The 55184-nt window shown below is 72.2% G+C and carries 54 protein-coding genes and 2 pseudogenes (2 of these 56 cut by a window edge); 29 read left to right on the top strand and 27 right to left on the bottom strand.

The genetic code is table 11. The features are described 5' to 3' along the window. Window positions 1-1123: the 5' portion of a phosphomethylpyrimidine synthase ThiC gene (gene thiC, locus ACTWQH_RS09445; RefSeq protein WP_443285938.1), read on the bottom strand. The gene continues 503 nt to the left of window position 1, outside the view; the window shows 1123 of its 1626 coding nt (coding positions 1-1123); the start codon lies at window positions 1121-1123; its stop codon lies off the left edge, out of view. A gap of 221 nt (window positions 1124-1344) precedes the next feature. On the opposite strand from thiC, the gene ACTWQH_RS09440 reads away from it, so the two are divergent. Then, complete coding sequence (locus tag ACTWQH_RS09440; protein ID WP_443285971.1) at window positions 1345-2688, top strand: YibE/F family protein; 1344 nt, start codon at window positions 1345-1347, stop codon at window positions 2686-2688. Here ACTWQH_RS09440 and ACTWQH_RS09435 read toward each other — a convergent pair. Both ACTWQH_RS09435 and ACTWQH_RS09430 read right to left on the bottom strand, forming a co-directional pair. Continuing rightward, entirely contained in the window at window positions 2654-2866 is a 213-nt protein-coding gene (locus tag ACTWQH_RS09435; protein ID WP_443285937.1) for a DUF5326 family protein, read from the bottom strand. The two genes, ACTWQH_RS09440 and ACTWQH_RS09435, sit on opposite strands and share 35 nt — an antisense overlap. A gap of 139 nt (window positions 2867-3005) precedes the next feature. Then, window positions 3006-3323, bottom strand: a complete 318-nt coding sequence (locus ACTWQH_RS09430; protein WP_443285936.1) for a cupin domain-containing protein — start codon at window positions 3321-3323, stop codon at window positions 3006-3008. Window positions 3324-3374: 51 nt separating this feature from the next. Between ACTWQH_RS09430 and ACTWQH_RS09425 the strand changes: the two genes are divergently transcribed. From ACTWQH_RS09425 to ACTWQH_RS09405, 5 genes are all read left to right on the top strand, one after another. Then, a complete protein-coding gene (locus ACTWQH_RS09425; RefSeq protein WP_443285935.1) occupies window positions 3375-3746 on the top strand; it encodes a phage holin family protein in 372 nt (123 codons plus the stop codon). 93 nt (window positions 3747-3839) lie between these two features. Further along, window positions 3840-4361: a low molecular weight protein-tyrosine-phosphatase gene (locus tag ACTWQH_RS09420; RefSeq protein ID WP_443285934.1), complete on the top strand. Its 522-nt coding sequence runs from the start codon at window positions 3840-3842 to the stop codon at window positions 4359-4361. Next, window positions 4358-5254, top strand: a complete 897-nt coding sequence (locus tag ACTWQH_RS09415; protein WP_443285933.1) for a fructosamine kinase family protein — start codon at window positions 4358-4360, stop codon at window positions 5252-5254. Before ACTWQH_RS09420 ends, ACTWQH_RS09415 begins: the two co-directional genes overlap by 4 nt. Further along, complete coding sequence (locus tag ACTWQH_RS09410; protein ID WP_443285932.1) at window positions 5251-6429, top strand: cystathionine gamma-lyase; 1179 nt, start codon at window positions 5251-5253, stop codon at window positions 6427-6429. The genes ACTWQH_RS09415 and ACTWQH_RS09410 overlap by 4 nt, the downstream gene beginning before the upstream one ends. Before the next feature lie 46 nt (window positions 6430-6475). Beyond that, window positions 6476-6982, top strand: coding sequence for an NUDIX domain-containing protein (locus ACTWQH_RS09405; protein WP_443285931.1), 507 nt, complete (start codon window positions 6476-6478; stop codon window positions 6980-6982). Between the two features lie 28 nt (window positions 6983-7010). Here the strand turns inward: ACTWQH_RS09405 and ACTWQH_RS09400 are convergent, their stop codons facing one another. Together ACTWQH_RS09400 and ACTWQH_RS09395 are read right to left on the bottom strand one after the other, a co-directional pair. Then, the gene (locus tag ACTWQH_RS09400) at window positions 7011-8000 is read right to left on the bottom strand and encodes a pyridoxamine 5'-phosphate oxidase family protein (RefSeq protein WP_443285930.1); all 990 of its coding nucleotides are present in this window, start codon (window positions 7998-8000) and stop codon (window positions 7011-7013) included. Between the two features lie 55 nt (window positions 8001-8055). Then, window positions 8056-9471 carry a globin domain-containing protein gene (locus tag ACTWQH_RS09395; protein ID WP_443285929.1) on the bottom strand — a complete coding sequence of 472 codons (1416 nt, stop codon included), beginning with the start codon at window positions 9469-9471 and terminating at the stop codon, window positions 8056-8058. 257 nt (window positions 9472-9728) lie between these two features. On the opposite strand from ACTWQH_RS09395, the gene ACTWQH_RS09390 reads away from it, so the two are divergent. Continuing rightward, entirely contained in the window at window positions 9729-10169 is a 441-nt protein-coding gene (locus tag ACTWQH_RS09390; RefSeq protein ID WP_443285970.1) for a GNAT family N-acetyltransferase, read from the top strand. Between the two features lie 43 nt (window positions 10170-10212). Here ACTWQH_RS09390 and ACTWQH_RS09385 read toward each other — a convergent pair whose 3' ends face one another. Then, window positions 10213-11685 (bottom strand): serine hydrolase domain-containing protein, encoded by a 1473-nt coding sequence (locus tag ACTWQH_RS09385; RefSeq protein WP_443285928.1) that lies wholly within the window; start codon window positions 11683-11685, stop codon window positions 10213-10215. A 136-nt stretch (window positions 11686-11821) separates the two neighbouring features. On the opposite strand from ACTWQH_RS09385, the gene ACTWQH_RS09380 reads away from it, so the two are divergent. After that, entirely contained in the window at window positions 11822-12385 is a 564-nt protein-coding gene (locus tag ACTWQH_RS09380) for a DUF2269 domain-containing protein (RefSeq protein WP_443285969.1), read from the top strand. Window positions 12386-12390: 5 nt separating this feature from the next. Then, window positions 12391-13359 carry a GNAT family N-acetyltransferase gene (locus ACTWQH_RS09375; protein ID WP_443285927.1) on the top strand — a complete coding sequence of 323 codons (969 nt, stop codon included), beginning with the start codon at window positions 12391-12393 and terminating at the stop codon, window positions 13357-13359. A gap of 15 nt (window positions 13360-13374) precedes the next feature. Here ACTWQH_RS09375 and ACTWQH_RS09370 read toward each other — a convergent pair. Next, window positions 13375-13747, bottom strand: a pseudogene (locus ACTWQH_RS09370) (MarR family winged helix-turn-helix transcriptional regulator); the annotation flags it as partial. A 137-nt stretch (window positions 13748-13884) separates the two neighbouring features. Here ACTWQH_RS09370 and ACTWQH_RS09365 point away from each other — a divergent pair. After that, window positions 13885-14010, top strand: coding sequence for a hypothetical protein (locus ACTWQH_RS09365; protein WP_443285973.1), 126 nt, complete (start codon window positions 13885-13887; stop codon window positions 14008-14010). A 29-nt stretch (window positions 14011-14039) separates the two neighbouring features. On the opposite strand, the gene ACTWQH_RS09360 is transcribed toward ACTWQH_RS09365, so the two are convergent. After that, the gene (locus ACTWQH_RS09360; RefSeq protein ID WP_443285926.1) at window positions 14040-15290 is read right to left on the bottom strand and encodes an MFS transporter; all 1251 of its coding nucleotides are present in this window, start codon (window positions 15288-15290) and stop codon (window positions 14040-14042) included. 164 nt (window positions 15291-15454) lie between these two features. Between ACTWQH_RS09360 and ACTWQH_RS09355 the strand changes: the two genes are divergently transcribed. The 3 genes and pseudogenes from ACTWQH_RS09355 (at window position 15455) to ACTWQH_RS09345 (ending at window position 17421) form a co-directional block, all read left to right on the top strand. Then, on the top strand, window positions 15455-15955 hold the full coding sequence (locus ACTWQH_RS09355; protein ID WP_443285925.1) for a MarR family winged helix-turn-helix transcriptional regulator: 501 nt from the start codon (window positions 15455-15457) through the stop codon (window positions 15953-15955). Beyond that, a pseudogene (locus ACTWQH_RS09350) lies at window positions 15952-16791 on the top strand (alpha/beta fold hydrolase); the annotation flags it as partial. The gene ACTWQH_RS09355 and the pseudogene ACTWQH_RS09350, both read left to right, overlap by 4 nt. 201 nt (window positions 16792-16992) lie before the next feature. Then, window positions 16993-17421: a VOC family protein gene (locus tag ACTWQH_RS09345; protein ID WP_443285924.1), complete on the top strand. Its 429-nt coding sequence runs from the start codon at window positions 16993-16995 to the stop codon at window positions 17419-17421. Here ACTWQH_RS09345 and ACTWQH_RS09340 read toward each other — a convergent pair. From ACTWQH_RS09340 to dnaB, 3 genes are all read right to left on the bottom strand, one after another. Further along, window positions 17418-18125 (bottom strand): helix-turn-helix domain-containing protein, encoded by a 708-nt coding sequence (locus ACTWQH_RS09340; RefSeq protein ID WP_443285923.1) that lies wholly within the window; start codon window positions 18123-18125, stop codon window positions 17418-17420. The genes ACTWQH_RS09345 and ACTWQH_RS09340 overlap by 4 nt on opposite strands. A 48-nt stretch (window positions 18126-18173) precedes the next feature. Then, entirely contained in the window at window positions 18174-18629 is a 456-nt protein-coding gene (locus tag ACTWQH_RS09335; RefSeq protein WP_443285922.1) for a MarR family winged helix-turn-helix transcriptional regulator, read from the bottom strand. A gap of 92 nt (window positions 18630-18721) precedes the next feature. Further along, window positions 18722-21253 carry a replicative DNA helicase gene (gene dnaB, locus ACTWQH_RS09330; protein WP_443285968.1) on the bottom strand — a complete coding sequence of 844 codons (2532 nt, stop codon included), beginning with the start codon at window positions 21251-21253 and terminating at the stop codon, window positions 18722-18724. Window positions 21254-21931: 678 nt separating this feature from the next. On the opposite strand from dnaB, the gene ACTWQH_RS09325 reads away from it, so the two are divergent. Beyond that, on the top strand, window positions 21932-23341 hold the full coding sequence (locus tag ACTWQH_RS09325) for an MATE family efflux transporter (RefSeq protein ID WP_443285921.1): 1410 nt from the start codon (window positions 21932-21934) through the stop codon (window positions 23339-23341). Window positions 23342-23390: 49 nt separating this feature from the next. On the opposite strand, the gene rplI is transcribed toward ACTWQH_RS09325, so the two are convergent. From rplI to rpsF, 4 genes are all read right to left on the bottom strand, one after another. Continuing rightward, entirely contained in the window at window positions 23391-23840 is a 450-nt protein-coding gene (gene rplI / locus ACTWQH_RS09320) for a 50S ribosomal protein L9 (RefSeq protein WP_443285920.1), read from the bottom strand. Window positions 23841-23860: 20 nt separating this feature from the next. After that, window positions 23861-24097, bottom strand: coding sequence for a 30S ribosomal protein S18 (gene rpsR / locus ACTWQH_RS09315; protein WP_241059930.1), 237 nt, complete (start codon window positions 24095-24097; stop codon window positions 23861-23863). Between the two features lie 48 nt (window positions 24098-24145). After that, window positions 24146-24736 carry a single-stranded DNA-binding protein gene (locus tag ACTWQH_RS09310; protein ID WP_443285919.1) on the bottom strand — a complete coding sequence of 197 codons (591 nt, stop codon included), beginning with the start codon at window positions 24734-24736 and terminating at the stop codon, window positions 24146-24148. A 91-nt stretch (window positions 24737-24827) separates the two neighbouring features. Next, the gene (gene rpsF, locus ACTWQH_RS09305; RefSeq protein WP_443285918.1) at window positions 24828-25118 is read right to left on the bottom strand and encodes a 30S ribosomal protein S6; all 291 of its coding nucleotides are present in this window, start codon (window positions 25116-25118) and stop codon (window positions 24828-24830) included. A 187-nt stretch (window positions 25119-25305) separates the two neighbouring features. On the opposite strand from rpsF, the gene ACTWQH_RS09300 reads away from it, so the two are divergent. The 3 genes from ACTWQH_RS09300 (at window position 25306) to ACTWQH_RS09290 (ending at window position 27984) form a co-directional block, all read left to right on the top strand. Beyond that, window positions 25306-25626: a hypothetical protein gene (locus ACTWQH_RS09300; RefSeq protein ID WP_443285917.1), complete on the top strand. Its 321-nt coding sequence runs from the start codon at window positions 25306-25308 to the stop codon at window positions 25624-25626. Window positions 25627-25761: 135 nt separating this feature from the next. Beyond that, window positions 25762-26880 (top strand): lipid II:glycine glycyltransferase FemX, encoded by a 1119-nt coding sequence (locus ACTWQH_RS09295; protein WP_443285916.1) that lies wholly within the window; start codon window positions 25762-25764, stop codon window positions 26878-26880. A 72-nt stretch (window positions 26881-26952) separates the two neighbouring features. Then, window positions 26953-27984, top strand: coding sequence for an alanine racemase (locus ACTWQH_RS09290; RefSeq protein WP_443285915.1), 1032 nt, complete (start codon window positions 26953-26955; stop codon window positions 27982-27984). Window positions 27985-28114: 130 nt separating this feature from the next. On the opposite strand, the gene ACTWQH_RS09285 is transcribed toward ACTWQH_RS09290, so the two are convergent. Then, on the bottom strand, window positions 28115-29197 hold the full coding sequence (locus ACTWQH_RS09285) for an inositol-3-phosphate synthase (protein WP_443285914.1): 1083 nt from the start codon (window positions 29195-29197) through the stop codon (window positions 28115-28117). Window positions 29198-29280: 83 nt separating this feature from the next. Continuing rightward, the gene (locus ACTWQH_RS09280; RefSeq protein WP_443285913.1) at window positions 29281-30063 is read right to left on the bottom strand and encodes a PadR family transcriptional regulator; all 783 of its coding nucleotides are present in this window, start codon (window positions 30061-30063) and stop codon (window positions 29281-29283) included. A gap of 415 nt (window positions 30064-30478) precedes the next feature. Between ACTWQH_RS09280 and ACTWQH_RS09275 the strand changes: the two genes are divergently transcribed. From ACTWQH_RS09275 to ACTWQH_RS09260, 4 genes are all read left to right on the top strand, one after another. Next, a complete protein-coding gene (locus ACTWQH_RS09275) occupies window positions 30479-33238 on the top strand; it encodes a transglycosylase domain-containing protein (RefSeq protein ID WP_443285912.1) in 2760 nt (919 codons plus the stop codon). A 199-nt stretch (window positions 33239-33437) separates the two neighbouring features. Continuing rightward, a complete protein-coding gene (locus ACTWQH_RS09270; protein ID WP_443285911.1) occupies window positions 33438-33797 on the top strand; it encodes a hypothetical protein in 360 nt (119 codons plus the stop codon). A gap of 117 nt (window positions 33798-33914) precedes the next feature. Continuing rightward, window positions 33915-35414 carry a glycosyltransferase family 87 protein gene (locus ACTWQH_RS09265; RefSeq protein ID WP_443285910.1) on the top strand — a complete coding sequence of 500 codons (1500 nt, stop codon included), beginning with the start codon at window positions 33915-33917 and terminating at the stop codon, window positions 35412-35414. Continuing rightward, window positions 35404-36717, top strand: coding sequence for an MFS transporter (locus ACTWQH_RS09260; RefSeq protein ID WP_443285909.1), 1314 nt, complete (start codon window positions 35404-35406; stop codon window positions 36715-36717). The genes ACTWQH_RS09265 and ACTWQH_RS09260 overlap by 11 nt, the downstream gene beginning before the upstream one ends. Window positions 36718-36767: 50 nt before the next feature. Here ACTWQH_RS09260 and ACTWQH_RS09255 read toward each other — a convergent pair whose 3' ends face one another. Beyond that, window positions 36768-38258: a CCA tRNA nucleotidyltransferase gene (locus ACTWQH_RS09255; protein ID WP_443285908.1), complete on the bottom strand. Its 1491-nt coding sequence runs from the start codon at window positions 38256-38258 to the stop codon at window positions 36768-36770. 169 nt (window positions 38259-38427) lie between these two features. On the opposite strand from ACTWQH_RS09255, the gene ACTWQH_RS09250 reads away from it, so the two are divergent. The 7 genes from ACTWQH_RS09250 (at window position 38428) to trxA (ending at window position 48034) form a co-directional block, all read left to right on the top strand. Continuing rightward, a complete protein-coding gene (locus ACTWQH_RS09250) occupies window positions 38428-40671 on the top strand; it encodes a DUF6049 family protein (RefSeq protein WP_443285907.1) in 2244 nt (747 codons plus the stop codon). 39 nt (window positions 40672-40710) lie between these two features. Beyond that, on the top strand, window positions 40711-43086 hold the full coding sequence (gene murJ, locus ACTWQH_RS09245) for a murein biosynthesis integral membrane protein MurJ (protein WP_443285906.1): 2376 nt from the start codon (window positions 40711-40713) through the stop codon (window positions 43084-43086). A gap of 357 nt (window positions 43087-43443) precedes the next feature. Beyond that, window positions 43444-44880, top strand: coding sequence for a serine/threonine protein kinase (locus tag ACTWQH_RS09240; RefSeq protein ID WP_443285905.1), 1437 nt, complete (start codon window positions 43444-43446; stop codon window positions 44878-44880). A 43-nt stretch (window positions 44881-44923) separates the two neighbouring features. Then, the gene (sigM, locus tag ACTWQH_RS09235; protein WP_443285904.1) at window positions 44924-45715 is read left to right on the top strand and encodes an RNA polymerase sigma factor SigM; all 792 of its coding nucleotides are present in this window, start codon (window positions 44924-44926) and stop codon (window positions 45713-45715) included. After that, complete coding sequence (locus ACTWQH_RS09230) at window positions 45712-46491, top strand: anti-sigma factor family protein (protein WP_443285903.1); 780 nt, start codon at window positions 45712-45714, stop codon at window positions 46489-46491. Before sigM ends, ACTWQH_RS09230 begins: the two co-directional genes overlap by 4 nt. Window positions 46492-46664: 173 nt before the next feature. Further along, a complete protein-coding gene (gene trxB, locus ACTWQH_RS09225) occupies window positions 46665-47633 on the top strand; it encodes a thioredoxin-disulfide reductase (protein ID WP_443285902.1) in 969 nt (322 codons plus the stop codon). Window positions 47634-47704: 71 nt separating this feature from the next. After that, window positions 47705-48034, top strand: coding sequence for a thioredoxin (gene trxA, locus ACTWQH_RS09220; protein ID WP_443285901.1), 330 nt, complete (start codon window positions 47705-47707; stop codon window positions 48032-48034). 88 nt (window positions 48035-48122) lie between these two features. On the opposite strand, the gene ACTWQH_RS09215 is transcribed toward trxA, so the two are convergent. The 9 genes from ACTWQH_RS09215 to rpmH form a co-directional block, all read right to left on the bottom strand. Next, on the bottom strand, window positions 48123-48758 hold the full coding sequence (locus tag ACTWQH_RS09215) for a GNAT family N-acetyltransferase (protein WP_443285900.1): 636 nt from the start codon (window positions 48756-48758) through the stop codon (window positions 48123-48125). A 54-nt stretch (window positions 48759-48812) separates the two neighbouring features. Beyond that, window positions 48813-49889, bottom strand: a complete 1077-nt coding sequence (locus ACTWQH_RS09210; RefSeq protein ID WP_443285899.1) for a ParB/RepB/Spo0J family partition protein — start codon at window positions 49887-49889, stop codon at window positions 48813-48815. A gap of 109 nt (window positions 49890-49998) precedes the next feature. Further along, the gene (locus tag ACTWQH_RS09205) at window positions 49999-51024 is read right to left on the bottom strand and encodes a ParA family protein (RefSeq protein ID WP_443285898.1); all 1026 of its coding nucleotides are present in this window, start codon (window positions 51022-51024) and stop codon (window positions 49999-50001) included. Between the two features lie 294 nt (window positions 51025-51318). Next, entirely contained in the window at window positions 51319-52059 is a 741-nt protein-coding gene (gene rsmG, locus ACTWQH_RS09200) for a 16S rRNA (guanine(527)-N(7))-methyltransferase RsmG (RefSeq protein ID WP_443285897.1), read from the bottom strand. Then, the gene (locus tag ACTWQH_RS09195; RefSeq protein ID WP_443285896.1) at window positions 52056-52562 is read right to left on the bottom strand and encodes a Jag family protein; all 507 of its coding nucleotides are present in this window, start codon (window positions 52560-52562) and stop codon (window positions 52056-52058) included. The genes rsmG and ACTWQH_RS09195 overlap by 4 nt, the downstream gene beginning before the upstream one ends. Window positions 52563-52576: 14 nt before the next feature. After that, complete coding sequence (gene yidC / locus ACTWQH_RS09190; RefSeq protein WP_443285967.1) at window positions 52577-53716, bottom strand: membrane protein insertase YidC; 1140 nt, start codon at window positions 53714-53716, stop codon at window positions 52577-52579. Between the two features lie 12 nt (window positions 53717-53728). Continuing rightward, on the bottom strand, window positions 53729-54070 hold the full coding sequence (gene yidD, locus ACTWQH_RS09185; protein ID WP_443285895.1) for a membrane protein insertion efficiency factor YidD: 342 nt from the start codon (window positions 54068-54070) through the stop codon (window positions 53729-53731). After that, the gene (gene rnpA, locus ACTWQH_RS09180) at window positions 54067-54435 is read right to left on the bottom strand and encodes a ribonuclease P protein component (RefSeq protein WP_443285894.1); all 369 of its coding nucleotides are present in this window, start codon (window positions 54433-54435) and stop codon (window positions 54067-54069) included. The genes yidD and rnpA overlap by 4 nt, the downstream gene beginning before the upstream one ends. Window positions 54436-54465: 30 nt before the next feature. Continuing rightward, entirely contained in the window at window positions 54466-54603 is a 138-nt protein-coding gene (gene rpmH / locus ACTWQH_RS09175) for a 50S ribosomal protein L34 (RefSeq protein WP_443285893.1), read from the bottom strand. Between the two features lie 344 nt (window positions 54604-54947). On the opposite strand from rpmH, the gene dnaA reads away from it, so the two are divergent. After that, window positions 54948-55184, top strand: the 5' portion of a protein-coding gene (dnaA, locus tag ACTWQH_RS09170; RefSeq protein WP_443285892.1) for a chromosomal replication initiator protein DnaA. It continues 1527 nt past the right edge of the window; only the first 237 of its 1764 coding nucleotides appear in the window; the start codon lies at window positions 54948-54950; its stop codon lies off the right edge, out of view.

Here is a 55184-nt window from a genome sequence, read left to right as displayed (position 1 = left end):
ACGCCGGGGCGACATCCGTCGTCAGCGGGCCGAGGGTGTAGAAGGGGGCGTCGTCGCACAGCTCGCGCTGGAGGTCGACGTTCTCCTTGATCTTGTGCATCGGGACGTGGCCCGGGCCCTCGATCATCGTCTGGACGTGGTGCTCGCGGGCGATGCGGGTGAGCTCGCCCAGGGTGCGCAGCTCCGCGAACTGGGCCTCGTCGTTGGCGTCGGCGATCGAGCCCGGCCGCAGGCCGTCGCCGAGGGAGAAGGTGATGTCGTAGGCGGCGAAGATCTCGCACAGCTCGGCGAAGTGGGTGTAGAGGAAGCTCTCCTGGTGGTGCGCCAGGCACCAGGCCGCCATGATCGAGCCGCCGCGCGAGACGATGCCGGTCTTGCGGCGTACGGTCAGCGGGATATACCGCAGCAGCACGCCGGCATGGACCGTCATGTAGTCAACGCCCTGCTCGGCCTGCTCGATGACGGTGTCCCGGTAGACCTCCCAGCTCAGCTCCTCCGCCTTGCCGCCGACCTTCTCCAGGGCCTGGTAGAGGGGGACGGTCCCGATCGGCACGGGGGAGTTGCGCAGCACCCACTCGCGCGTGGTGTGGATATCCCGGCCGGTGGACAGGTCCATGACGGTGTCGGCGCCCCAGCGGGTGGCCCACACCATCTTCTCCACCTCCTCCTCGATCGAGGAGGTGACTGCCGAGTTGCCGATGTTGGCGTTGACCTTCACCAGGAAGTTCCGGCCGATGATCATCGGCTCGGCCTCCGGGTGGTTGAGGTTGAGCGGCAGCACCGCGCGCCCGGCGGCCAGCTCGTCGCGCACGAACTCCGGCGTGACGTTCTCGCGGATCGCCACGAACTCCATCTCGGGGGTGATCTCGCCGCGGCGGGCGTACGCCATCTGCGTGCCCCCCTGCGGCCCACGCTCCGCGATCCACGGCGCGCGCAGCGGCGGCAGGCCGCGGTGGACGTCGGTGGTGACGGCGGGGTCGGTGTACGGGCCGGAGGTGTCGTACAGCGTCACGTCCCGGCCGTTCGTCAGTTGCACGCGCCGCACCGGGACTCGGATGTCCGGGCGGGAACCGGTGATATATCCCTTGTGCGCGCCGATGGCCTCAGTGTTCCGTGTGGTCATGCTTTGACCTTCGCTTCCTACGCCGGCATTACCCGGTCAGGTTCGGCGGTCGGCGCGGCGGCAGCGCCCTCTCAGCCCCGTGCCCGGAGCTCCCGCGATTGGCAGATTGGCACATGTCGCGGCTCGTCCCGATATCGGGCCGATGCCGCGCCCTCACGCTAACGGCACACCGGCCCGGCTGAACAGAGCGCCCGGGTGGATTGAGCGATGATCGGTGCGTGCTGCCCCCTGACGACGCATCGCCGAGCCCGCCCGCGCCGCACGACGCGCACGCCGCCCACGCGCACGCCCCCGGACCGCCCACCCCCGTGTCGGCGCACCTGCGGCGCCTGATCGCGGCGGTGTTGATCCCGTTCACCGCCGTCGTGGCCGCCGGCCTGGTGCTGCTGTGGCCCGGCGGCACCCCGGAGCGCGAGGGAGAGCGCACGGGCGTCGGCTTCGACCAGCAGACCGAGAACGCCGAGGTCACCGCGGTGAAGGAGGTGGACTGCGAGCAGGTCGGGGTGGCGGTGCCGCGCGGCGTGACCGGCGGCTGCCAGGAGGCCACGGTCGAGGTCACCAGCGGGCCGCACGCCGGGCGCACCTTCACCGAGGTGGTGCCGCCGGACGCGCCGCAGCAGTACGACGTCGGGCAGGGCCTGATCGTGGCCTACGCCCCCGACGCTCCCCGGGAGTTGCAGTACAGCATCCGGGACGTGGACCGGCAGGCGCCGATGCTGCTGCTGGCGGCGATCTTCGCGCTGGCGGTGGTGGCGGTCGGGCGGCTGCGCGGGCTGCTGGCGCTGGTGGGGCTCGTGGTGAGCTTCGGGGTGCTGACGGTCTTCATCCTGCCCGCGATCCTTCAGGGCTCCAACCCGCTGGCGGTGGCGGTGGTCGGCGGCAGCGTCATCATGCTCGCGACGCTCTACCTCACCCACGGCGTCAACGCCCGCACCTCGGTCGCGGTGCTGGGCACGCTCGTCTCGCTGCTGCTGATCGGCGTGCTGGGCTCGGCGTTCATCGACTGGGGGCGGCTGACCGGCATCACCGACGACCAGTCATCGCTGATCCAGAGCCTCTATCCGGGGATCGAGATCCGCGGCCTGCTGCTGGCGGGCATCCTCATCGGCTCACTCGGCGTGCTGGACGACGTGACGGTGACGCAGACCTCGGCGGTGTGGGAGCTGAAGCGGGCCGAGCCGGGCGCGAGTTGGCTGAAGCTGTACCGCTCGGCGATGCGGATCGGGCGGGACCACATCGCCTCGGTGGTCAACACCCTGGTGCTGGCGTACGCCGGCGCCGCGCTGCCGCTGCTCTTGCTGTTCACGATCGCACAGAGCGGCGTGGGCACCGTGGCGTTCAGCGAGGTCGTGGCCGAGGAGATCGTGCGGACGCTGGTGGGGTCGATCGGGCTGGTCGCCTCGGTGCCGGTGACGACACTGCTCGCGGCCCTGGTGGTGAGCGCCGACCGGCACGACGGCGGCGCGAGCGAGACCGGAAGCGGGGGCTGGCGCGGAGGCGGGGGCGTGGGCGGGAAGCGGCCGGGCGCCGCTACCAGCCGCCACCGGAGGACGAGGAGGAGGTGAACTTCCGCACCAGGAAGATCAGGATGGCCACCAGCGCGACGAAGAGCAGCACCTTGAACAGGAAGCCCACCAGCATGGTGATGAAGCTGACCAGCATGGTGCCGAAGACGACCAGCGCGATGGCGGGGATGGCGATCCAGCGCACCCACCACGGCAGCGCCATGAATACGTCCTTCACAGCTCGGCGCCTCCTCTGCTCACACGAACGGGACCCATACCTCGATGCTAAGCGCGGCACGCGGCGCGCGGGAGTCCCACCGTCCCCGGTCCTCCCCTGACCTGCCCCTGATACGGACCCTGAGGCGGCCGGAGCCCGCTCAGCCCTCGGGAGGGGAGAAGACCACCATCACCCGCAGATCCTCGCTGATGTGGTGGAAGCGGCGCGGCGCCCCGGCCGGGACGAACACCACGCTGCCGCGCGCGACCGTCGTCGTCTCCTGCCCGATGGTGAGCAGGGCCCGGCCGCTGACGACGAAGAAGATCACGTCCTGGGGCTGGGGCCGCTGCGGGTCCTGCTGCCCGGCGTCGAGCGCGTAGAGACCCACCGACATGTTGCGTTCGCGAATGAACCGGAGGTAGGCGCCGTCGTTCGCGGCCCGTTCCGCCTCCAGCTGTTCCAGCCGGAACGCCCTCATGGCCTCACACCCCTTGCCCCGCCACGGGTCATGTCTGGAACGATCTGGTGCATGAGCATCCTTATCAAGTTCATCGCCAACGCGGTGGCCCTCGCGGTCGCCGTCTGGCTGCCGGCGGTGGATATCACGCTCGGTAAAGACGACGCCAGCGACAGCAGCAAGGTGGTCACGCTGCTGGTCGTCGCGCTGATCTTCGGCCTGGTGAACCTCATCGTCAAGCCGGTCGTGAAATTCTTCGCGCTGCCCCTGCTCATCCTCACCCTGGGCCTGTTCACGCTGGTGATCAACGCCCTGATGCTGTTGCTGACGGACGCCATCGCCGGGGACTCCTTCGAGGTCCACGGCTTCGGCTCGGCGCTGCTCGGCGGCCTGGTCATCTCGATCGTGTCCTGGGCGGTGAACATGGTGCTCGACCGCGACTGACCGCGACCGGCCGCGACCGGCCGGCGGCGGCCGCCGCCGGCCGCGGTGAAATCGTCCGGTGCCCCTCGGGCACGATGCCGCATCATGGCGTGCATGTATCGCATCTGCTTCGTCTGCACCGGCAACATCTGCCGCTCGCCCATGGCCGAGGCCGTCTGCCGCCAGCACCTCGCGCGGCGCGGCCTGGCCGAACGCGTGGTCGTGGACAGCGCGGGCACCGGAAGCTGGCACGCGGGCGAGGGCGCCGACCCGCGCGCCGAGGCCGCACTCGTGGCCGCCGGGTACGAGTTGCAGCACATCGCCCGGCAGTTCCGGCGCGGCTGGTTCGACCGATACGACCTCGTCATCGCCCTGGACCGGGGCCACGAGCGGAGCCTGCGGCGCCTGGCCACGAGCCCCGGCCAGGCCGCCCGGGTGCGGCTGCTGCGGGCGTACGACCTGGACGCCGCCGCCGACGGCGACCTCGACGTGCCCGACCCGTACTACGGCGGCGACACGGGCTTCGCCGCCTGTCTGAAGCTGATCGAGGACGCCATGCCGGGACTGCTCGACGAGGTCCAGGGCGACATCGAGGGAAGCGCGGGAAACGCCGAGAGCATGAGGGAGACGCGATGAACCGGAAAGAACTGGGGCGGCGGGTCGCCGCCCTCCTCGACGGCCGCGCCGGCGGCTCCCCGGCCGCGCCCACCGGCGTCCACGCCGTGACGGGCGGCGAGATCTGCGACTCCTACCGGATCACCCTCCCCGGCGGCCACACCGTCTTCGCCAAGACCCGCGCCGACGCCTCCCCCGACTTCTTCGCCGCCGAGGCCGCGGGCCTGGAGCGGCTGCGCGCCACCGGCACCGTCGCCATACCGCGCGTGCTGGCGGCCGACGCCGACCTCCTGGCCCTGGAGTGGGTCGCCTCCACCGACCCCACCCCCGCCAAGGCCGAGCGGCTGGGCCGCGAGCTCGCCGCCCTCCACGACACCGCCGCGCCCCACTACGGCACCGCCGGCCCGCTCTACCTCGGCCCCGTGCCGCTGACCACCCCCGCCCCGCCGCCCGCGAAGCCCGCCGACTGGCCTGCCTTCCACGCCGCGCACCGGCTGGAGCCGCTGCTGCGCATGGCGGTGGACGCCGGCGGCATCGGGGCGCGCGACACCGCCGACGTCGAGGCGCTGTGCGCGCGCATCGCCGAGGTGGCCGGACCCCCGCAGCCCCCGGCGTACATCCACGGCGACCTGTGGGCGGGCAACATCCTGTGGGCCGAACGCCCCCACCTCATCGACCCGGCCGCCCAGGGCGGGCACCCCGAGGCCGACCTGGCGTTCCTGGAGCTGTCCGGCTGCCCCCACTGGGACCGGCTGATCGGCGCGTACGAGGAGGTACGCCCGCTGCCGGGCCGCGCCGAGCGGGCGCCGCTGCACCAGCTCCACCACATCCTCATCCACGCCGCCCTCTTCGGCGGCGCGTACGGGCCGCAGAGCGGCGCGGCGGCGCGGGCGGCGCTGCGGGGCGCGCCATGACGGCCGCGGGGCGCGCGGTGCCGGGGGAGGCCCACGGCGAGGGCACGCGGGCGGTGCACGCCGGGCTGCCCGAACCCGAGCGCGGGCGGCCCGCCCTGCCGGGCCCGGTCCTCGCCTCCCACTACCACCTCCCCGGCGAGGTCGCCGACTCCCCCCACGCCTACGGCCGCGCCTCCAACCCCACCTGGACCGCGCTGGAGCGGGCCATCGCCGAGCTCGAATCGCCCGACGCCCCGGCCGAGGCGGTCGTCTTCTCCTCCGGCATGGCCGCCATCCAGGCCGTGCTGCTCGGCCTGCTGCGCGGCGGCGACACGGCGGTGCTGCCGTCGGACGGCTACCAGCTCCTGCCGAAGGTCGCCGCCCGCCTGGCGGCGTTCGGCATCGAGACCCGCACCGCGCCCACCGCCGGGGACGCGCAACTCGGCGTGCTGGACGGGGAGACGGGCGCGGCGCGGCTGCTGTGGCTGGAAACGCCGTCCAACCCGGGCCTGGACGTGTGCGACATCCGCCGCCTGGCGACGGCGGCGCGGGCGGGCGGCACGCTGGTGGCGGTGGACAACACCCTCGCCACGCCGCTGGGCCAGCGACCGCTCCAGCTCGGCGCGGACATCGCCGTCGCCGCCGGCACCAAGGCCCTGGCCGGCCACGGCGACGTGCTGCTCGGATACGCCGTCACCCGCGACCCCGGGCTGGCCGCCGCGCTGCGCGCGTGGCGGACGGAGTCCGGCGCCATCCTCGGCCCGATGGAGGCGTGGCTGGCCCACCGCAGCCTGGCCACCCTGCACCTGCGCGTGGACCGGCAGGCGGCCAACGCCCTCGCGCTCGCGCGGGCGTTGCTCGGGCGCCCGGAGGTCACCGGCGTACGCCACCCCGGGCTGCCGGCCGACGCCGCGCACGCCGTGGCCGCCGGGCAGATGCGGCGTTTCGGCTGCGTGGTGTCCTTCACGCTGCCCGACCGGGCGTTCGCCGAGCGGTTCCTCGCCGCGCTGACGCTGGTGGACGACGCGACCAGCTTCGGCGGGGTGCGCTCCACGGCCGAGCGGCGCGCGCGGTGGGGCGGGGATCCGGTGCCCGAGGGCTTCATCCGCTTCTCGGCGGGCGTGGAGGACGCCGGGGATCTGGTCGCGGACGTCACGCGGGCGCTCGACGCCGCCGCCGCGGATACGGCCACGTGACAGGCGTCATGGTTTCACCGCTCGGCGCACGGGCCACATGTCTCACATGACCCCAGCTCAACCCGTGGTCAAACGCACCGCCCGCGCCATCCTGCTGGACTTCGTCGACGGCGGCCGGGCCGAGATGATCGTCATCAAGCGCACCAAGCCCGGCCAGCCGCCGTACTGGATCACGCCGGGCGGGGGCGTGGAGCCCTCCGACCCCACCGTCCTCGCCGCCCTCCACCGCGAGGTGCACGAGGAGCTCGGCGCGAAAATCACGGACGTGGTCCCGGCGTTCGTCGACACCGTGCCGCACACGCCCGAGCCGGGCGAGGCGACGCCGCCGGGGCTGAAGGTGCAGCACTTCTTCGCCTGCCGCCTGGCCTCCATGGATCCCGCGCTGCGGCACGGGCCCGAGGTGGATCAGCCGCGCGGCACGTACGAGATCGTGCGGCTGCCGTTCACGCCGGAGGGGCTGGCCTCGGTCGACGTGGTGCCCGCCTCCCTCGGCTCCTACCTGCGGCTCAACGTGCCGGGAATCCGCGCCCTGCTCGCCCCCGACCTGGCCTAGGCCGAGACGGCCTAGGCCCTGTCCGGGCCTAGCGGTAGAACCAGGAGCCGCTGCCCGAGGAGCCGTTGCCGCCGCCCGCGCCCCGGCGTTCGGCCTCCTCCAGCGCCCGTCGCGCCTGCGCCCGCCACGCCGCGACGTCGGCCGGGGGCAGGATGCCGCCGTCCGCCTCCGGGCGCGCCGCGCCGGGCACGGCCCCGGACGCCGTCTCGGCCCTGGCGCGGGCCGCTGCCGCCGCCCCCGCCGCCGCGGTGCCCGCGCCCGGGACCGCCGTCGCCGCCGCCGTCGCCGTCTCCTCCCGCGATGCCTCGCGCTCCAGCTCCGCCTCCCGCTCGCGCGCCTCCCGTTCCTCGCGGCGCTGCGCGGCGTTCAGCGCCGAGCCGAAGAAGTCGCCGCCCTTGCGGCGTACGTCGTCGGTGCCCCAGTCCCCCGCCTCGCGGGCCCCGGCCTTCACCAGGGTCGGGATGTGCTTGGCGCAGTGGATGTACGCCTCCTGCACCTCCACCCGCACCCACACCTCGGCGCGCCGCCCCGGCACCGGGTCGACCGGCAGGTCGGGGTGGAGGGCCCGCATCTCGGTGTCGGGCACGATGCGGGCGCGGCCGTTGATGTGCAGGCCGACGCGGGCCCTGTCGAAGTCCATCAGCAGCAGCGCGGCGTGCGGGTTCTCCGCCATGTTGCCGAGCGAGGCGTGCACGCCGTTGCCCCGGTACTCGGGATAGATCAGGGACTTCTCGTCCAGGACCCGCAGGAAGCCGGGCGGGCCGGCGCGGAAGCTGGTGTCGCACTCGCCGTGCCGGTCGGAGGTGCCCAGGAAGAACCACTCCTGGCGGGCGACGAACTCCTGCATCCGCTCGTTGAGATGGTCCAGCATCTGGTCGTCGTAGAAACGATCCGCCCGGGCCTCGCTGCCGAGCCGCAGCTGCAGCGCGTGCTCGCCGTCGCTGCCCGGCCGGTTGCCGCGCACCGGCAGCGGTCCTCTCGCGCCGGAGCCGCCGTTCCTGCCTGCCGTGTCCACCATGTCGTTCGTTCTCGTTCGTTCCCGTTCGCTGTTCGGTTCGCTGTTCGGTTCGCTGCTAAGCGGTCAGAGTCCCCGTGAAGTCGTGCCGTATGCGCTCGGCCGGAATGCCCGAGGAGATCATCGCGTCGACGCCGCTGCGGACCATCCCCGGCGGGCCCGAGAGGTAGCCCTCCCACCCGGCCCAGGGCCCGAACTTCCGCACCGCGTCCGGCAGCCGGCCCGCGAAGCCGCGCGCGGCGTACTCGGCGGCGTACTCGGCGACCACCGGCCGCACCGACAGCCAGGGGTGCCGCCGCTCCAGGTCGTGGAACTCCTCCAGGGCGTACAGCTCCGCCTCCCGGTTGGCGCCGAAGAACACCTCCACCGGGCGGCGGCGCCCGAACTCCGCCACGTCCTCCACCAGCGCCTTGATCGGCGCTATGCCGGTCGAGCCGCCCACGCACACCAGGCCGCTGCCCGAGGCGTGGTCCACCGTCATCGACCCGGACGGCGGGCCGAGCCGCACCACGTCGCCGCGCCGCGCCCGGTGCACCAGCGAGCGGGAGACCCAGCCGGCCGGAACCGCCTTGACGTGGAAGGTCAGCAGCCCGTCGGAGCGGGGCGCGCCCGCGAAGGAGTAGTAACGCCACACGCGCGGCCACCACGGCGTTTCCACGGCGGCGTACTGCCCGGCGCGGTAGGGATAGGGCTGGTCGGTGCGGAGGGTGAGGACGGCGATCTCGGCGGTGCGGCGTTCGTGGTTGATGATCTCCGCATGCCACCAGGGCGGGGCGCGCAGCTCGTCGTCGGCGGCGGCGTCGATCATGGTCTGCGAGATCACGGTGTACGCCCGCACCCACGCCGCCTCGGCGTCCGGGCCCCAGCTGCGGGGGGCGTACCGCTCCAGCGCCGACATCAGGCACTCGCCGACGGCCGGGTAGTGCTCGGGTCTGGTGCCGTACTTGCGGTGGCCCCGGCCGAGGTCGTTGAGGTACTCGACGAGCCGCACGGTGTCGTCGATGCGCTCGGCGGCGGTCAGCAGCGCCGCGAAGAGGCGGTCGCGCTGGGCGTCCATGGCCGCCGGGAACATCTCGCGCAGGCCGGGGTTGTTGAGGAAGAGGAGTGCGTAGAAGTACGAGGTGGCGTGGTCGGCGACCGGCTCGATCTCGGCGAGGGTGCGGCGGATGATGACCGCGTCGCGCGAGGGCTGCCGGGAGGCGGCGGAACCTCCGCGGCCCGTCGCCGCCGAGCCCGCCAGGCCGGTGGGCGGCACCGGGGCCTGGGCCGGGTGCGGGTGCGGCGCCGGGGCGGCGGCAGCGGCGGCCTCGCCCGCCATGCCCGCGCCCGACCCCCTGCCCGTGCCCATGCCCCGTCCCCTGCCTGCGCCGGTGCCCAGGCCGTCGCCCGCACCCATCGCCTTACCGCGCCGGGCGCCGCCTGCCTGGCCCTCGCCGGTGGTGGCGGCGCCGTCGTCGGCCGATATCGCGGTCATGACCCTGCCTCGCCTCGATCAACTCCGGTCGCTCACCGCCGGAAACGCTCCGGCCGTCGAGCCCTCCGACCACAACCCCCGATCCCCTGAAGCTCACTCCTCCACTGAAGGACTTCACGACGACATCACGCCACCGGGATGCGGAACTGACCCTACCGTTATGAGCCCGAGACACAAGCCCCTCAAGGAAACGCGGTGTTTGAGGCGTTATCACCCCTCTTGGGGGGCTCCTTAGACTGCAGCCTGTGGACATCACCATGCGTCGCGCGAGGTCCGGGGACGTCCCCGCGATCGTCGCCATGCTCGCCGACGACCCCCTCGGCGCCTCCCGCGAGAGCCCCGGCGACCTCGCCCCCTACCGGGCTGCGTTCGAGCGGATCGACACCACGCCAGGACAGCTCCTCGTCGTCGCCGAGGACACCGGCGGCCGTGTGGTCGGCACCCTGCAACTCTCCTTCCTCCCCGGCCTGTCGCGCCGCGGCGCCTCCCGCGCGCTGATCGAGGCGGTGCGCGTGCACGCCGACGAGCGCGGCGCGGGGCTCGGCACGCGGCTGGTGCGGTGGGCGGTCGAGGAGGCCCGCCGCCGGGGCTGCGCCGTGGTGCAGCTCACCTCCGACGCCAGCCGCGCCGAAGCCCACCGTTTCTACGAACGCATCGGCTTCCGGCCGACGCACGTCGGCTTCAAGCTCATGCTGTGACCGCCCGCGACCGCCGCGGTCCCCGCAACCGTTGTGGGGAGCCTCACGGCGTCACGCCGCCGCCCCAGCCCGCCGGGGCGGCCCCGCCGGGCACGTCGGCGTCCGGGTCGTAGGGCGTGCGCGTGAAGACGAAGGTGCCCAGGTCCAGGTGGCTGACCGAGCCGTCCGCGCGCCGCACCACCCGCAGCACCTCCCCGGCGTAGTAGCCCTCCTGCCCCAGCCAGCCGCCGCCGTCCGCCGCCGCCCGTGGCGTGAAGCGCGAGCCGCGCACCGCCCCCGCACCGCCCGCCGGGCCCAGCGACAGCTCCCGCCCCGCGTACAGCCGCAGCACGTAGGCGTAGGTGCCCCAGTACCAGGAGCCGGTCAACGCCACCAGCTCCGGGTCGGCGTCCCCGCCCGGCATCGGCCGCCACGGCTCGGGCAGCGCGGGCTCGCGCGCCGCGACCTCCGCCAGCAGGTCCGTGGCGAGGGTGCCCATCAGCGGCCCGGAGGTGGCGTTGGCCAGCGCCACGGCGGCCAGCCGCTCGGCCGGGCTGGTGTAGACGGCGGCCACGAAGCCCGGCATGGAGCCCGAGTGGCCCGACAGCACCTTGCCGCCGCGCCGCCACAGCTGCATCCCGAGGCCGTACGCCGTGTCCCAGTCGCGCGCCTCCGGCGCCACGGCCGGCGCGCGCATCTCGGCCAGGCTCGCCGCGCCCAGCACCCGCTCGTCCCCGGCGAGGAGGAAGGCGGCGAACGCCGACAGGTCGGCGGCCGTGGACCACAGCTGCCCGGCGGGCGCCATCCGGCCGGTGTCGACGGCGGGTTCGGGCTGGCGTACGTCGGCGTGGGGGTGGACCGCCCAGCCGGTGGCGTGGGGGTCGAGGGGCGCGAGGGTGGTGCGGCGCATGCCGAGCGGCTCCAGCACCTCCCGGCGTAGTACGTCGAACCACGGGGCGCCGCGCAGGCGTTCCACCAGGGCGCCCAGCAGGGCGTAGCCGGGGTTGGAGTAGTGGTGACGCCGCCCGGCCGGGTGCTTCTGCGGGGTCTCGTGGGGCGGCTCGCCGAAGATGTCGGCCAGTTCGGGCCGCAGCTCGCCGGGGGTGCGCTCCCACCACGGGCCGCGCGCCTCGGCGGCCAGGCCGCCGGAGTGGGACAGCAGTTGGGCGATCGTGGCGCCGCCGCCGTGCGGGGTGGGCAGGTGAGCGCCGAGGGGGTCGCCGAGGTCGATCAGGCCCTCGTCGCGCAGCCGCATCACGGCGACGGCCGTCAGCGTCTTGGTGATGGAGCCGATGCGGTACTGCACCTGGTCGGCGGGGGAGCCGGGCGGCAGCTCGCCCCGGCCGGCGGACCACACCGCGCGGCCCTCGCGCACCACCGCCGCCACCACGGACGGCGCCCGGCCCTCGGCCTGCGCGAGGGCCAGCCGGTGCGCCAGCGCGCGGCGGGTGGCGGGCTCGACGGGGTCGGCCGGCCCGGCGGGCTCGGCGGGCTCGGCGGGCTCGGCGGGCTCCGGATCTTGGAAGGAATCGGTCATGGGCCACCCCTATCCCGCCGACCGGCCGGCCCGCCAGCGAGTAAGCGCGCCATGGCGTTACTACTCACCCGCGAGTAGTCGCGGTTACTCCCGCCGTCAGACGACCGGCGCGCGGCGCGACGGCACCGTGGACGGCATGACGCAGCTATCCCGCCCCGCCCGCCGGGGCTTCCTCATCGCGCACGTCGTCGCCTCCGTCGGCTGGCTGGGCCTGACGCTGTGCCTGCTGGTGCTGGCCGCCACCGGCGCCACCACCGACTCCGCGCCCACCGCCGAGGCCGCCTACCGCGCCATGAAGATCTTCGGGGACTGGCTGCTGGCGCCGCTGGCCGTGACCACGCTCGTCACCGGCCTCGTGCTCTCGCTGGGCACGGTCTGGGGACTGGCCCGCCACCGCTGGGTCCTGGTGAAGTTCTGGATCACGCTGGGCGCCGCGATCGCCTCGATGCTCGCGTTCCGCACCACCATCAACGAGGCGGCGGCGGCCGTCGCGGCCGGCGATCCGGTGACCGACCCGGCCGCGCTGGTCGCCCCGCCGATCGTGTCCCTGTCGCTCTACCTGTTCAACACGGCGATCTCCTACCTCAAGCCGTGGGGGCTCACGCGGCGAGGCCGGCGGCTGCGCGCGGCGCGCGTCGTCCGCAAGAGCGCGGGGAGCGGAAAAACACTCGCCGCCGCGACACACCGTCAGCCAGTCTGAAGGCCGTGACCACCACCCCCGCCTCGTCCCGCGCTTCCGCCTCCGCCTCGTCCCGCTCCGCCTCGTCCCGCTCCGCCCTGGCCACGCTGCCCATACGCCGCCTCACCCCCGCCGACGTGCCCGCCTGCCTCGACCTGGCCGCGGACCGCGGCTGGCCCCGCGAGGAACGCAAGTGGCGGCTGCTGCTCAGCGCCGGCCAGGGCTTCGGCATCGACGCCGATGCTCGCGGTGGCCACGGCGGACTGATCGCCGCCGTCGTCGCCACCTCCTACGCCGCCGACGACCCCCGCCTCGCCATCAGCTCCATCGGCATGATGCTGGTCGCCGCCCGCCACGAACGCCGGGGCCTGGGGCTGCGGCTGCTGACGCACGCGCTCGCCGAATGCGGCACGCCGGCCGCCTTCCTCACCGCCACCGAGGCCGGCCGCCCCCTCTACGAACGCCTCGGCTTCACCACGGTCTCCACCCTCTCCTCGCTGCGCGGCGCCCTCGCCGCTCCCGGCGCCCCCGGCGCTGCGGGCGGCGTACACGTGCGCCCCGCCACCGCCGCCGACCTGCCCGCCGTCCTCGCCTACGACCTGCCGGTCTTCGGCGCCGACCGCACCGGGCTGCTCACCCGCCTGCCGTCCTTCGCCGACCAGTTCCTCGTCGCGCAGGCCGAGCCGGCGCCGGGCGCCCCGATCACCGGCTACGCCGCCGCCTGGCCCAACCCCGACTCGACCGTCATCGGTCCGCTGCTGGCCGAGGACCTCCCCACCGCCCAGGCCCTCATCACGCGCCTCGCCGCCGACGCCCCGGCCGGCGTACCGCTGCGCTTCGACGCCGACGCCCGCCACCCGGAGCTGGAGCGCTGGCTGCGCGCCGCGGGCCTGGCCGGCGAGCCCGCCACCACCACCCTGATGGTGCGCGGCGCCCCCGACCTCCCCGGCGACCTCGCGCGCCGCCTCGCCCCGTACTCCGTGGCGTTGGGGTAGGCCCTCGCCGGCCCTTCACCACACCGGCCGCAGCGGCGGCGGCTCCTCGCCCCCCAACTCCCGCACCACGCGCACGAGCTGCCGCCGCAGCCGGTCCATCTCCCGCCGCCCGCCGCCCGCCGATTCGCTGGGTCAGCTCCGCCCCCAGTCCGCGCAGGGCGTGCCCGGCCACGGCGAGGTGCCGGTAGGCGGCCTCGGTGAGCACCACCAGCCGGCGCCGCCCGCCCGCCGGGTGCGGCTCGCGGCGTACGTAGCCACGCCGCTCCAGGTCGTCGACGATCTGCCCGGCCGCCTGCTTGGTGACGCCGAGCCGCTGGGCCAGCTCGCTGCTGGTCGCCCCGTCCGGCCGCAGCGCCTGGAACGTCAGCCCGTGGATCGGCCGCAGCTCACCCCCGACGACGTCACCGCCACGCCCAACGCCGTGATGACCTCGCCCGCCACCCCCAGCCGGCGCACCACCGATGGTCAGCGCCTGGACCGTACGGATCGCCCCCGGGCCAGGCCGCCGTCCTGCCCGCCGGCGAGGTGCGGCAGATCGGCGTCGGCGACAGCGAGGACACCCCCGAGGTGCTGGTCTGCATGACCGCCGCCCTCGCCCACGCCACCCTCCCCGAGACCGGCGAGGTCCGCCCCGTCCCCTGGACCGCGTGACCCCCCTCACCCCCTCACCCCTCACCCGTTCACCCGCGCGCTCCCTCGACCTCCCGCCCCCGCGCCACCGCGACCACCCGCCCCCGGCCCCCGCGGCCCTCACGGCTCCCGCCGTCGTCCGCGCGCCGCTCCAGCCGAGCCGACACCACCGCCAGCACCAGCGCACCGGCCGCCATCCCCGCCCCCACCAGATTCGGCGTGGTCACCCCCCACCCGGACGCGAGCACCAGCCCGCCCAGCCAGGCCGCGAGCGCGTTGCCCAGGTTGAATGCGCCGATGTTGACCGCCGAGGCCAGTGTCGGCGCCTGCGCCGCCTGGTCCAGGATCCGCTTCTGCAGCGGCGGCACCGTCGCGAAGCCGAACGCCCCGATCAGCGCGAGCGTGACCGCCGCCGCCACCTTCGCGTGCGCCGCCGCCGTGAACACCGCCAGCGCGAGCGCCAGCGCGCCCAGCGAGACGTACAGCATCGGCATGAGCGCGCGGTCGGCGTACCGCCCCCCGACCAGGTTCCCCACCACCAGCCCGACCCCGAACAGCGCCAGCAGCCAGGTCACGCTGCCCTCCCCGTACCCGGCCGCGTCCGTCATCATCGGCGCGATGTAGGTGATCGCCGCGAAGACGCCGCCGAAGCCGAGCACCGTCATCGCCATCGCGAGCAGCACCTGCGCGTTGCGGAACGCCGCCAGCTCACGGCGTATCCCGCCCCCTGCCTGCCGCCCCTCCGGGGCGTCGCCCGCCCCGCGCGGCACCAGTACCGCCACGCCCGCCAGCGCCACCACCCCCACGCCCGCGATCGCCGCGAACGACAGCCGCCAGCTCACCTGCTGCCCGAGCAGTGTGCCCGCCGGCACCCCGACCACGTTGGCGATGGTCAGCCCCGTGAACATCAGCGCGATCGCCGTCGCCCGCCGCTCCGGCGCGACCACCGACGCCGCCACCACCGAGCCGATGCCGAAGAACGCCCCATGCGCGAGCGAGGACACCACCCGCCCCGCCAGCATCACCCAGAACGCCGGCGCCACCGCCGACAGCAGATTCCCGGCGATGAACAGCACCATCATCAGCATCAACATCCGCTTGCGCGACACCCGCGCCCCCGCCATCGCCATCGCCGGGGCGCCGGCCACCACCCCCAGGGCGTACCCGGACGCCAGGAACCCGGCCGTCGGGATCGACACCCCGTAGGTCGCGGCCACCTCCGGCAGCAGCCCGGTGACCACGAACTCCGTGCAGCCGATTCCGAACGCCCCAACGGCCAGCGCGACGAGCGCGAGTGGCATGAGGAACCTCCCCAACCCGAGACGGGATCATTGCGTACAGCCCTAGACCCGCGCACACAATAATTGCAGACGCTCTATACATGCAAGCGCAGACTATTTCGCCCTGCGCTAACCTGACCCCAGGGGACGAGGGAACGAGGGAAGAAGGAGGAAGCCGGAGAGCAATGACGCGCCCTGAACAACGCCACGAACAACGCCCCGCGCAACGCCCCGAGCAACGCCCCGAACCGGGCCTCGCCCAGGGCTGGTGCGCCCTGTCGGCCCTGCACGACCGCATCGAGGCGCACATCGAACGCGCCCTGCAGGCCGCCCACGCCCTCAGCGTCCGCGAGTTCTCGGTCCTCGAGGTCCTCAGCCGGCAGCACGACGGCGACGGCGGCCACGTCCGCATGAACGAACTCGCCGACGCCGTCGTCCTCAGCCAGTCCGCCACCACCCGCCTCGTCAACCGCCTCGAAGACCGCGGCCTGCTGACCCGCTACCTGTGCCCCACCGACCGCCGCGGCATCTACACCGACGTCACCGACGCCGGCCGCCGCCTCCTCGACGAGGCCCGCCCCACCAACGACGCCGCCCTGCGCGAAGCCCTCGACGACGCCGAGAGACGCCCCGAGCTCGCCCCCCTCGTCGCCGCCGTCCGCACCCTCAACCCCGAACACGCATGACCACGCGCCGGCGCCAGGTGACGACCCCGGACGGCATCACCCTCTCCGTCACCGAACGCGGCGACCCGGCACGCCCCACCGTCCTCCTGCTCCACGGCTACCCCGACACCAAGGACATCTGGCGCCCGGCCGCCACCGCCCTCGCCGACCGCCACGGCCTCCACACCCTCGCCTACGACACGCGCGGCTGCGGCCGCTCCACCGCCCCCTGTCCCCTCCGCGGCGGCTTCACCCTCCACCGCCTCACCGACGACTTCCTCGCCGTCGCCGACGCCCTCAGCCCCGACGCGCCCGTCCACGTCGTCGGCCACGACTGGGGCTCGGTCCAGGGCTGGGAGTTCACCACCTCCCCGCGCACCCGCGGCCGCGTCGCCACCTTCACCTCCCTCTCCGGCCCCTGCCTCGACCACATCGGCCACTGGATCCGCAAGCGCCTCGCCCGCCCCCGCCCCCGGCACCTCGCCCAACTCCTCACCCAGAGCGCCAAGTCCTGGTACATCTACGCCCTCCTCACCCCCGGTCTCCTCGAGGCCCTCTCCCGCACCCCTCTGCCCCGCACCCACCGCACCCTCCTCCATGGCGCCTGGCTCTACCGCGACAACTTCCACCCCCGCCTGGCCCGCCCACGCCTGAACCCCACCGCCCACGCGCCCGTCCAACTCATCACCCCCACCCGCGACCCCTTCATCTCCCCGACCCTCTTCGAAGACCTCGACCGCTGGACCCCGACCCTCACCCACCGCCGCCTCCCCACCGGCCACTGGCTCCCCCGCACCCATCCCCTCCGCCTCGCCGCCTGGATCGCGGAGTTCGTCGCGGCTCACGACCATCGGCGTTGATACGCCCAGACGATCGCACGTTTACACGGACATAGGCCGCGTCCTCGCCCCTTCCCCTTCGTTAACCCGAACGGGTCCGTCAGGCCTCCCTCGGGCATGTGGCAGGCCCCATGGCCGACCGCGCCATCGCGGCAGCAGCGTGCGCCACGTCCGATTCCTTCAAGACCGCCGACCGCCGCGCCGCCTAACGTGCCAAGCATGACAACGACACCCACACCCCGACTCGACCTCATCGGCATCGTCACCGACGACATGGCCGCCTCCCTCGCCTTCTACCGCCGCCTCGGCCTGGACATCCCCGCCGGGGCCGAGACCGAGCCGCACGTCGAGACCGCCCTCCCCGGCGGGGTGCGCCTGGCCTGGGACTCCGCCGAGTCCGTCAAGTCCTTCATGCCCGACTGGTCCCCGCCCACCGGCGGCCAGCCGCGCATCGGGCTGGCGTTCCTCTGCGCGGCCCCGGCCGACGTCGACACGCTCTACGCCGAGCTCACCCAAGCCGGACACCACGGGGAGAAGGCGCCCTGGGACGCTCCCTGGGGCCAGCGCTACGCCGTCGTGCAGGACCCCGATGGCAACACCGTCGACCTCTTCGCGCCCCACTCCCCGTCCCCGCCCTCGGAAGGCTAGAGCGCCGTGATCGGCACGCCGGCCAGGTCCTTCACCTCCCGCGCCAGGTGCGCCTGGTCGGCGTAGCCGCACCGCGCCGCCACCTCCGCCAGCGCCACCCCGTCCCGCGCCAGGCCCAGCGCCCGCCGCATCCGCAGCACCCGCTCCAGCGTCTTGGGCCCATACCCGAACGCCGCCAGGCTCCGGCGCCGCAGCTGCCGCTCGCTCAGCCCCACCTCCCACGCCGTCTCCGCCACCCCGCGCCCGCGCGCCAACGCCGCCACCACCGCCGCCCGCCACGGCCCGGGCCCCGCCGCCTCCCGCAGCCGCCGGGCCGCCACCGCCTCCAGCACGGCCCCGACATCCCCCGCTACCGCCCCGGCCACGCGCTCCGCCAGCGCCCGCACCTCCCGCTCCGGCCACAGCGCCTCCAACGGCACCCGCGCGTCCCTCAGCTCACACGCCGGAACGCCGAACACGCCCGGCCCCACCCCCGGCGCGAACCGCACCCCCACCCACCGCCCGCCTGCCGCCTCCACCTTCGCCCGCGTGTCCGGCCCGGCCACCACCAGGCCCTGCCCCCGGGCACCCTCCGCCCACATCAGATCCATGCAGCCATCCGGCAACACCCGCCCCCCGCCCTCGTCCACCCGCGAGGCGTTCACCCACACCACCGCGCCCGCGATCACCGCCGACGCCCGCTCCTCGTACACACCCCCCAGCATGGCACCCGGCACCGACAATCGGCCTCTGCCGCCGGACAGGCCCGGCCCCTAGCCCGCCCCACGGTGGTGGTCCAGCACCCTGCCCAGCAGACGCACCAACTCCCCCCGCTCACCGGCCGACAAGGGAGCCAGCAACGCCTCCTGCGCCCCCGCCAGTGCCTTCCCGGTCCGCGCGAGCTGCCGCCCGCCCTCCGCGGTGATCGTGATGACGTTCCGCCGGCGGTCTGCGGGATCCGGGCTCCGCACCACCTGGCCCCGCTCCACCAGCTCGTTGATCGCCGCCACCACGTCGCTGCGGTCGATGCCGCACCGCCGCCCCAACGCCGCCTGGCTCGCCGGGCCGAACTCCTCCAACGCCGCCAGCAGCGCGTAGTGGTAACGCCGGGCGCCCGACTCCGCGAACGCCTCCGACACCAGCCGCCCGGCATGCGTCGCCGTCTGCGTCAGCAGCCAGCTCGGCGTCGACCGCAGCCGCACCGGCGCACGATCCCCAGCCGTGTCCATGCCACGACCCTAACAACCAGCCCCGCCAGGTCCTGTATGTGAGCGACGGAGCGGAACACGTGACGAGGCGGCTGACTCGAGCCACACCTGCCTCACAGACCGCCCTGCATGTTCACGAACCGCGAGTAGTGCCCCTGGAACGCCACCGTGATCGTCGCCGTCGGCCCGTTCCGGTGCTTCGCCACGATCAGGTCCGCCTCCCCCGCCCGCGGCGACTCCTTCTCGTACGCGTCCTCCCGGTGCAACAGGATCACCATGTCCGCGTCCTGCTCGATCGAGCCGCTCTCCCGCAGATCGGAGATCATCGGCTTCTTGTCCGTCCGCTGCTCCGGCCCGCGGTTCAGCTGCGACAGCGCCACCACCGGCACCTCCAGCTCCTTCGCCAGCAGCTTCAGGTTCCGCGACATCTCCGCCACCTCCTGCTGGCGGCTCTCCGGACGACGGCTGGAGCCCGTCTGCATCAGCTGCAGATAGTCGATGACGATCAGCTGCAGCTCGTTCCGCTGCCTCAGCCGGCGGCACTTGGCCCGGATCTCCATCATCGTGAGGTTCGGCGAGTCGTCGATGAACAGCGGCGCCTCGTTGACCTCCGCCATCTTGCGCGCCAGCCGGTTCCAGTCCTCGTCCGTCATGCTGCCCGACCGCATGTGATGCAACGCCACCCGCGCCTCGGCCGACAGCAGCCGCATCGCGATCTCGTTCCGCCCCATCTCCAGCGAGAACACCACACTCGGCAGCTTGTGCTTGATCGAGCACGCCCGCGCGAAGTCCAAGGCCAGTGTGGAGTTGTGCGTGGGAACCATTGACCGCGTGGCCAGGTAGAGGTGCTCAGCGTTGTCCACCTGCACACAGCGGACTGGGACGCTCCCGACCTCACGGACGTCGGTGATGAACCGCTGCCGTAGCTTCGGGGTGCCGGGTCGCCTGCGCTCCGCGTGAATACGACGCTTACGCTCCAGCCCGAACACCTCATCGGTCGGCGTGAACGTGATGATATAGGCGGTAGACGAGCGCTCGGATCGCCCCTTTACCGGCTTGGTTCTCGTGCCACAGCGATAGCCGAGGCTGACGACGAGTTCGCGGAATCCATCGGCCAGTGCCTTGTTCGTGACGGCAAACTGCACCGACCCGGTGTTCGTGACCGTCCCGTCAGTGTCCAGGAGCCCGGCGAGCAGTTCCCTCCGCTGGGTGATGGAGCTCCGCAGATACATCTGTGGGATGTGCTTGTTCCCCAGCACACCCATGTCACGCAGCCGCACCAGCAGGCTGCCGTGGTTCCTGAAGCAGGGAGCGCAACGAGGCTCGGAGAAGGGAGAGAAGCAGACCTCCCCGCAGTCCACACATGTCGCATGCGGAACTGGCGCGGAAAGAAACCTCGCCTTCCCCCCACAAGACCGGCCACACGTCCGCACGTGGGCCAGCTTGGGGATGAAGGACTTCCCGCAGACCACACAGGACCGCTCGATCAGCTCGGGTCCGGCAACGGAGAACCTGACAGCGTAGGTGATCGACGCCGCACCCACCCGGCGAACCTCGAAGCCCTCGTCGGCCATGCGCCGAACGATCTCCGCATCCGCCGTCGTGATCCTTGCGGCGTTGCTGTGCCCGTCACCGAGCCACAGACCCAGCACGTACGGCGGAACAGGCAACTCCTGTGCAGGGAGAGCCAGAGGCGCCGTGTTCTTCACGGTGTGGTTCTTGCGCCGGTCGGCTGTGTCGCAGCGGAGCGTCTCGGCGATTTCCTTGGTGGTCTTGACCGAGGCGAAGACACGCTGGTTCCGCTGCACGCCATACCCGACGGCGGCGGCCTGCGCAGACTTGCGCGACGCCCGCGTGTCGGTGAGCCACTCGTGATCCGCATCGGCGATGACCCTCGTACCGTCGTCGAAAACGACCTGGTAGCACGGACGCCCCGTCATCACCTCGGTAGCGGCCACCACCCGGGTCGGCTTCCCCGAAGCGTCGAGCAGATAGTCACCAGTCCTCACCTCGCCCATGGTGGTCCACCCGGTCGGGGTGGGCAGTGGGGTGTCGAGCGCCAGCGCCTTCCCCATCGCCGGCCTCGCCGCGATCACGATCATCTGCCCCGGGTGCAGCCCGTTCGTCAGCGAGTCCAGGTCGGTGAAGCCCGTCGGCACCCCCGTCATCTCGCCGCTGCGGTTGCTGATCGCCTCGATCTCGTCGAGCGCGCCCTCCATGATCTGACCCAGCGGCAGGTAGTCCTCGCTGGTCCGCTGCTCCGTCACCGCGAAGACCTCGGCCTGTGCCGAGTCCACGATGTCGTCGACGTCCCCGTCCGCCGCGTACCCCATCTGGGTGATGCGGGTCCCCGCCTGCACCAGGCGGCGCAGCACCGCGCGGTCACGCACGATCTCCGCGTAGTACTCCGCGTTGGCGGCCGTGGGGACCGTGTTCACCAGCGACTGCACATACCCGGCGCCGCCCACCTTCGACAGCTCGCCGCGCTTGGTCAGCTCGTCCGCCGTCGTGATCGGGTCGGCCGGCTCGCCCCTGGCGTACAGGTCGAGGATCGCCGCGTAGATCGTCTCGTGCGCGGGCTTGTAGAAGTCCTGGCCGTGCAGCACCTCCACCACGTCCGCGATGGCGTCCTTCGACAGCAGCATGCCGCCCAGCACCGCCTGCTCCGCCGCCAGGTCCTGCGGCGGCACGCGCTCGAACGCTGCCCGCTCGCCATAGCCGTCCGCCGGCTCCCCGTCGACCGGCGGCGCCTCCGCCTCGGCCTGCCGTGGCCGCGAGACCGTCACCCGGCCGCCCGAGACGGCGGGCACCTCGTCCCACGGCGGCCCCGCCGCCGGCCCCGAACGCTCCAGGTCAGCCACAACCCCCGCCTCCTCCCGCAAGCACGGCCTGCCTCGCCTGCCTCGCCAGGCCGACACCGTCCTTGATACGGCACGGCACTGACAGTCGGTCGCCAGCCTCGGGTTACGGCGCGTCGAGAAGGATCAGAAGCGCAGGCGACGCCCAGGCGAGCGCGGACCAACGCTAAGGGCCAGGCAGGCGGGGGCCAAGCAAGTTATCCACAGGCTGATGTGGACATCAGATCAGTCCCTGTGGACGACGCGGCGATTCCTGTGGACGAAGCGGGGGACGGCGCTGTGGACGACGTGACCATGATCGCCTGGGATGCCATCTGACCTGCGAAGACATCATCCACCGCCTGTGGGCGGAAAAAACTTCGGCTCTCTCGCCAAGATCACGACAACGACGGCAGACCATCACACCACGACCCCCGGAATGTAAGGGATCCAAATCCCTTGCATCCATTACCTGTGGATGTTTGGATGACGCCCATGCCACCGACGCCACCCGGCACCCCCGCGCCTACGCACAGTGATCAGACTCCGGGCGGCCGTAGCGACGCGAAGGAGCGGCGCCGCGCCGCCCGGCGGCGCGATCGCGAGATCGTCGCGCTCGCCCTGCCCGCCTTCGGCTCGCTCGTCGCCGAGCCGCTCTTCCTCATGGCCGACAGCGCCATGGTCGGCCACCTCGGCACCGCGCAGCTCGCCGGGCTCGGCGTCGCCGCCGCCCTCCTCACCACCGGCGTCGGCATCTTCGTCTTCCTCGCCTACGCCACCACCGCCGCCGTCGCCCGGCGGCTGGGCGCCGGGGACCTGCCCGCCGCCATCCGGCAGGGCATGGACGGCATCTGGCTCGCCCTCCTCCTCGGCCTCGCCCTCGTCGCCGCCGTGGTCCCCACCGCCCCCGCGCTCACCGAGGCGTTCGGCGCCTCCGCCAACGCCGCCCCGCACGCCACCACCTACCTGCGTGTCAGCGCCCTCGGCATCCCCGCCATGCTGGCCGTGCTCGCCGCCACGGGTGTGCTGCGCGGCCTGCAGGACACCCGCACCCCGCTCTACGTCGCCATCGCCGGCTTCGCCGCCAACGCCGCGCTCAACGCCGTGTTCATCTACGGCTTCGACTGGGGCGTCGCCGGCTCCGCCTGGGGCACGGTGCTCGCCCAGAACGCCATGGCCGCCGCCTACCTCCGGGTCGTGGTCCGCGGCGCCCGCCGGCACGGCGCCTCACTGCGCCCGAGCACGGACGGGATACGGGCCAGCGCCCGCGCCGGGGCGCCGCTGCTGGTCCGCACCGTCTCGCTGCGCGCCGTGCTGCTGGTGGCCACGGCGGTGGCGGCCCGGCTGAGCGACACCCAAATGGCCGCGCACCAGCTCGCGCTGACGATGTGGACGCTGATGGCGTTCGCCCTCGACGCCATCGCCATCGCGGGCCAGGCCATCATCGGCCGCCACCTCGGCGCGGGGGACGCCGACGGGGCGCGGGCGGCCTGCTGGCGGATGGTGTGGTGGGGTGCGGTCGCGGGGCTCGTCCTCGGGCTGGCGACGGCCGCCGCCAGCCCGCTGCTGCTGCGGCTGTTCACCGGCGACGAGGCGGTGCGGGACACGCTGCTGCCGCTGCTGCTCGTGGTCGCGGTGACCCAGCCGCTGGCCGGCGTGGTGTTCGTGCTGGACGGCGTGCTGATGGGCGCGGGAGACGGGCCGTACCTGGCGGGCGCCATGCTGCTGACGCTGGCGGTGTTCACGCCGGTGGCGCTGCTCGTCCCGACCCTGGGCGGTGGCATCACCACGCTGTGGTGGGCGCTGGCCGGGCTGATGATGCTGACCCGGCTGGCCACCCTGGGGATGCGCGCCCGCACCGGCCGCTGGCTGGTCACCGGCGCGGTGCGGGCGTAGCTCGGGCACCGCGGCGGTGACCGGCCAGCGGCCGGTGCGGCCGGGCGCGTTACTTCGCCGCGTCGACCTGGAGGCCGAGGGTGGCGGACACCTCGGGGTGCAGCCGGACCGCGACCCGGTGCGAGCCGAGGCTCTTGATGGGCGTGCCCAGCTCGATGCGCCGCTTGTCCACATCGGGGCCGCCGGCGTCCTTCACCGCCGTGACGATGTCGGCGGGGGTGACGGAGCCGAAGAGACGGCCGCCGGAGCCGGCGCGGACCTTCAGGCGGACCGTCAGGGCCTCCAGCTGGGCCTTGATCTCGTTGGCCTGCTCGACCGAGGCGATCTCGCGGATCTTGCGGGCGCGGCGGATCTGCTCGACGTCCTTCTCCCCGCCCTTGCTCCAGCGGATCGCGAAGTTGCGCGGCAGCAGGTAGTTGCGGGCGTACCCGTCCTTCACCTCGACGACGTCGCCGGCCGTGCCCAGGCCGTTGACCTCGCTGGTCAGGATGATCTTCATGACGCCTTGTCTCCCCTGGCCTAGCGAGCGGTCGAGGTGTAGGGCAGCAGCGCCATCTCGCGGCTGTTCTTCACGGCCGTGGCGACATCGCGCTGGTGCTGGGTGCAGTTGCCGGTGACGCGGCGGGCACGGATCTTGCCGCGGTCGGAGATGAACTTCCGCAGCAGGTTCGTGTCCTTGTAGTCGACGTAGGTGATCTTTTCCTTGCAGAAGACGCAAACCTTCTTCTTCGGCTTGCGCGCAGGCGGCTTCGCCATGGTCTCTTCGAGTCTCTCCGTGAATTCAACGAAAGCGTGGAGTCAGTGTCAGAAGGGCGGCTCGTCGGAGTATCCGCCGCCACCGCCGCCGCCACCGCCGCCGGGGCCTCCGCCCCAGCCGCCACCGCCACCGCCGCCGCCCTGCTGGCCACCGCCGGCGGGCGCTCCGGTGGCCCAGGGGTCGCCCGCGGGGCCACCCGCCGGACCGCCCTGCTGGCCGCCGCCGGGGCCTCCGCCCCAGCCGCCACCGCCACCGCCCTGCTGGCCGCCGCGGCCGGCGACCCTGGTGATCTTCGCCGTGGCGTTGCGCAGGCTGGCGCCGACCTCGTCGACCTCCAGCTCGAAGACCGTGCGCTTGACGCCTTCCCGGTCCTCGTAGGAGCGCTGCTTGAGGCGGCCCTGGACGATGACGCGGGTGCCCTTGGTGAGGGACTCGGCGACGTTCTCCGCGGCCTGGCGCCAGACCGAGCAGGTCAGGAACAGCGTCTCGCCGTCCCGCCACTCGCTGGTCTGCCGGTCGAAGACGCGCGGGGTGGATGCGACGCGAAACTTCGCGACCGCCGCACCGGATGCGGTGAAGCGCAGCTCGGGGTCGTCGACAAGGTTGCCGACGACCGTGATGACGGTCTCGCCTGCCATGGGAAGAACCTCTCGGCGGGGGGTAACAGCTGATGCTGCGATGATTACTTATGGCACTGACACTGAGGTCCGCTGAGGGTGAGGGTCAGGGTCAGTGGGTGTCGGGACGCAGGACCTTGGTCCGCATCACCGACTCGTTCAGGTTCATCTGCCGGTCGAGTTCCTTGACGACATCCGGCTCGGCCCGCAGGTCGATGACGGAGTAGATGCCCTCGGGCTTCTTGTCGATCTCGTAGGCGAGACGGCGACGGCCCCAGGTGTCGACCTTCTCGACCTTGCCTCCGCCGTCGCGTACGACCGACATGAAGTTCTCGATCATGGGGGCGACGGAGCGTTCCTCAAGATCGGGGTCGAGGATCACCATCACCTCGTAGTGACGCATGCGAAAACCCACCTCCTCTGGACTCAGGCGGCCACGGACGATCCGTGGCAGGAGGGTCAGATGCGTTCGGTCCGCTGTGGAGCGGACAGTACACCGTACCCGCCTTTCTCCTTCCGGTTGAAATCCGGCCGGGTGCGGGCGCAGTCTGGATACGTCGGGACACATCGGGCGACGTCGGAGGTGCCTGATGACGCAGGCGGCTCATCACGGTCCTTTCTCCTTTCTCAACGCTCTGAACACCGACGGCAGGGATCATCCGGTCCAGAACGCCTTCGCGCTGGTGACGCTGGTGCTGGGGGCGGTGGCGGCGCTCACCGCGATCGTTCCTGACCTGCATCTGATCAGCTCGTGGGTGGGGCTGATCGGCATCGCCGTGGGCGGCTGGGGGCAGCTGATCTCCGCGACGACGGCCGAGCGGTTCCTCCTGATCATCGGGATGGGAGCGTCGGGCGTCGGCTTCTACCTGGGAATGGCCCACGGCGGCCTCTTCGGCGGCCTGCTGGGCTGACCCGCGCCCGGCCCGCGCCCGGCGCCGCCGCTGACCCGCCGCTGTCGACCCGCGGCGACCCGTGGCGTTCCTGCCGCCGTTAGGCTTCGGCCAGACCCTGACTCGACTGGGACTGACGCCGGAGGAGCGCCCCGTATGAGCCTGACCCTGAGGACCATCAGCCGCGAGCAGCACCTGGCGTTCATCCGCTCGCTCCCCTCGGCCAGCCACATGCAGGTGCCCGCGTGGGGGGACGTGAAGGCGGAGTGGCGGGCCGAGTCGCTGGGCTGGTTCGACCTCTCCGAGCGGCTGGTGGGCGTGGGCCTGGTGCTGTACAGGCAGCTGCCGAGGGTGAAGCGCTATCTGGCGTACCTGCCGGAGGGGCCGGTGATCAACTGGTTCGCGCCGAACCTGGAGGAGTGGCTGCGGCCGATGCTGGATCACCTGAAGAAGCAGGGCGCGTTCTCGGTGAAGATGGGGCCGCCGGTGGTGATCCGGCGGTGGAGCGCGGCGGCGGTCAAGGCGGGGATCCAGTCGCCGGACGCGAAGCGGCTGCGGGACGTGGAGCCGACGTTCCGGGACGCCAAGGCGTACGAGGTGGCCGACCGGCTGCGGCGGATGGGGTGGCAGCAGGGCGAGGACGGCGGGGCGGGCTTCGGGGACGTGCAGCCGCGGTACGTCTTCCAGATCCCGCTGCGGGGGCGTTCGCTCGAGGACGTCCACAAGGGCTTCAATCAGCTGTGGCGGCGGAACATCAAGAAGGCCGAGAAGGCGGACGTGCAGGTGGTGCGCGGGGGCTACGACGACCTCCCGGCGTGGCAGCAGTTGTACGAGGTCACCGCGGAGCGCGACAAGTTCCGTCCGCGCCCCCTGATGTACTTCGAGCGGATGTGGCGGGTGCTGAACGCCGAGGACCCGGACCGGATGCGGCTGTACTTCGCCACGCACGAGGGGGAGGCGGTGGCGGCGGCGACGATGCTGATCGTGGGGGGGCATGTGTGGTATTCGTACGGTGCTTCCGCCAACCACAAGCGGGAGGTCCGGCCGTCCAACGCGATGCAGTGGCGCATGCTGTGCGACGCTCACGACATGGGGGCCGATGTCTACGACCTGCGGGGCATCGGTGACTCACTGGAGGAGACCGACCATCTCTTCGGCCTGATCCAGTTCAAGGTGGGGACGGGCGGGGAGGCTGCGGAGTACCTCGGCGAGTGGGACTACCCGTTGAACCGGCTGCTCCACAAGGCACTGGACATCTACATGTCCCGGCGCTGAGCGAGGCGCGTACACGTACAGAGCAGAAGAGAACAGAGCACAGAGCACGACACAGAGAGGGTCTCCCCGGCCATGGCGCTCACCCTTTACGTCGATACGGGCCGCTGGCGGGCGCACCAGCGGTCGGTGCTGAATGACTTCCCCGACCTGGTGCCCGTGTGCAAGGGCAACGGGTACGGCTTCGGGCACGAGAAGCTGGCGGAGGAGACCACGCTGCTCGGCTGCGACGTCCTCGCGGTGGGGACGACGTACGAGGCGGCGCCGATGAAGGATCGCTTCGGCGGCGATCTGCTGGTGCTGACGCCCTACCGGCGGGGCGAGGAGCCGGTGCCGCTGCCGGACCGGGTGATCCGCACGGCGTCGTCGGTGGACGGCGTGTACGGGCTGGTGGGGTCGCGGGTGGTCGTCGAGGTGATGAGCTCGATGAAGCGGCACGGGGTGACGGCGAGGGACCTTGGCAAGCTGCAGGCGGCGCTGGACGAGGTGCGGCTCGAGGGGTTCGCGATCCACCTGCCGCTGGACCGCACGGACGGCACGGACGCCGTGGAGGAGGTGATCGGGTGGATGGACCGGCTGCGCGCGGCGCGGCTGCCGCTGGACACGATGTTCGTCAGCCACCTGACCGCCGAGGAACTGCTGCGGCTGCGGCAGCAGTTCCCGCAGACGCGGTTCCGGGCGCGGATCGGGACGCGGCTGTGGCTGGGGGATCACGGGGCGACGGAATACCGGGGCGCGGTGCTGGACGTGACGCCGGTGGCGAAGGGGGACCGGTTCGGGTACCGGCAGCAGAAGGCGCCGGGGGACGGCTGGCTGGCGGTGGTGGCGGGGGGCACCTCGCACGGCGTGGGGCTCGAGGCGCCCAAGGCGCTGCACGGCATGACCTCGCGGGCCAAGGGCATGGCGCGGGCGGGGCTGGCGACGGTGAACCGGAACCTGTCGCCGTTCCTGTGGGACGGCAAGCAGCGATGGTTCGCGGAGCCGCCGCACATGCAGGTGTCGATCCTGTTCGTGCCGGCGGAGGCGAAGGGCCCGAAGGTGGGCGACGAGCTGAAGGCGATCCTGCGGCACACGACGACCCAGGTGGACCGGCTGGTGGACATGTGAGGCAAACGCGCGTGGTCCCGGGTGCCTGTGTGCCCGGGACCACGCGCGTTTGCGGCGCCGCCTGGCCGGCCCGGCCAGGGTCGAGTGATCGACGGCCTCGTGATCGACGGCCAAGCGCCCGCTCGACTGCCTAGCGCTCGACCTCGCCGCGGATGAACTTCTCGACGCTCTCCCGCGCCACGTCGTCGAAGTACTGCACGGGCGGGGACTTCATGAAGTAGGAGGACGCCGACAGGATCGGGCCGCCGATGCCCCGGTCCTTGGCGATCTTCGCCGCCCGCAGCGCGTCGATGATGACGCCCGCGGAGTTCGGCGAGTCCCAGACCTCCAGCTTGTACTCCAGGCTCAGCGGGACGTCGCCGAAGGCCCGGCCCTCCAGGCGGACGTACGCCCACTTGCGGTCGTCGAGCCAGGCGACGTAGTCCGACGGGCCGATGTGGACGTTCTTCTCGCCGAGGTCCCGGTCGGGGATCTGCGAGGTGACGGCCTGCGTCTTGGAGATCTTCTTCGACTCCAGCCGGTCGCGCTCCAGCATGTTCTTGAAGTCCATGTTGCCGCCGACGTTCAGCTGCATGGTGCGGTCCAGGATCACGCCCCGGTCCTCGAAGAGCTTGGCGAGGACGCGGTGGGTGATGGTGGCGCCGACCTGGGACTTGATGTCGTCGCCGACGATCGGGACGCCGGCGGCGGTGAACTTGTCGGCCCACTCCTTGGTGCCGGCGATGAAGACCGGCAGGGCGTTGACGAAGGCGACGCCGGCGTCGAGGGCGCACTGGGCGTAGAACTTCGCGGCGGTCTCGGAGCCGACCGGCATGTAGCAGACCAGGACGTCGGCGCGGGTGTCCTTGAGCACCTTGACGACGTCGACCGGGTCGCGGTCGGACTCGACGATGGTCTCGCGGTAGTACTTGCCCAGGCCGTCGTGGGTCTCCCCGCGTTGCACGGTCACGCCGGTGGGGGGCACGTCGCAGATCTTGACGGTGTTGTTCTCGCTGGCACCAATGGCGTCGGAGAGGTCGATGCCGACCTTCTTGGCGTCGACGTCGAAGGCGGCCACGAACTCGATGTCGGAGACGTGGTAGTCGCCGAACCGTACGTGCATCAGACCCGGCACCCGGCTGTCCGGGGAGGCGTCCTTGTAGTACTCGACGCCCTGTACCAGCGATGCGGCGCAGTTGCCCACGCCGGCGATGGCTACACGAACCGAACCCATTCCGGCTGCTCCCTGTTCGTTCTCGGCACGACCCCGCCGCGCGGGGTGCGCTGTGTGGTGTTGATCGCTGTGCTGTGTATTCGTTAGGTGTTGTCGGTGCTGCCGGTGCCGTCGGACGGCCGCCGGCGCGTGGAACGCCTGGGGCGTCCGGAACGCCCGGCGGGGCCGGAACGCCCGGGTGGCCCGGGTGGCCCGGGTTTCTCGCTGTTCTCGCCCCGGTCGCCCGGGGGGCCCTCGTTAACCGGATCGGTCCGGTCGCCCGTGCCGCCCTCGTCGGCGCGGTCGGCACGGTCGGCACGCTCGGCTCGGTCGCGCCCTTCCCGCTCGCTCTCGATGAGCTCGTTGAGCCAGCGGACCTCACGCTCCACGGACTCCATGCCGTGCCGCTGGAGCTCGAGGGTGTAGGCATCGAGCTTCTCCCGCGTCCGTGCGAGCGAGGCCCGCATCTTCGCCAGCCGCTCCTCCAGGCGGGTGCGGCGTCCCTCCAGCACGCGCATCCGCACGTCCCGCGAGGTCTGGCCGAAGAAGGCGAAGCGCACGCCGAAGTGCTCGTCCTCCCAGGAGTCCGGTCCGGTCTGGGCCAGCAGCTCCTCGAAGTGCTCCTTGCCCTCCGCCGTGAGCCGGTAGACGATCCGGGCCCGGCGTCCGGCCAGCGGCGCCCGGGCCTCCTCGGGCCCGCTGTGCTCCTCGGCGAGCCAGCCCTGGCGCACCAGTGTCTTCAGGCAGGGGTAGAGGGAGCCGTAGCTGAACGCCCTGAAGACGCCGAGCGAGGTGTTCAGCCGCTTGCGCAGCTCGTACCCGTGCATGGGGGACTCGCGCAGGAGCCCGAGGATGGCGAACTCCAGGACCCCTGAACGTCGGCTCACCAGGGTGGTCACCTCCCATTCGCTTCCCGTACCCTCGTTGTGCACTCGACTCGATGTATCGAGTCGATACATCGCAACGATAGAACGCCGCGGCGGCCGCGGCAAGCGGGAGGCGCGGGTAAACCTCCGTGAGCCCCCGTGACGCCCGGTGAAGGGGATCACATCTTCACTTCGCACACCGCGAAATGCACCAAATAATCGCTATCCAAAGAAAGATGGAGGTTTGGCCCTGCGTAGTCTGGGGCCGTGCAGAAGACCGCCGCCGGGAACTCAGCGACGTCCGTCGTCGTCCTCGTTCTTGGTGCCGTGTGCCCAGAGCCGAGCGGAGGACTGAGCACGCGCCGGGGGACTGGAAGCCACCTGAAGGATCTGCCGCCAGCAGGCGTTCCGCGTCTGTCCAAGGAGTAGCTGTCCTATGAGCGAGCACCGTCGCAAGCCGCCGCAGTCCCGCGGTCGCCGCGCCGCGCCGCCGTCCGGCCGGCGCGCGGCTAACCCCGGGCCGCAGCCGCAGGGACGTCCCTCGGGCCCGCCCACGCCCCCGCCGCCGCCGGGCGCCACGCCGGAGCGCCCGTACGGCAGCCGCGCCGAGGCGCGGCGCGCCGCGCAGCGCGGCGGGCGGCGGCGCGCGGCGGGCAGCGCGGCCGAGGGCGTCGGCGGCGGGCGGCGGCGCCGGGCGGCACCGCCCCGGCGCAAGCGCTTCATCGACTACCCGCGCTCGGGCTATACCGGCCTGCGGCGCTGGATGCCGTCGTGGAAGCAGGTGCTGGGCTCGACCCTCACCTTCATCGGCATGCTGATCGGGCTCGTCGGTGTGGCGTACGCCATGATCGAGATCCCCGAGGAGAACGAGCTCACCCTCGCGCAGTCCAACACCTACTACTGGGCCGACGGCACCCAGATGGTGACCTCCGGCGGCGTGGACGGCCTCACCCGGCAGAACGTCGAGCTCACCGACATCCCCAAGGCGTGCCAGGACGCCGTGGTCGCCGCGGAGAACGCCACGTTCTGGGAGGACGCGGGCATCGATCCGATCGGCATCGGCCGCGCGGTGCTGAACATGGCGCGCGGCGGCGACGTGCAGTCGGGCTCCACCATCACGCAGCAGTACGTGAAGAACACCTACCTCTCGCAGGAGCAGACGCTCACCCGCAAGGCCCGGGAGCTGCTGCTGTCGATCAAGGTGGGTGCCGAGTACTCCAAGGACGAAATCCTCGAGGGGTACTTCAACACCTCGTACTTCGGGCGCGGCCAGACCTACGGCATCCAGGCGGCCGCCCAGGCGTACTACGGCAAGAACGCCTCCGAGCTCAACACCAGCGAGTGCGCCTACATGGCCACGCTGCTCAACGGCGCCAACCTGTACGACCCGTTCATCAGCGGCGGCGAGGAGCCGGATCCGGAGATCAAGGCGAACGCCGAGGCCCGCTGGTCGTGGGTGCTCAACCGGATGGTGGAAGTCGGCGACATGCGGGAGTCCGACCGCGCGCAGTACACCAAGTTCCCGCTGCCGAACCCGCAGACGCCCTCCCAGGAGAAGGCCGGCCAGATCGGGTACCTCACCATGCTGGCCGACAACTACCTCACCTCCAACGACATCGTCTCCGAGGAGGAGCTGACCCGCGGCGGGTACCAGATCCACACCACCTTCGACCGGGACCTGGTCAACGCGATGCAGGGCGCCGTCGAAGGCGTGATGGAGGAGAACATCGACCCTGAGGCCCGCCCCGAGGACCGCCACGTCCAGTTCGGCGGCGCCTCCGTCGTGCCGGGAGACGGCGCGATCGTGGCGATCTACGGCGGCAAGAACTTCCTGGAGCACTACGTCAACAACGCCGACCGGCCCGACGTCCAGGTGGGGTCGACGTTCAAGCCCTTCGTGATCGCGGCGGCCATGCGCGACGGTGTCAGGGATCCGGAGAAGGGCGAGGACCAGGGCACGAACGACAGAACGCGGGTCTCCCTCGACAGCATGTATCCGGGCGAGGACGAACTGCTCATCGAGAACTACGACGGCACCACCTGGGAGGGCGAGGATCCGGAGACCAAGGAGCCGTTCAACTGGGAGCAGAACAATTTCGAGGGCGGCTCGTATGAGGAGATCTCGCTGTGGGAGGCGATGGAGGTCTCAGCCAACTCGCCCCTCGTGCAGCTCGGCATGGACGTCGGCCCGAACACGGTGGCGCAGGCGGCGATCGACGCCGGGCTGAAGGAGGAGAGCCTCGGCCCGCACGACGACACCGTGCCCACGTTCGCCCTGGGCGTCTCCACCCCCAGCGCGATCCGGATGGCCTCCGCCTACAGCACCTTCGCCGCCCATGGCGAGCAGGCCGAGCCGTACTCCGTCGAGAAGGTCGAGAAGCGCGACCCCGCCTTCTACTGGGCGCACGACGACGACGAGGAACTCAGCGAAACCGAACAGGCGTTCGATTCCGATGTCGCGGACAACGTCACGGAGGCCCTCGTCGGCGTGGTCGAGAACGGCAGCGGCTCCGGCGCACAGGAGCTCGGCATCCCCTCGGCGGGCAAGACCGGCACCACGGACGACAACAGGAGCGCCTGGTACGTCGGTTACACCCCCAACCTCTCCACAGCGATCGGCATGTGGCGCCAGGCCGACTCCGAAGAGGATCTCGTCGAGGGCGAGAAGATGGGATTCCTGTCGATGTACGGCACCGCGGGAGAAGAGCGGATCAACGGTGGCTCGCTGCCGCTTGACGTCTGGGTGGACTACATGAAGGTGGCCACCCGGGGCGACGAGGCGGAGCGGTTCCCCGACGCGCCGAACGTCGGCGAGACGATCTACGCCCATGGCGTCGACGACCCGCAGGAGGATCTGCCGGTGGAGGAGGATCCCCTGCCGACGCAGCCCGAGGAGTCCGAATCCCCGGAGGAGTCCGAGGAGCCCGACCCGTCGCCGACCGACTCGACGCCGACCGATGATCCGACCTCGCCCGATCCCACCGAGACCTGCTGGTGGGACTGCGAGACGGGCGGCACGGACACCGGCGGTACCGATACCGGCGGCACGGACGAGGGCACCGACTCCGGGACCAGCACCGGCACCGACAGCGGCACGACCGAGGGCGGTGAGACCTCGGGCACCGAGGGCGGCGGCGATAACGGCGGCGGGTTCATCATCGGGGGGCAGGGAGCCACGGAGGAAGAGACCCCCTGACCCCGGCCGACCTGCCGACGCGCGGGTGGTGGCGTAATGACGCCACCACCCGCGCGTGCGTCATAGGGGCATCGGTCGCGATAACGCCCGAAATGAACGCCTCGCACGAGCGGCGGATCCGGCCTACCGTGGGGCTGGGTTCCGTGCCCCAACTGACGGGAAGCACAGGAGAGTCCAGACGGGAGGGTCCAGGAGAACCATGGGTGCCAGTGCGAGTGCCAGCGCCAGTGCCACTGCCAGACAGCGACCGGATGCCCTGGACCTGCGGATCCTGGAACTGCTGGCGCGCGGCTACGACGACGCCCGCGTGGCGTACCGGGTGGGTCTCAGCCACCGCAGCGTGCAGCGCCGCGTGCAGTGGCTCATGACCTACCTGGGGGCCAACGGCCGGGTCGCCCTCGGCGCCCGCGCCCACGCCACCGGCCTGCTGAAGGTCGCGATCGGCCCCGAGGTGAAGTCCCGCCTCGGCGCGCCCGCCGGGCCCACGCTCGACCATCCCGCGCCCCGGCAGCCCCGCCACGCCGAACGCACCGGGCCTGGCCCGCGGCGCCACGCCTGAGCGCCAACCGCCCGCACCGTCGCCGCGCCATCGCCGCGCTACCGCCGCGCCACCGCCGCGCCACCGACACCGCCCCACCGACGCGGCCACGCCGGGCCCGTGCGGCAAGATGGGGCCATGGCGCATCCCCCTGCCCGAGGTCCCGTGCTGCCCACCGCCCAGGACGAGGTGGCCGCCGCCGGCAGCGAGCTCATCGGCGGCCCCGCCGGCCGCCACGCGGTGCCCGGCGTCGGCCGGTGGGCGCCCGTCCGCGTCATCGCGCTGGTGACCATCGGGATGTTCGCCCTCGGCATGGTCCAGAAGCTGCCCTGCTATGACGGCGGCTGGTTCTACGGCGCCACGTCGCAGTACACCCACGCCTGCTACTCCGACATCCCCCACCTGTACAACGCCCGCGGCTTCGCCGACGGCCTCGTCCCCTACTTCGACCGCATCCCCGAGGACCTCTCCGACATGGAGTACCTCGAATACCCGGTCCTGACGGGGCTGTTCATGGAGCTGGCGGCCTGGCTGACCCCCGGATCCACCTCCGACCCCCGGCCCGAGCAGCTCTACTGGCTCATCAACGCCGGCATGCTGATGGCCTGCGCCGTGGTCATCACCGTCTGCGTCAGGCGCATCCACCGCAACCGCCCCTGGGACGGCCTCCTCGTCGCCCTCGCCCCCGCGCTGGCGCTGACCGCCACCATCAACTGGGACCTGCTGGCCGGCGCCCTCGTCTGCGCCGCCCTGCTGATGTGGTCCCGCTCGCGCCCGCTGTCCGCCGGCGTCCTGCTGGGGCTCGCCACAGCCGCCAAGTTCTACCCCGTGCTGCTGCTCGGCCCGCTCTTCGTGCTGTGCTGGCGGGCCCGCCGCTGGTACGCCTTCGCCCAGGCCGCCACCGGCGCTGCCGGCGCCTGGCTCGTGGTCAACCTCCCCTTCATCCTCTGGGCGCGGGACGGTTGGGCGAAGTTCTACACCTTCAGCCAGGAACGGCCCGTGGACTTCGGCTCCCCCTGGCTGGTGATCGTCCAGCGCACCGACACCTCCCTCAGCCCGGACACCGTCAACGCCTACGCCACCCTGCTGGTCGTGGTCGGCTGCATCGCCCTGGCCGCCCTGGCCCTGCTCGCGCCGCGCAGGCCCCGCCTGGCGCAGCTCGCCTTCCTCGTCGTGGCGCTCTTCATCGTCACCAACAAGGTCTACTCCCCGCAGTACGTGCTCTGGCTCATCCCGCTCGCCGTCCTGGCCCGCCCCCGCTGGCGCGACTTCCTCATCTGGCAGGCCTGCGAGGTGCTCTACTTCATCGGCATCTGGATGTACCTCGCCTACACCAGCGGTGAGGCCCAGCAGGGGCTCCCCCCGGGCGGCTACCAGCTCGCCATCCTCCTCCACCTCGCCGGCACCCTCTATCTCTGCGCCCTCGTCGTCCGCGACGTGCTGCGCCCCGAACGCGACCCGGTGCGGCGCGACGGCTCCGACGACCCCGGCGGCGGCGTCCTCGACGGCGCCCCCGACGCCTTCGCGCTCCGCACCCAGCCCCCCGCGCCCAACGCCAGCGCGTACGTCGAGTGGGGCGTCACGCCGCCCCCGACCTGGAGTCCCCGCGAGACCCGAGACGTTTCACGTGAAACCTGACGCCGCCCGGGGCTCGGTCGCGGCCGACCTGCGCACTCTGCTGCGCTTCCCCGGCTTCCGCCGCCTGCTGACCGTACGCCTGCTCTCCCAGTTCGCCGACGGCCTCTTCCAGGCAGGGCTGGCCACCTACGTCGTCTTCTCACCCGAGGAGGAGACCTCCCCCACCGACATCGCCGCCGCCATGGCCGTGCTGCTCCTGCCCTACTCCCTGCTTGGCCCGTTCGCCGGCGTGCTGCTGGACCGCATGAACCGCCGCCAGGTGCTCGTCTACGGCAACCTGCTGCGGACCGCCCTCGCCGCGGGCACCTGCCTCCTGGTGATCAGCGGCGTACCCGACTGGCTGTTCTACCTCTCCGCCCTGTCGGTCACCGCCGTCAACCGCTTTGTCCTGGCCGGGCTCTCCGCCGCCCTGCCCCGCGTGGTGGACGCCGACCGGCTCGTCGTCGCCAACTCCATCACCCCCACCGCCGGCACCCTCGCCGCCACCCTCGGCGCGGGCTCCGCCGTCGCCGCCCAGGCACTGCCCCGCACCCCGGTCGCCGAGGACGCGCTCGCCGTAGCCCTCGCCGCAGCCGTCTACCTCCTCGCCGGCCTCGCCGCCCTGCGCATGGCTCGCGGCCTCCTCGGGCCCGACCCCGACGAGGTGCTGCCCCGCCTCACCGCCGCCCTCGCCAGCACCGCCCACGGCCTGGCCGCCGGCCTGCGGCACCTCTCGGTACGGCCCCAGGCCGGCTGGACCCTCGTCGCCATAGGAGCCACCCGCTTCTGCTACGGCGCTCTGCTGGTGATGGTCCTCATGCTCGCCCGCTACGCCTGGGGCGACGGTGGCAACGACGACGGGATCGCGCTGCTGGGCGCGGCGCTCGCCGCCTCCGGCGCCGGATTCTTCGCCGCCACCATCGCCACGCCCTGGGCGGTGGCCCGGGTGGGCCGCCTGGGCTGGTTCTCGATCTGCGCGGCGATCGCCGCCGTGCTGGTGCCCGCCCTGGGGCTGCCCTTCAGGCCCGTGCCGATGCTGATCGCGGCGTTCGTGCTCGGCCTGGTCTCCCAGGGCGCCAAGATCGTCACCGACACCGTGGTCCAGTCCTCGGTCGACGACGCCTTCCGCGGCCGCGTCTTCTCGCTCTACGACATGCTCTTCAACGTCGCGTTCGTCGCCGCGGCCGGCCTCGCCGCTCTGATGCTTCCCCCGGACGGCCGCTCCTCGCCCCTCCTCCTGTGCGTCGCGGCGCTCTACGCCGTGACCGCCTACGGAGTCTTCCGGCTGCGCCGCTCCTCCGTTTCACGTGAAACAACCACCTAGCGGGGCGCGGTGCCGCGAGGCCGCCGAACGCTGTCGAGGCTGCCGAAGGGCTACAGGGCGGCGTCCTGGGAGGCCCACCAGTCCTTCAGCGCGGCCACGGCGGCGTCGTATCCCAGCGGCCCGTGATCCATGCGCAGCTCCAGCAGATGCCGGTATGCCTGCCCCACCCGCGGCCCGGGGCCGATGCCGAGGATCTCCATGATCTCGTTGCCGTTCAGGTCAGGCCGGATCGCGTCCAGCTCCTCCTGCTCCTTCAGCCGCGCGATCCGCTCCTCCAGCCCGTCGTACGCCTGCGACAGCGCGAGCGCCTTCCGCCGGTTGCGGGTGGTGCAGTCCGAGCGGGTCAGCTTGTGCAGCCGCTCGAGCAGCGGCCCGGCGTCCCTGACATACCGCCGCACCGCCGAGTCCGTCCACTCCCCGGTGCCGTAGCCGTGGAAGCGCAGGTGCAGCTCGACCAGGCGGGAGACGTCCTTGATCGTCTCGCCCGGGTACTTCAGCTTCGCCATCCGCTGCCGGGTCATCTTCGCCCCCACCACCTCGTGGTGGTGGAAGGAAACCCGCCCGTCGGGCTCGAAGCGCCGCGTCCTCGGCTTGCCGATGTCGTGCAGCAACGCCGCCAGCCGCAGCACGAGATCCGGCCCGTCGTCCTCCAGCGCGATCGCCTGCTCCAGCACGGTCAGGCTGTGCTCGTACACGTCCTTGTGGCGGTGGTGCTCGTCCCGCTCCAGCCGCAGCGCGGGCACCTCGGGCAGCACCCGATCCGCCAGCCCGGTCTCGACGAGCAGCGTGATCCCCGTGCGGGGGTTCCGGCTGAGGACGAGCTTGTTCAGCTCGTCCCGGATCCGCTCCGCCGAGACGATGCCGATCCGGTCGGCCATGTCGGTCATCGCCGCCCGCACCTCGCGCGCCACCGTGAAGTCGAGCTGGGCCGCGAACCGGGCCGCGCGCAGCATCCGCAGCGGGTCGTCGGAAAAGGACGCCTCCGGCGTGGCGGGGGTGCGCAGCAGCCGCCGGGCCAGGTCCGCCAGCCCGCCGTGCGGGTCGATGAACTCCTTGCGCGGCAGGGCCACGGCCATGGCGTTGACGGTGAAGTCCCGGCGCACCAGGTCTTCCTGGAGCGAATCGCCGTAGACCACCTCGGGCTTGCGCGAATCCCGGTCGTACGCCTCCGACCGGTAGGTGGTGATCTCCAGCTGGAAGTCCCGGTCGCCGTCGCCGCCGTCCGGCCCCCGCTTGCGGCAGCCCACCGTGCCGAAGGCGATACCGACCTCCCATACCGCGTCCGCCCATGGCCGCACGATCCGCAGCACGTCCTCGGGCCGCGCGTCCGTGGTGAAGTCGAGATCGTTGCCCAGCCGCCCCAGCAGCGCGTCCCTGACCGAGCCGCCGACCAGCGCCAGGGAGAACCCGGCCCTGGCGAAGCGTGCGGCGAGATCGTCGGCCACCGGGGCAACCCGCAGCAGCTCGGCGACGGCCCGGCGCTGGGCCGGCCCCAGGTCCACGTCCTGCGGGGAATGCGTTTGGTTCCTGTCGTTCGGCACAACAGCACAGGGTACGTGGCGCGGTCGTGCCCAAGCCTCCCCACGTCCTTCCCAGGGCCCCCGGGGAGGGCGGCACTCCGCCGGGTCGATCATCGTTACCATGTCGGCGGGTTGCCGACGGGAAACGGGAATTGAGCCAGCGGGTCGAGGGCCAGTGGTTTTGGGAGGCGTGGCACAGGTGGCAGAGGCGATGTCCTACGCCCGTTCGGACCGGGGGCGCTGGCGCCGGTTCGGCGGGCTGCTGGTGCTCCTGCTCGCCTTCCCGGTGCTCACCGGGCTGATCACCGGCCCCGGCCGCGCCGACGCCCAGGAGCAGGAGCCCGGCACCCGGTCGCGCACCGCCACCGTCTCGATCACCGAGGTGAGCCCCACCATCCCGGAGGAGGGCGGGGAGCTCACCATCGGCGGCACCATCACCAACGAGGGGGACTCGCCCATCATCGACAGCTCGGTGGCGGCCCGGCGCGGCGTGCTGCTGGACAGCCGCAGCGCCATCGACCAGGCGGTCGCCCGCACGGGCTGGGACGAGACGCTCGACGGCGACATCGTCAGGGGCTTCGGCCAGGACATCGGCACCATCGCCCCGGGCATGTCCCGCACCTTCTCGCTGCGGGTGCCCGTCTCCGAGTTCACCCTCGGCGAGGCGGGCGTCTACCAGATCGCGGTGACGCTGATCGGGCAGACCGAGGAGGCGCGCTGGTTCGACAATCTCGGCGTCGGCCGCACCCTGCTGCCCTGGCAGCCGGACGGCGCCGGCCAGGCGGCGCCGACCCGGCTGACGGTGCTGTGGCCGCTGATCTCCACCACCCACCTCACCGCCCAGACCGGCTCCAACGAGGAGCAGACCCCCGTCTTCCGGGACGACTCCCTGCTGGAGGAGATCTCCCCCGGCGGCCAGCTGCACCGCATGGTCTCCCTCGGCGCCGACCTCCCCGTCACCTGGGTGATCGACCCCGACCTGCTCGCCTCGGTCGACGCCATGGCCGAGGAGTACCAGGTCTACACCGAGGACGGCGAGCTGGTGCCCGGCGACGGGCAGGCCCAGGCGCGGGCCTGGCTGGGCGCCCTGAAGGACGCCGTGCAGGACAGCGAGGTCATCGCGCTGCCCTTCGGCGACCCCGACCTGCCCTCCCTCGCCCACCAGGGGCAGGAGGTGCCGGGCGCGCTGTGGCAGCTGAAGAAGGCCACCGAGACGGCCAGCGTCACTGTGGAGACGGTGCTGAAGGTCGAGCCCAGCACCGACTTCGCCTGGCCCGTCGACGGCGCCATCGACCCCGCCATCGTCTCCGTGGCCACCTCCGCCGGGGCGAACAACATCATCGCGCGCAGCGACAGCCTCGGCCCCGGTGAGGGCCTGACCTACACGCCCACCGCGGCCCGGCCCATCGGCGGCGGCACCACCGCGATCGTCGCCGACCAGCGGCTCTCCACCCTCTTCTCCGGCGACATGAGCCGCGGCGGCGACGCCGCCCTGGCCCAGCAGCAGCTGCTCGCCCAGACCCTCTCGATCAGCCTCCAGGAGCCCTCCAACCAGCGCAGCGTGGTGCTCGCCCCGCAGCGCACCTTCACCACCGCGCAGGCGCAGGCCATGGCCCGGGCGCTGACCACGCTCCAACAGGACGCCGAGTGGATCGAGTTCGCCACCCTGGCCGACGCCGCCGACGCCGAACCGGACCCTGCGGCCAACCAGCAGGTGCCCGGCGCCGACCAGTACCCGCAGCGGCTGCGCGACCAGGAGCTGCCCGCCAGCGCGTTCCAGGCGATGCGCGAGACCCAGCGCACCCTGGACGACTTCGCCCAGATCCTCACCCAGACCGACCGGGTGACCGTCCCCTACGGCAACGCCATCCGCCGCGAGATGTCGACCTCCTGGCGGGGCCGCGACGCCGAGGGCGTGGCGTACCGCTCGGACCTGCAGGGCGACCTCGAGGGCCTCACCGAGCAGGTCCACCTGATCGCGAAGTCCGACATCACGCTCTCCGGGCGCAGCGCCACCATCCCGGTCACCGTGCAGAACAACCTGGTGCAGGACGTGCAGGGCCTGACGCTGGAGCTGACCTCCAGCCGGCAGCTCGGCCTGGAGGTCAGCGAGTCGCAGGTCATCGCCATCAACGGCGGCCACAGCCAGTCGTTCAAGTTCACCACCACCGCCAACGCCAGCGGCGACTCCCTCCTGACCGCCCAGCTCTACACCGAGGACGGCAAGCCGTACGGCGAGTCGATGACGTTCAAGGCGGACGTCACCTCCATCACACCGGTGGTGATGATGGTGATCGCGGGCGGCCTGCTGCTGGTCGTGCTGGCCGGGATCCGCATGTACACGCAGCGCAAGCGCGCCGCTCAGCGGGCCGACACCGGCGAGGACAGCACCGACAGCGCGCCCGAGGGTGAGAAGCTGGTGGGCAACCACTGAGCCGCAGCCCGGCCCCGCGAATCCTTGAGGTGGCGAGCGATGCAACCGCCGTACGACCGTGAACACGGCCAGCCCGGCGATGACCCCGGCGTGCCCGCGTCCCGCCCACCCGCCTACGATCCGTACGCGCCCGACGGCTACCCGCAGCAGCCGAACCCGTACGCCGACGCTCCCCCCTACGCCGACCCCGCCTACGCCGACCCGGCGTACCAGAACCCCGCCTACGCCGACCCGTCCTACCCCGGTCCCGAGTACACCGACCCGGCGTACGCCGACCCCCGGTACGCCGGCCAGTTCCCGGGGCCGCAGCCGGTCGCCGACGGCTACCACGACCCGGCCGCGCCCCCGCCGCCACCGCCGCCGCCCGCGCCCACCCACGACCCCCGGCAGTGGGCGCACGCGCCCGCGCCGCAGCCCCCGGCGCCGCCCCACCACCTGCCGCCCGACGCCGGCCCGGCCCCCAGCCCGGCCCCCGGCCCGTACGCCGGCCCGTACGCGGGCGTGGACAGCACGGCGGGGGAGAGCCGCCCCGGCCCTCACGACCCCCGCCAGGGCCTCGACGACGCCTTCGCGTACCTCTTCCGCGACCAGCAGGCCAGCCCGCAGCCCCCGCCCGGTGCCCACGCGCCCGCGCACGCCCCGCAGCCGCCCCGGCAGCCCGCCGAGCAGCCGCTGCCGCCCCAGCAGCAGCCCCCGCCGGCGCAGCACCAGCCGCCGCATCCTCCGCACCCGCCGCAGCCGCGCCAGGTGCCCGCGGCCGCCCCCCGCCAGCCCCCCGGCCGCGCCGCCAGCCTGCTGCGCTCCAGCGCCATCATGGCCGCAGGCACCCTGGTCTCCCGCGTCACCGGCTTCATCCGGCAGCTCGTGATCGTCGCCGCCCTGGGCGGCATGCTGCTCGGCGACACCTACACCGTCGCCTGGAACCTGCCGAACATGATCTACATCCTGATCATCGGCGGCGGCCTGAACTCGGTCTTCGTGCCCCAGCTCGTGCGGGCCATGAAGAACGACTCCGACGGCGGCGAGGCCTACGCCAACCGGCTCCTCACCCTCGTCATGGCCGCCCTCGCCGCGCTGGTCGTCATCGGCATGGTCGCCGCCCCGCTGCTGGTCCAGGCCCAGTCCGCCAAGATCGCCGACGACGACGCGGCCAACGAGGTCACCGTCGCCTTCCTGCGCTACTGCCTGCCCACGATCTTCTTCATGGGCATCCACGTCGTGCTCGGCCAGATCCTCAACGCCCGCGACCGCTTCGGCCCGATGATGTGGACCCCGGTCCTGAACAACATCGTGGTCATCTTCACCTTCGGCATGTTCCTGTGGGTCTACGGCCCTCAGCACAGCTCCGACGTGACCGAGGAAACCATCTCTGTCGACGGCATCCGCCTCCTGGGCATCGGCACCCTCCTGGGCCTGACCGTCCAGGCCCTGGCCATGATCCCCTACCTGCGCGCCGCCGGCTTCCGCCTCCGCCTCCGCTTCGACTGGCGCGGCCACGGCATGGGCAAGGCCGCCCGGCTGGCGAAGTGGACCGTCCTGTTCGTGCTGGCCAACCAGCTCGGCCTCACCGTCGTCACGCAGCTCGCCACCTGGGCGGGCGACAACGCCGCCAAGGACGGCCACCCCGGCACCGGCCTCATCGCCTACAGCAGCGCCATGCTCATCTGGCAGATGCCGCAGGCCATCATCACCGTCTCCGTCATGGCCGCCCTGATGCCCCGCCTCTCCCGCTCAGCCGCCGACGGCGACACCGCGGCCGTCCGCGACGACCTCTCCCACGGCCTGCGCACCTCCGCCGTCGCGATCGTGCCCGTCGCGTTCTCCTTCCTCGCCCTGGGCATCCCCATGTGCACCCTGCTCTTCGGAGCCACCGGCGAGGAGAGCGCCCGCTCCTTCGGCTACATCCTGATGGCCTTCGGCCTGGGCCTGATCCCCTTCTCCGCCCAGTACGTCGTGCTGCGCGCCTTCTACGCCTTCGAGGACACCCGCACCCCGTTCTTCAACACGGTCATCGTCGCCGCCATCTGGATCGTCCTCAGCTGCGTCAGCTTCCTGGTCCTCCCCGACCGCTGGGTCGTCGCCGGCATCGCCGTCGGCTACGGCTTCGCCTACGCCCTGGGCGTGCGCGTGGCCTGGCGCCGACTGCGCAGACGCCTGCGCACCGACCTCGACGGCGCCCGCATCACACGCACCTACATCCGGCTGGCCGGCGCCAGCCTCCCGGCCGCCCTGCTCGGCGGCGCCGCCGGAGTCACCATCCTCGGCTCCCTCGGCGCGGGCGTCATCGGCTCCCTCGCCGCCCTCTGCGGCGGCGGCGTCATCCTCCTGGCCGTCTTCTACCTCGCGGCCCGCCGGATGCGCATCGAGGAGCTCACCACCCTCCTCGGCATGGTCCGCGCCCGCCTGGGCCGCTGATCCCGGCGCTTTCCATCCCGTTCAGCGCGGCCTCACCCACGGCGCACCCCTTCACACATAACGCCCACACGGCGTCGTACAACCTCCGGTCGCACTCACATGTCGTGCACTGTGACGGAGTACCGGCACAATGAATCTGGCAGCAGCGAATCCGGCAGCACGCAGCCAGGACCGGGGAGGCGGAAGAATACGGTGGCGGAACGGAGCACGGCGACCAGCCCGCCGCAGCGTTCAGAGAACGCCCAAAGCACCTCGCAAGCCAAGGCTTCCGAGCTCCACAGCGGCCACAGACTCTCCAAGCGGTACCGGCTCGAGGAATGCATCACCCGGCTGGACGGATTCAGCAGCTGGCGCGCCATGGACGAAAAGCTCCGCCGCGCCGTGGGCGTCCACGTGCTGCCCGCCGACCACGACCGGGCCCCCTCCGTGCTCTCCGCCGCCCGCTCGGCCTCGCTGCTCGGCGATCCCCGCTTCATCCAGGTCCTCGACGCCGTCGAGGAGAACGGCCAGGTCCACGTCATCCACGAGTGGCTGCCCGGCGCCACCCCCCTCAGCACCCTGCTGCACACCGGCCCGCTCGACGCCCACGAGGCGTACGTCCTCGCCAGCCAGGTCTCCGAGGCCATGGCCGCCGCCCACCGCGAGAGCCTGTCCCACCTCCGGCTGACCCCCGCCACCGTGCTGCGCACCGGCCCCTGCCAGTACCGCATCCGCGGCCTGGCCGTCGACGCCGCGCTGCGCGGCCTCACCGCGCCCGACCCGCAGCGCGCCGACACCGAGGCCATCGGCGCCCTGCTCTACGCCGCCCTCACCCAGCGCTGGCCCTACCCCGAGGGCGCCTACGGACTGGACGGCGTCATCCGCGGCAAGGGCCCCCGCGAGGCCCTGGCCACCCCCGACCAGGTGCGCGCCGGCGTGCACCGCGGCCTGTCCGACCTCGCCATGCGGGCCCTGGTCAACAACGGCGCCACCGCCGCCACGGCACGCCAGCCCTGCACCACCCCCGCCGACCTCGTCGAGGAGCTCGCCCGGCTGCCCCGCATCCCGCCCGCCGACCCCACCCCCAGCCAGCTCCCGACCCTCCAGCGCACCACCTACCACCCGGGCGGCCAGACCCCCGGCAGCGGCCCCGCGGCGCAGCCCCACGCCCCACGCCCGCAGCGCGCCGCGCCCACCCTGCCCGGCCGCACCGGCACCGCGCTGAAGTGGAGCGTCTCCGCCCTCCTCATCGCCGCCCTCGGCCTGGGCAGCTGGCAGCTCGCCGACGCCCTCATGCACGGCGACAGCCAGGCCGAGACCACCGGCCCCACCGCCCCGCCCGCCGAGCAGAACGAGCCGGCCCAACCCGAACCCCTCACCATCCGCGACGCCACCGACTTCGACCCCTTCGACGACGCCGCCGAGGAGAACCCGGAGTACGTCTCGGGCGCCATCGACGCCGACCCGGCCACCGAATGGCATACGAACAACTACTACGGCCCCGGCTTCGGCAACCTGAAGCCCGGCGTCGGGCTCGTCCTCGACCTCGGCGAGGCCCAGAAGGTCCGGACCCTGACCGTCGACGTGGTCGGCGCCACCGGCGTCGAGTTCCGCGCCGCCTCCCCCGGGACCACCACCATGCCCACCAGCCTCGACGACTACGCCGTCATCGACCGCGCCACCGGCGACTTCCTCCGCCTCCGCTCCGAGGTACCGGTCGAGACACGGTTCGTTCTCGTCTGGCTCACCGAACTCCCGATGGGAGATGACGGCAACTACCGTGGCCGCATCACCGGCGTCACCGTTTCCGGCTGATGAGCAGCGGCACACCGGGCAGCGGACGGCTGGCCGCGGCCGCGTGGGGGAGAGGGGAGGAAGAGTGGTGGGCAGGCATGCCCCGGAGGAGCCCGACGTCGTGAGCGACGAGGAACTGCTGAGCAGGCATGCCGCCGGCGACCCCGACGCCTTCTCCGAGCTCGTGCGGCGCCACCGCGACCGCCTGTGGTCGGTGGCCCTCAAGACCCTCGGCGACCGCGAGGAGGCCGCCGACGCCCTCCAGGACGCCCTCGTCTCCGCCTACCGGGCCGCCCACACCTTCCGCGGCCAGGCCGCCGTCACCACCTGGCTGCACCGCATCACCGTCAACGCCTGCCTCGACCGTGTCCGCAAGGCCAAGAGCCGCCGCACCTCCCCCATGCCCGAGCCCGACCGCCTGGAAGCACTCCTGGACCCCCACGAATCCGCCGACGTCCCCGCCGAGCGGAAGGACCTGCGCCGCGAGCTCCAGCGCGCTCTGGCAGAGCTGCCGATCGAACAGCGCGCCGCCCTCGTCCTGGTCGACATGCAGGGGTACCCCGTGGCCGAGGCGGCCCGCATCCTCGAGGTCCCCATCGGCACCATCAAGAGCCGCTGTGCCCGCGGGCGCACCCGGCTCCTCCCGCTGCTGCGGCACCTCCGCCCCCGGAGTGCACAGCCGGACACCCCGGGAGGGAACCGGACGGCAGGGGCATCCGTCCCAGGACCGAGGGACAGGGACGATAGGGAAAGCGACGAGGGGAACGCGACGCCCGCGAGGAAGCCCACGAGGAAGGGAACCCCGGAGAACGGAGCCCCCCGGGACGGAGCCTCGGCGGAAGGAGGTCAGGCATGAACGACACGCACCCGGACCCGGCCGAGATCGCCGCGCTCGACGCCGAGCTGCTGCCGCCCGACGAGGCCGCCGCCCTCCGCGACCACCTCGCCGACTGCGCCCACTGCGCCGCCGTCCTCGCCGACCTTCACGCCCTCAGCGCCGAGCTCAATGCCATCCCCAGCCCGCCCATCCCCGCCGATGTCGCCGCCCGCCTCGACGCGACGCTCATGGCAGAGGCGGCAGCCGCCACCGTTTCACGTGAAACAAGCACCGTCCGCCCGCGCCGGTGGCCCCGCATGGCGCTGGCCGCCGCGGCCGCCCTCGTCGCCCTCGGCCTCGGCGGCACCCTCATCCAGACCGCCGACCTGGGGGCGTCGCCCGAGTCGGCGGGCGGGGGCGACGCCGCCACGGACGAGTCGCTCCAGGGCGAGCTGGGGGCGGCGGAAAGCGCGGACGACCCCCTCGCGGGTGAGGTCCGGCGCCTCCTCGCCGGGGACGGCGCCACGACCCTCGACAGCCAGAGTGACGAGGAACCCACCGAGCAGGAGACGGAGAGAGACCTCACCACCGTCCCCCTGCCACCCTGCGTGTGGAACGCCATCGGCCGCACCGAGGAGCCCCTCGCCGCGTCGGAGGAGCGATTCGGGGGCCGGGACGCCTACGTCGTCGTACTCGCACACCCCCGCGACTCCGACCAGGTGGACGCCTACGCCGTCGCCGCCGACTGCGCCACCCGGACCCCGGCCACCGCCGGAGAGATCCTCGCCCAGGGCGACTATCCGCGCGAGCCGTAGCGCGCCCGCCTTCGCGCACGCTCCGGTACGCCGGGCGACACCCGATCCACGCCACGCCACCGCCGCCCTGGCACCCGGGAATGTCTGGGACCCTAGGATCCGTTACCGCACTGGGCCCCTTCGCGGGTCCGGAGAGGTACCCGAGACTTGGCACCCGAGACAAGGAAGAACCCGTGAGCGACGTCCGCAACGTGATCATCATCGGCTCCGGACCCGCGGGCTACACCGCCGCGCTCTACACCGCCCGCGCCTCCCTCGCTCCTCTCGTCTTCGAAGGAGCGGTGACCGCGGGCGGCGCGCTCATGAACACCACCGAGGTGGAGAACTTCCCCGGATTCCGGGACGGGATCATGGGCCCGGACCTCATGGAGGGCATGCGGGCGCAGGCCGAGCGGTTCGGCGCGGAGCTGGTCCCGGACGACATCGTCGCGGTCGACCTCGCCGGCGAGGTCAAGACCGTCACCGACACCGCCGGCACGGTGCACCGGGCCAGGTCGGTCATCATCGCCACGGGGTCCCAGCACCGCAAGCTCGGGCTGCCCCGCGAGGACGAGCTCTCCGGACGCGGCGTCTCCTACTGCGCGACCTGCGACGGGTTCTTCTTCCGCGACCAGGACATCGCGGTCGTCGGCGGCGGCGACACCGCCATGGAGGAGGCCACCTTCCTCAGCCGCTTCGCCAAGACCGTCACCGTCGTCCACCGCCGCGACACGCTCCGCGCGTCCAAGGCCATGCAGGAGCGCGCCTTCGCCGACCCCAAGATCTCGTTCAGCTGGGACAGCGTCGTCGACGAGATCCACGAGGCCGACGGCAAGCTCTCGGGCCTCACGCTGCGCAGCACCACGACGGGGGAGACCAGCAGCCTGCCCGCGACAGGGCTCTTCGTGGCCATCGGGCACGACCCGCGCGTTGAGCTCTTCACGGGCCAGCTGGACCTGGACGAGGAGGGCTACCTCCGCGTCGAGTCCCCGACGACCCGCACCAAGATCCCCGGCGTCTTCGCCGCCGGAGACGTGGTCGACCACACCTACCGCCAGGCGATCACCGCGGCCGGCACCGGCTGTGCCGCCGCGCTGGACGCCGAACGCTACCTGGCCGCGCTCAACGACGCCGCCTCCGTCACGGCCGAGGTCCAGGTCTGACCACCCGCCCCGACCACCCGACGGCTCACCCCACCAGAAGAATCCACCGCAACAGCCAAAGGAGAAACACCATGGCCGGTGCCACCGTGACAGTGACCGACGCCGACTTCGAGGAGAAGGTCCTCAAGAGCGACAAGCCGGTCCTGGTCGACTTCTGGGCGGCGTGGTGCGGCCCCTGCCGCCAAGTCGCCCCGGCGCTGGAGGCCATCGCCGCGGAGAACGCCGACAAGCTGACCATCGCCAAGCTCAACACCGATGAGAACCCGGAGACCGTGGCCAAGTACGGGGTGATGTCCATCCCGACCATGAACGTCTACAAGGGCGGCGAGGTCGTCAAGACGATCGTCGGCGCCAAGCCCAAGGCCGCCCTGGAGCGCGACCTGGCCGACTTCATCGGCTGACCAGAACCCCCGGCCGGAGGGGGGGGGGGGTTGCAACACGCCGCCCCTCCGCCATGACACCGCCCGTTCCGGAAGCGCCGGAGCGGCTTCAGAACGGACGCAGCGCGGTGATCGGCCGGGTCCCGCCGAGAAGCCGGTCCAGCGCCAGCTCCACGTCCGCCCGCCACGACACGGTGCTCTTCAACTCCAACCGCAGCCGCGGGAACGCCGGATGGGGCCGTACGACCTCGAACCCCGCCGCCAGCAGATACCCCGTCGGCAGCACACAGCCCCGCTGCTCGCCGCCCAACTGGTCCGTCCCGCCCTCGGCCCCGAACGCCTCGATCGCCCGGAAGCCGCGCCCCAGCACATCCTTCGCCACCGCCTGCACCAGCGTGCGGCCCAGCCCTCGGGACCGACAACCGGGGCTGACCCAGCCCGTCATCAGCTGCACCGCATCCGCTGACACCGGGCTCGTGGGAAACGCCCGCGACCGCGGCACATAGGCAGGCGGCGCGTACAGCACATACCCCACGGGCCGCCGATCGACGTAGACCACCCGGCCGCAGGTGCCCCACTCCAGCAGCACCACCGAGATCCACGCCTCCTTCTCCAGGACGGACTGGCCGCTCCGCACCGCCGACTCCCCGCTGACCGGATCGAGTTCCCAGAAGACACAGTCGCGGCAACGAGACGGCAGGTCCGAGAGGTTGTCCAAGGTGAGCGGCACAAGCTGACGCCCCATGGATCCCATCGTATCCATGGGGCGTCCGGCCCTCCTCGACGCTTCTGCGCCTCGCTACGCCTCCTCGGCGTCGGCCTGCTCCGCGCCCTGCTGCGCCAGGACCGGCCCCTCGCCGGGCGCGAGCTGGCCGAGGATGCGCTCCAGATCCTCTATCGACGCGAACTCGACGACGATCTTCCCCTTCTTCTGCCCCAGATCCACCTTCACCCGGGTCTCGAACCGGTCCGAGAGCCGATCGGCCAGGTTGTCCAGCGCGGGGGAGATCCGCCTCCCGGCCCTCGGCCCTCGGACCCGGCCGCCCTTCCGCTTCGACCCAGATCCCTGGAGCGTCACGATCTCCTCGACCGCGCGCACCGACAGCCCCTCGGCCACGATCCGCCGCGCCAGCAGGTCCTGCTCCTCCGAGTCCGCCACCGACAGCAGCGCCCGTGCGTGCCCCGCCGACAGCACCCCCGCGGCGACGCGCCGCTGCACCTCGGGGGAGAGCTTCAGCAGCCGGAGTGTGTTCGACACCTGCGGCCGGGACCGGCCGATCCGGTCGGCCAGCTCGTCGTGCGTGCAGTTGAAGTCCTTCAGCAACTGGTCGTACGCCGCGGCCTCCTCCAGCGGGTTGAGCTGCGCCCGGTGGAGGTTTTCCAGCAGCGCGTCGAGGAGCATCTTGTCGTCCTCGGTCGCCCGCACGATCGCGGGGATGCGCTCCAGCCCGGCCTCCCGGCACGCCCGCCAGCGGCGCTCGCCCATGATGAGCTCATACCGCTCCGGGCCGATCTGCCGCACCACCACCGGCTGCAGCAGCCCGACCTCCCTGATGGAGGTGACCAGCTCGGCCAGCGCGTCCTCGTCGAAGACCTCACGCGGCTGACGCGGGTTGGGCGTGATCGCGTCCAGCGGCAGCTCCGCGAAGTGCGCCCCCGCCACCGGCCCCAGCGACTCCTCCGGCCCTGGCTCCTGCGCCCGCGGCACGCCGTCGGCCTCGGGCATCCCTGCCGCCACCGGCCGGCGCGCCGAGGTCAGCACCGCCGCCGCGCTCGCGTCCGCATCCGGTGGCCCGCCCCGCTCCTCCGCGCTCTTCGGCGCGGCGGGAATCAGCGCGCCGAGCCCTCGGCCCAGCCCTCTCCGTCGTTCGCTCACTGTTCCCACCTGTTCGCCCCGCCGCGGCAGCGGCTATCGATACGGTCGCCCGCGCGGCGTTGTGCGGGCATCGTGGCCATCTGCGGCCCGGCAGCCGCGCGTACGTCCCTCACCGTGTCCCCTCCACACCGCCGTGCGCTTCCTGCTGCGGGATCGGTCCCCGCAACGCGATCTCCCGAGCCGCCTCCAGATAGGACAGCGATCCGCTGGAGCTCGGGTCATACGTCAGGACGGTCTGTCCATAGCTCGGCGCCTCCGAAATGCGCACCGAGCGCGGGATGTTGGTCCGCAGCACCTCCCGCCCGAAGTGCCCGCGCACCTCCTCGGCCACCTGCGAGGCGAGCCGCGTCCGCCCGTCGTACATCGTCAGCAGGATCGTCGACACGTGCAGCCGCGGGTTCAGATGCCCCCGCACCAGTTCGACGTTCCGCAGCAGCTGCCCGAGCCCCTCCAGGGCGTAGTACTCGCACTGGATCGGGATGACCACCTCGGCCCCAGCCACCAGCGCGTTCACCGTGAGGAGCCCCAGCGAGGGCGGGCAGTCGATCAAGACGTAGTCCAGCGGCTGCTCGTAGGTGGTGATCGCCCGCTGCAGTCGGCTCTCCCGCGCGACCACCGACACCAGCTCGATCTCCGCGCCGGCCAGGTCGATGGTGGCCGGAGCGCAGAACAGCCCCTCGATGTCCCGCACCGGCTGCACCACCTCGGACAGCGGCTTGCTCTCCACCAGCACGTCGTAGATCGACGGCACCTCGGCGTGGTGGTCGATACCCAGCGCCGTCGAGGCGTTGCCCTGCGGATCGAGGTCGATCACCAGCACCCGCGCCCCGTGCAACGCCAGCGAGGCCGCCAGGTTCACCGTCGTCGTGGTCTTCCCGACGCCGCCCTTCTGGTTGGCGACCACCATGATCCGCGTCTCCTCCGGCCGGGGCAGACGCCCGCTGGCGCGGTGCATGGCCTCGACCGCCTGCTGAGCCGCCCGGCCAGGAAGGTCACCGGTGGGCACCGGCGCCCCCGGCGCGATGTCCACCGCACCGCCGGGAGCATCCGCCCCCTCATTCGGAGCGGGGGAGCCGGACCGAGGGCCGGGGACCGGATCGGCCGTCGGCCCCGCGATATTGGCGTCGGACCGCAATGGTTCACTCTCCTCGAGACGCGCAGCCTTCGTGGACTCAAAGACTGCCACGTCTCGGGGGTCGCGAACCAGCGAGCCCGGGCTTCTTGTGGATAGCTGGTCGCCTGTGGATACCTTGCTCACCCTCCCGGGGGCATCGCCCCCACGCGCACGACGGCTCCGCGGCTCCGCGGCGGCGGCACGACCCCGGGAGATGATTCCCTGCAACAACGAGCGGCGTTTCACGTGAAACACGATGCCCACGCCCGCCGCCCAGGATCAGAGCGACACTCCGTGATCCCACATATCCCGGGATTATTGCCATCGCATCGGACGAGTCCGAGCCGCCCGCGCACGTTTCGCCGCGAACCGGACCCCACCCGGACTCTCCCCCACCTCCACGCGCACCACCGTGGACGGCGGCTCCAGCAGCCCCACCCCCGCACGCACCACCGAGCTGCGCACCACGCCCAGCTTCCCCAGCGCAGCCCGCGCCCCCTTCAGCTCCTCCTCGGCCGTGTCCCCCTTGATCGCCAGCATCTGCCCGTAGGGGCGCAGCAGCGGCACGCCCCACCCCGCCAGCCGATCCAGGGGAGCCACCGCCCGCGCCGTCACCACGTGCACCGCGTCCAGGCTGCCCAGCACCTCCTCGGCCCGCCCGCGCACCACGCCGACCCGCTCAAGGCCGAGCAGCTCCACCACCTCACGCAGGAAGTTCGTACGCCGCAGCAGCGGCTCCAGCAGCGTGATCCGCAGATCCGGCCGGACCAGCGCCAGCGGAATCCCCGGCAGCCCTGCCCCCGAGCCCACGTCGCATACGGTGACGCCCTCCGGCACCAGCTCGGAGACCACCGCGCAGTTCAGCAGGTGCCGCTCCCACAGCCGCGGCACCTCGCGCGGCCCGATCAGGCCCCGCTCCACGGCCACGTCGGCCAGCAGCTCGGCGTACCGCACCGCATCGGCCAGCCGGTCCCCGAAGATCTCACCTGCCACCTTCGGCGGCGACGGCAAACCCTCCGCGCCCGCCGCGGCACCCCCATGGACGGCACCCCTCATGGCAGAACGACCACGCGCCGCCGCGGCTCCTCGCCCTCCGACTCGCTGCGCAGCCCTGCCGCGGCCACGGCGTCGTGCACGACCTTGCGCTCGAACGGCGTCATCGGCTGCAGCTTCATCGGCTCCCCCGACTCCTGCACCTGCTGCACGGCCTTCGTGGCCAGCGCCGTCAGCTTCTCCCGCTTCCGCGCGCGATGCCCGGCGATGTCCAGCATCAGCCTGCTGCGCTCACCAGTCTCCCGATGCACGGCCAGCCGGGTCAGCTCCTGGAGCGCCTCCAGCACCTCGCCATCCCGGCCGACCAGCTTCTGCAGCTCGCGGCTCCCGCCCTCGGTGACGATCGACACCGCGGCACGGTCCCCCTCGACGTCCATGTCGATGTCGCCATCGAGGTCGGCGATGTCGAGCAGCCCTTCCAGATAGTCGGCCGCGATCTCGCCCTCCTGTTCCAGGCGAGTCAGGACATCGGTGCCCTGGGCGGCGGTCGAGGTGGTGTCCGTCACGGGTGGACTCCTTCTTACTTCTTGCTCTTCGCGGACGGCTTCGACTTCCCCGACTGGGACTTCTTCGCCTGCTGCTTCCTGGCCTGCTGGCCGCGGTTCTGCTGACCGCGGTTCTGCTGGTTCTGATTCTTGGACCGCTGCTGGCCCTGACCCTGATCTTGGCCCTGCCCCTGGCCCTGGCTCTGCGCCTGCTTCTTCGGCTGCTGGCCGCCGCCCCCCGCCGCCGCCTGCCGCTTCGACTTCGGCTGCCGCTTCGGCTGCGTCCGGGCCGCGCGGGCCGTCTCGACCGACTTCTTGGTCTCGGCCTCCACCGGCTCCTCCGCCAGCTTGCCCTTCTTGCGCAGCCGCTCCTGCCGCTGCTTGTAGGCGATGCTGCCCGGCGTCGGGTTGCGCTTGATCACGTACATCTGCTGGCCCAGCGTCCACACGTTCGTCGTCAGCCAGTAGATCAGCACGCCGACCGGGAAGTTGATGCCGAAGACGGCGAACATGATCGGGAAGATGTACATCAGCATCTTCTGCTGATTCATGAACGGCGTCTTGACGTCGAGGTTCACGTTCTTCGTCATCAGCTGCCGCTGCGTGAAGAACTGCGAGGCCGACATCAGCAGGATCATGACGACCGTGACCACCCGGACGTCCGTCACCGAGGCGTGGAGGTCCTCCGTGATCTTGCTGGCGCTGTCCATGAACCGGGCCGCGATCGGCGCACCCAGGATCGTCGCGTTCCGGGCGCTGTTCACTTCCTCCTGGTTCAGCACCCCCACCTCGTCGTTGCCGGCGACGTGGTTCAGAACCTGGAAGAGCGCCAGGAAGAACGGCGACTGCGCCAGGATCGGCAGACAGCTCGCGAACGGGCTGGTCCCCGTCTCCCGGTACAGCTTCATCATCTCTTCGGACTGACGCTGCCGGTCGTTCTTGTAGCGCTCCTGGATCTTCTTCAGCTGCGGCTGGAGCGCCTGCATGTTGCGCGTCGCCTTGATCTGCCGGAAGAACAGCGGGATCAGGGCGATCCGGACCACGATCACCAGCGAGACGATCGACAGCCCCCAGGCCCATCCGCTGTCCTCGTCGAAGACCGTGCTGTACAGGTCATGGAACCGGATCATGATCCACGAGACAGCGATATAGAGAGGACTGAGGATCGAATTGATCGTGTCCACGAGTCAGGCTCCTTGGGCAGTGTTGGCGGCGCCACCGGACGAGGCGTGGGCGGTCGAGGGGCGGGGAACGGGGTGGCGGCCCAGGCGCTCGCGGACGAAGACACGCACGCGCCGATGCCAGACGGGACGCTTCCGGGCAGGGACGTGATCGACCCCGCCCCGCGACCAGGGATTGCAGCGAAGAATGCGCCAGGCCGTCAATGCCGACCCCTTCACGGCGCCGTGCACCTCGACGGCGCGGTATCCGTAGTGGGAGCACGACGGATAGTAACGGCACACCGGCCCGAGCAGCGGGCTGATCGTCCGCTGATACAGCTTGATCAACAGCAGCAGCGGGTACTTCATGACCGCACCCCTCCCAGCAGCCGCTCCAACGCGGCATCGAGATCCCTGGCCAGCTGATCGTGGGCGGCGTCACCCGCACCAGGCAGGGCCCGCACGACAACCAGGCTACCGGCGGGCAGCCCGGACAGGCGGTCCCGCACCAGATGACGCAGCCGCCGCAGCACCCGATGACGCACCACGGAGTTCCCCACGGCCTTGCTCACGACGAAACCCGCACGCGCCGGGGAAGCACTCTCCCCGGACCCGTGCGGGTCCGTACCGCTGCTGAGATGAACGACGAGGTGCCGACGCCCGGCCCTGCGCCCCCGCCGCAACGCGGTGGCGAAGTCCTCCCGCCGCCTCAACCGGTTCTCGGAGGGCAGCACCGCAGGGACCTGTGGTCGAAGCGGCGCGGCTCAGGCCGACAGCCGAGCGCGGCCCTTGCTGCGGCGATTGGCGATGACGGCACGGCCGGCGCGCGTCCGCATCCGCAGCCGGAAGCCGTGGGTCTTGGCCCGGCGCCGGTTGTTCGGCTGGTAAGTGCGCTTGCTCACTCTTCAGGCTCCCGACAGTCTTCGTGGTCCGGCGCGGGTCGCCGACACAGGCTTGACACGATCAACAAGAAAGGGGTGTCGGGCCGACCCGCTGCCGGTCGGAGTGGAGGCAGGCGACAGCAGCCATCGACAACTCGACCTCGCAACGGTACGCGCGCGGCATCCCCACGGTCAAACTCGCCCCCGCCCGACTTGTACACACCCTGTGGACAATGACTTGATGTCCACGCGCCGCGCTGACTAACGTGACTGAACTCGGCATCCTTCCCGGCTGCCCCCGGCGCCACACCTGAAGGCGCCTCCCGATGCCCAGCACCACCCCAGCGAGTGAGAGAGCGTGCCTCGTGGCTGACCTGCCAGTAGATCTCGCCGCAGTATGGCCACGCGCGCTCACCTCGATGCTCTCCGACGGCCAGCGCCTGGAGCCCAAGGACCACCGCTGGCTCCAGGACTGCCAGCCACTCGCCCTCGTCTCCGGCACCGCCCTGCTCGGCGTCTCCAACGAATACGCGAAGAGCGTCCTGGAAGGCCGGCTCGCCCCGCTCCTCAGCGACACCCTCAGCCGCGAGTGCGGCCAGCCC

This window comes from Streptomyces sp. 6N223 (assembly GCF_052246635.1).
Lineage (GTDB): Bacteria > Actinomycetota > Actinomycetes > Streptomycetales > Streptomycetaceae > Streptomyces.
This window is presented reverse-complemented; position numbering and strand designations above follow the sequence as displayed.

What these genes read in the sequence shown, in the direction of transcription:
- ACTWQH_RS09295 (WP_443285916.1), top strand. Translation starts at nt 25,762, where the DNA reads ATGAGCCTGACCCTGAGGACCATCAGCCGCGAGCAGCACCTGGCGTTC.
- ACTWQH_RS09385 (WP_443285928.1), bottom strand. Translation starts at nt 11,685, where the DNA reads ATGACCGATTCCTTCCAAGATCCGGAGCCCGCCGAGCCCGCCGAGCCC.
- ACTWQH_RS09405 (WP_443285931.1), top strand. Translation starts at nt 6,476, where the DNA reads ATGACCCCAGCTCAACCCGTGGTCAAACGCACCGCCCGCGCCATCCTG.
- ACTWQH_RS09265 (WP_443285910.1), top strand. Translation starts at nt 33,915, where the DNA reads ATGGCGCATCCCCCTGCCCGAGGTCCCGTGCTGCCCACCGCCCAGGAC.
- ACTWQH_RS09275 (WP_443285912.1), top strand. Translation starts at nt 30,479, where the DNA reads ATGAGCGAGCACCGTCGCAAGCCGCCGCAGTCCCGCGGTCGCCGCGCC.
- murJ (WP_443285906.1), top strand. Translation starts at nt 40,711, where the DNA reads ATGCAACCGCCGTACGACCGTGAACACGGCCAGCCCGGCGATGACCCC.
- dnaB (WP_443285968.1), bottom strand. Translation starts at nt 21,253, where the DNA reads ATGCTGCTGTCGAAGGACGCCATCGCGGACGTGGTGGAGGTGCTGCAC.
- ACTWQH_RS09360 (WP_443285926.1), bottom strand. Translation starts at nt 15,290, where the DNA reads ATGCCACTCGCGCTCGTCGCGCTGGCCGTTGGGGCGTTCGGAATCGGC.
- ACTWQH_RS09395 (WP_443285929.1), bottom strand. Translation starts at nt 9,471, where the DNA reads ATGACCGCGATATCGGCCGACGACGGCGCCGCCACCACCGGCGAGGGC.
- ACTWQH_RS09400 (WP_443285930.1), bottom strand. Translation starts at nt 8,000, where the DNA reads ATGGTGGACACGGCAGGCAGGAACGGCGGCTCCGGCGCGAGAGGACCG.
- ACTWQH_RS09380 (WP_443285969.1), top strand. Translation starts at nt 11,822, where the DNA reads ATGACGCAGCTATCCCGCCCCGCCCGCCGGGGCTTCCTCATCGCGCAC.
- ACTWQH_RS09215 (WP_443285900.1), bottom strand. Translation starts at nt 48,758, where the DNA reads ATGGGGCGTCAGCTTGTGCCGCTCACCTTGGACAACCTCTCGGACCTG.
- ACTWQH_RS09340 (WP_443285923.1), bottom strand. Translation starts at nt 18,125, where the DNA reads ATGCTGGGGGGTGTGTACGAGGAGCGGGCGTCGGCGGTGATCGCGGGC.
- ACTWQH_RS09355 (WP_443285925.1), top strand. Translation starts at nt 15,455, where the DNA reads ATGACGCGCCCTGAACAACGCCACGAACAACGCCCCGCGCAACGCCCC.
- ACTWQH_RS09310 (WP_443285919.1), bottom strand. Translation starts at nt 24,736, where the DNA reads ATGGCAGGCGAGACCGTCATCACGGTCGTCGGCAACCTTGTCGACGAC.
- ACTWQH_RS09230 (WP_443285903.1), top strand. Translation starts at nt 45,712, where the DNA reads ATGAACGACACGCACCCGGACCCGGCCGAGATCGCCGCGCTCGACGCC.
- ACTWQH_RS09415 (WP_443285933.1), top strand. Translation starts at nt 4,358, where the DNA reads ATGAACCGGAAAGAACTGGGGCGGCGGGTCGCCGCCCTCCTCGACGGC.
- ACTWQH_RS09410 (WP_443285932.1), top strand. Translation starts at nt 5,251, where the DNA reads ATGACGGCCGCGGGGCGCGCGGTGCCGGGGGAGGCCCACGGCGAGGGC.
- rpsF (WP_443285918.1), bottom strand. Translation starts at nt 25,118, where the DNA reads ATGCGTCACTACGAGGTGATGGTGATCCTCGACCCCGATCTTGAGGAA.
- ACTWQH_RS09290 (WP_443285915.1), top strand. Translation starts at nt 26,953, where the DNA reads ATGGCGCTCACCCTTTACGTCGATACGGGCCGCTGGCGGGCGCACCAG.
- rplI (WP_443285920.1), bottom strand. Translation starts at nt 23,840, where the DNA reads ATGAAGATCATCCTGACCAGCGAGGTCAACGGCCTGGGCACGGCCGGC.
- rpsR (WP_241059930.1), bottom strand. Translation starts at nt 24,097, where the DNA reads ATGGCGAAGCCGCCTGCGCGCAAGCCGAAGAAGAAGGTTTGCGTCTTC.
- rsmG (WP_443285897.1), bottom strand. Translation starts at nt 52,059, where the DNA reads ATGAGGGGTGCCGTCCATGGGGGTGCCGCGGCGGGCGCGGAGGGTTTG.
- ACTWQH_RS09345 (WP_443285924.1), top strand. Translation starts at nt 16,993, where the DNA reads ATGACAACGACACCCACACCCCGACTCGACCTCATCGGCATCGTCACC.
- ACTWQH_RS09240 (WP_443285905.1), top strand. Translation starts at nt 43,444, where the DNA reads ATGGACGAAAAGCTCCGCCGCGCCGTGGGCGTCCACGTGCTGCCCGCC.
- trxA (WP_443285901.1), top strand. Translation starts at nt 47,705, where the DNA reads ATGGCCGGTGCCACCGTGACAGTGACCGACGCCGACTTCGAGGAGAAG.
- ACTWQH_RS09430 (WP_443285936.1), bottom strand. Translation starts at nt 3,323, where the DNA reads ATGAGGGCGTTCCGGCTGGAACAGCTGGAGGCGGAACGGGCCGCGAAC.
- ACTWQH_RS09270 (WP_443285911.1), top strand. Translation starts at nt 33,438, where the DNA reads ATGGGTGCCAGTGCGAGTGCCAGCGCCAGTGCCACTGCCAGACAGCGA.
- ACTWQH_RS09420 (WP_443285934.1), top strand. Translation starts at nt 3,840, where the DNA reads ATGTATCGCATCTGCTTCGTCTGCACCGGCAACATCTGCCGCTCGCCC.
- ACTWQH_RS09325 (WP_443285921.1), top strand. Translation starts at nt 21,932, where the DNA reads ATGACGCCCATGCCACCGACGCCACCCGGCACCCCCGCGCCTACGCAC.
- ACTWQH_RS09390 (WP_443285970.1), top strand. Translation starts at nt 9,729, where the DNA reads ATGCGTCGCGCGAGGTCCGGGGACGTCCCCGCGATCGTCGCCATGCTC.
- yidD (WP_443285895.1), bottom strand. Translation starts at nt 54,070, where the DNA reads ATGAAGTACCCGCTGCTGCTGTTGATCAAGCTGTATCAGCGGACGATC.
- ACTWQH_RS09300 (WP_443285917.1), top strand. Translation starts at nt 25,306, where the DNA reads ATGACGCAGGCGGCTCATCACGGTCCTTTCTCCTTTCTCAACGCTCTG.
- ACTWQH_RS09285 (WP_443285914.1), bottom strand. Translation starts at nt 29,197, where the DNA reads ATGGGTTCGGTTCGTGTAGCCATCGCCGGCGTGGGCAACTGCGCCGCA.
- ACTWQH_RS09425 (WP_443285935.1), top strand. Translation starts at nt 3,375, where the DNA reads ATGAGCATCCTTATCAAGTTCATCGCCAACGCGGTGGCCCTCGCGGTC.
- ACTWQH_RS09335 (WP_443285922.1), bottom strand. Translation starts at nt 18,629, where the DNA reads ATGGACACGGCTGGGGATCGTGCGCCGGTGCGGCTGCGGTCGACGCCG.